We start from the raw sequence: 49,987 nt of genomic DNA, 5'->3' as shown, positions 1-49,987 counted from the left end.
AAGCCGTCTCCTTATGGAGGCGGTTTTTTATTTTGCTTTTAACGCATAGGGGAGAATGTCAGGGAAGACTTTTCCGGAGCGCTCTTAGAATCTCGGGAAGCGCTCATAGAACAGGGATAAGCGCTCGTAGAATGGACGGAAGCGCTCATAGAACGGCAACATGCGCTCATAGAACTCTATGAGCGCTTATTGCTGCTGGTTCTTCGCCCTCCCATCACGACAAGCATTGTCTGATCGCTAATATTAGCACTGTAAAACCGGCGGCCCGCCCCAAGTTTCCGCAGCCCCGACGGGCTTTCCTCATCTCCGGTTCCTGCCCATGTTATAATGAACCCATCATTTAATCGGTCAAAGGAGTTTTGACGATGAGCAGTCAGGCGCAGCGGCCGGTGGCAAAAATGCTGGAGAACTTCGCGGAAAGCAACCCGGTGTCATTTCATGTGCCCGGACATAAAAACGGGGAACTGACGGGATTGCCGGAAGCAGTGCGGGGCATGATGACCTGGGATGTGACGGAACTGCCTGGGTTGGATGATCTCCATGCGCCGGAAGGGCCGATCCGGGAGGCACAGGATCTTCTTGCAGCCGCTTACGGCGCACATCGGAGTTTCTTTCTCGTTAATGGCTCCACGTCCGGTAATCTGGCGATGATTCTTGCTTCCTGCCGTCCCGGAGAACGGATCATTGTACAGCGTAATGCACACAAGTCTGTTTTTCACGGTTTGGTGCTTGCAGGCGCGCATCCCGTCTACGTTGATCCGGTATGGGATCCGGCTACGCAGTCTCCCGGACATACAGAAGCGGCACTGATCCTCGAGGCCATCCGGAAGTATCCTGAGGCGAAAGCTGTCATCCTGACCAACCCCACCTATTATGGCTCGGCATCCCCTAATCTGCGGGAGATTGCGGACATCTGCCATGGTGCAGGCCTACCGCTTCTCGTAGATGAGGCGCACGGGGCACATTTTGGGATTGGCGCGCCGTTTCCGGAATCATCCCTTGCCCAGGGGGCGGATGTGGTCGTCCAGTCGGCCCATAAGACGCTGCCGGCGATGACGATGGCGTCATTTCTGCATGTGGCCCAGGGCTCGATGCTGGACGCGGATCGCATCAGTCATTATCTCGGCATGCTGCAGTCGAGCAGCCCTTCTTATCCGCTGATGGCATCCCTTGACGATGCCCGGCATTATATCGCCAACTATACGGAAGAAGATCTGCGGGTCTTCCTCTCTTTCCGTAAGGCATTGGTCAAAGGAATGAGCGCTATAGATGGTCTGTCGGTCATTCAGCCGGATGATCCGCTCAAACTGCTTCTCCGTGCCGACGGTCATTCGGGGAATGCCCTTTCGGAAGCGCTGGCCCGTGAAAGTGTTCATATCGAACTTTCGGATCCCTGCCAGGCACTGCTGGTTCTGCCTCTCCTAAAGAAGGGGCAGAACGATGATCGCCTGCAAGAGTTATTTGCCGCAGTCCGTAGAGCAGTCCAGGCGCTTGGACCCGGTACGGAAACCGGGGAACTGGCTGAACCGGACACACAGCCGACCATTACGGCGGCGGAAGGACCGCCGGATCTCCAACCCGGGGAATCATCAGAATGGATGGATTACCAAAAATCGGAGGGGCGGATATCCGCAGCGTCTGTGATCCCGTACCCGCCGGGCATCCCGCTTCTCCTTCCGGGGGAACCCGTCACAGGGGAGAAAATCAGGGTCCTGCATCACTATCTCACAGCCGGTACTATGTTCCAGGGAACGCACCGGCTGGGCACACAACAAATTCTGGTCTCACGACAGTCACCGGAGGCATAATATATGAAGAAAAATGGATTGTTTATCACACTGGAAGGGCCGGACGGGGCAGGTAAAACGTCGGTCCTCGAAATTCTGGCGCGCCGTCTGGAAGAGTCGGGCACAGACTATCTGCGGACGCGTGAGCCCGGCGGCATCCGGATCTCCGAAAAGATTCGCGAAATCATTCTCGATAATGACCATACGGAGATGGAAGCACGGACCGAGGCGCTGCTTTATGCGGCGGCACGGCGCCAGCACCTGGTCGAAAAGATTATCCCTGCCCTTGAGGCAGGCAAAGTAGTCCTCTGCGACCGGTTCATCGACAGCTCAATCGCCTACCAGGGGGCGGCCCGTGGGATTGGAACCGAAGAGGTCCGCTCGATCAACCGGTTCGCAATCGGGAACACGATGCCCGACCTCACCATCCTTCTGGATGTACCGGCAGAAGTCGGCATCAGGCGCATCAGCGAGGGACGGGGCCACGAAGTAAACCGCCTCGATGCCGAAGGACTCGACTTCCATAGAAAAGTCCGCGACGAATACTTGAGGATTGCGGAAAGCGAGCCGAATCGCGTCGTCCTGATTGATGCTACCGGAAGTCTCCCGGAAACCGCCAAAATTGCCTGGAACTCCATAAAAAGTCGCATGAAGTAAAGTCCGTTTGTGCTATACTTATATAAAAGCTGGCGAGGAGTTGATCCACATGAAATTGGTCGTAGCGGTCGTGCAGGACCAGGACAGCAACCGTTTATCCGCCGCTCTGACAAAGAATGACTTCCGTGCCACGAAGCTGGCCAGTACCGGTGGCTTCCTGCGCTCGGGCAACACGACTTTCCTCATCGGGACGGATGATCCGCTGGTGCCGAAGCTTCTTGGCATCATTCGCGAGAACTGCCGCTCCCGTGACCAGATGGTCGCACCCGTATCGCCGATGGGCGGGAATGCGGATTCCTACATCCCGTATCCCGTAGAAGTGGAAGTCGGCGGGGCGACAGTTTTTGTACTGCCGATCGAGCAGTTCCATCATTTCTGATTCAAGACGACCACCCGTGCCCGTGAGATTTTCGGACACGGGATTTTTCTAACAGGGAGGACGGATGCCGGTGGATACCAATAACAGCATAAAGACACGGCAGCCGAAAGCAGCCTCTCTGCTTGGAGGGACCGCGGCTTCCGGACGTGTGGCCCATGCCTATCTTTTCGATGGCGTGAAGGGTGCCGGGAAAGAATTGCTCGCCCGCTTTTTCACCCAGCTGCTCCTGTGCCTGGGGCCCGCAGACGGCATGCCTTGCGGAGAATGCCGGAACTGCCGGAGAATCCGGGATGACAACCATCCGAACGTCACTCAGATCCGTCCTGATGGACAGGACATTAAAAAAGGTCAGATTTCCGACCTGATCTATAAGCTGAACAAGACCGGTTTGGAGGAAGGCCGCAAGATTTACATCCTCCACCAGGCGGACCGGATGAACATATCCGCCGCCAATACGCTCCTGAAGTTCCTCGAGGAACCGGAAGGGGAAGTGACGGCGATCCTGCTTACGGACCGTTCGTCTGCCATTCTCCCGACAATCCGTTCCCGCTGCCAGGAGATCCATCTCCAGCCTCCGCCCAGGGAGGAGGTATTGGAGCAGCTGGTCACCGAAAGCGGCGTCACTCGCTCGATGGCGTCGACCGTCACGATGGTCACGGCCGATCCGGAAGAGGCGCAGGCGCTTTCGGCGGATGAGCAATTTGGACAGGTCCGGAAGACAGTGATAAAATTGGTGGAAGCATCGGACAAAAGTATCCAGGAAGCCCTGCTGTTCATCCAGACGGACTGGGGTCCGCTCTTCAAGGAGAAGGACGAGACCGAATTGGGGCTGGATCTGCTCCTGTTCGCCTACCGTGACATTTCTGCGGTGAAGGCGGGACTCTCCACGCCGCTTGCCTATCCGGACAACCGTGCCAAATGGGAAGAGATGGCGCTCCGGCTGACTTTTGGCCTGATTGCTTCGATCCTTGAGGTCATACTGAAGGCAAAGCGCAACCTCCAAAGCAATATGAACCGCACGCTTCTCATGGAACAACTGGTGCTCAACATGCAGGAGGGTCAACATGCTCTATAATGTAGTAGGCGTCCGCTTTAAAAAAGCGGGTAAAATATATTATTTCGATCCGGGCGAATATAGCCTGGAAAAAGGTGAATACGTCATTGTCGAGACGGCGCGCGGCGTCGAGTACGGCAAGGTTGTCATTCCGCCCCGGCAGATGAGCGGCGATGATATCGTCCTGCCGCTTAAGATGATCGTCCGTCCCGCAACGGAACAGGACCGCGCTTCCGTCCACGAGAATGAGGAAGAGGCAAAGCGGACATTCGACATTGCTGCCGGGAAGATTGAGGATCACGGACTGGATATGAAGCTGGTCGATGTCGAATACACATTCGACCGCAACAAGATCATCTTCTACTTTACGGCGGACGGCCGTGTAGATTTCCGGAATCTCGTCAAAGATCTTGCGTCGGTATTCCGCACAAGGATCGAACTGCGCCAGATCGGCGTACGGGACGAGGCGAAGATGCTTGGCGGCATCGGGCCGTGCGGGCGTATGCTCTGCTGCTCGACGTTCCTCGGGGACTTCGAGCCGGTCTCGATCAAGATGGCAAAGGATCAGAACCTGTCCCTGAACCCATCCAAGATCTCGGGACTTTGCGGACGGCTTATGTGCTGCCTGAAATACGAAAACGATGAATACGAGGAAGCAAAGCGCCTCATGCCGGATGTCGGCACCCGCATCACAACGCGGGATGGTGCAGGCAGGGTCGTCGGACTCAACCTGCTTGAGCGCATGCTGCAGGTGGAACTGTCCGGTGACAAGAAAGTGATCGATTATTCGCTGGACGAAATCTTGCAATCGGTTTGACGCAATCAATATGGGGTGTGAGCATTGATGGACCGGAACTTCTTGGACAAGGTCATGGAATTCGGGCAACACCTTGAATCGGCCAACCGCCAATATGCCGAACTGAAGGAGTCGGTCGCGCAGATGATGGAGGAGAACCATGCACTCCAGATCGAAAACCATCATCTCCGCAACCGCCTGGAAGAGATCGAGAAGCAGCTGGCGGATAAGGGCCGGAAGCCCGGGAAAAAACATCAGCCGAAATCGGCGGAGATCGGGGAGGGACATGACAACCTCGCCCGCCTTTATAATGAAGGGTTCCACGTCTGCAACGTCCACTTTGGAAGTTCGCGGAAGGGCGAGGACTGCCTGTTCTGCCTCTCATTCTTGAACAAGCAGAATGGATAAAGACCGGTTCCGCTACAAGCGGAATGCGGTCTTTTCTTTTGGCTGCGGAGGTGCCGCGGCCCAGAAACTGTTTCACGGAGGACAAACGGTATGAATATAGAATTGAACGAAGATGAACGGCTGGACGATCTGCTCGCGGAGGGGCTGAAAATCATTCAGAGCCCGCAGGTTTTTTCATTTTCACTGGATGCGGTGCTGCTGGCGAAGTTTGCTTATGTGCCGATCCGCAAATCCGGCAGCATCATTGACCTGTGCACGGGCAATGGAGCGATTCCGCTTTTTCTGAGTGCGCGGTCGAATGCACCGATCACCGGAGTAGAACTTCAGCCCCGCCTGTCGCACATGGCACAACGCAGTGTCGCGCTGAACGGCCTGGAGGACCGGATCCGCATCGTCACAGGGGATGTAAAGGGGATCGCGGATGTCCTCGGGCATGAAAAGCATGATACGGTAACGTGCAACCCGCCTTATTTCCCGGCAAATGAGATGAGTGACCGCAATATGCTGGAGGAAGTCGCCATTGCCCGCCATGAACTGCACCTGACGTTGGATCAGGCCGTCGAGAACGCCGGTGCCCTCCTGAAGCAGGGAGGCAAGGCGGCATTTGTCCACCGTCCGGGCCGACTGCTCGACATCATCACCTCGATGAGGCAGCATCGGCTTGAGCCGAAACGGATCCGGTTTGTCTATCCAAAGAGGGGCAGGGAGGCCAACACGCTTCTCATCGAGGGAACAAAGGACGGCAGGCCGGACCTGAAGATCCTTCCGCCGCTCTATGTCTATGAGGATGACGGGACCTATACGCCGGAAATCCGGGAGATGCTGTATGGACCGGAAGCATGAGGGAGAGCATGTGCTCTACGTGCTCGAGTGTGCGGACGGGACGTACTATGCGGGATACACGAACAATTTGGAGCGTCGGGTGAAGGCACACAATGAAGGGAAAGGCGCGAAATATACCAGACCCCGGCGTCCGGTCCGCTGTATTTTTCATGAACCGTTCGGGACCAAGCAGGAAGCGATGCGCGCCGAGTATGCGTTCAAGCGGCTCAGGCGGCAGGAAAAGATCAACTACATGAAACAGAATGGAGGCGGGCGCCCATGAAATCCCAGCGTAGCGTACAGGACCCCGGCGGAAAGCTTTATCTTGTCGGGACACCGATCGGCAACCTGGAGGACATCACATTCCGGGCGATCCGGATCCTGAAGGAAGCGGCGGTGATTGCGGCTGAAGATACACGCAATACGAAAAAGCTCCTGAATCACTTTGATATTCATACACCGCTTCTGAGTTATCATGAGCACAATCTGAAGGAAGGCGGGGACAGGATCCTGTCCGTGCTGGCTGGAGGAGAGGATGTGGCTCTCGTGAGTGATGCGGGCATGCCGTGCATCTCCGACCCCGGAGCGGACATTGCTGCACGGGCGATCGGGGAGGGCTATGCCGTCGTTCCGGTGCCCGGAGCCAATGCTGCGCTGGCTGCACTGATCGCCTCAGGCCTGCCGGCACAGCCGTTCCTGTTCCACGGTTTCCCGCCGAGAAAGAAAAATGACAGGCGGGAGCTGTTCGGTAAGATGGCAGTACGCGGAGAGACGGTGATTTTTTACGAATCGCCACACCGGCTAAAGGAGTCACTCCGTGATCTTGAGGGCGCCTTCGGAGCGGAGCGGCGTGTTGCGCTTGTCCGGGAACTGACGAAGAAATTCGAGGAGGTCCTGCGGGGCACAGCCCGGGAGGCCGTCGCCTATGCGGAATTGGCAGACCTGAAGGGGGAATTCTGCATCGTTGTCGAAGGTGCAGATGCGGAAGCCGTCCAGCGCGCCGAGGAGGAGTCGGAATGGTGGGCTGGCCTGACTCAGAAGGCACATGTCGAGGCCCTGATGGAAAGGGAAGGCGTACCTCCGAAAGATGCCATCAAAATGGCGGCAAAAGAACGCGGAGAACCAAAGCGGGATATTTACCAGGCGTATCATCTTAAATAATGTACAGGTACGGACCCAAAATAAAACATTAGGCCGAATGATATAAGGCCTGATGTTTTTTTATGCTTTTCTTTGTCGAATAACGGAGGCGTTCTGTAAAAAGTACACTTCCGGAATACGCCTATTTAATAAGAAGAAACTCCTCTGCAGCAGATCTCCACCGAAATAAAGAAAAAACCGCCCGGAGGGTTCCGGACAGTCTGGGGAGATTTTTTTATACGTGCTGCTTCTGGCCGAGACGCTCAGAAATCTCATTGACAAGCTTTTTCGCGCCTTCTTCACTGAGGATCAGTTTTCCGTCGATCAGGCGAAGGTTGTCATCGGATACGTCGCCTGTAATGGCGCAAGTCATGTTCGGCATGTATTTTTTAAGGATGATTCGATCATCATCCACGTATATCTCCAATGCGTCTTTTTCCTTGATGCCAAGTGTGCGGCGAAGTTCGATCGGAATGACTACTCGTCCAAGTTCATCGACTTTACGTACAATACCCGTCGATTTCATCCAGTATTGCCCCTTTCGAGTTCTATCTTATTTTTTCGTCAAAGTTCGACATGCTAATTGACTGAAACTATCATACCAACTAATGCCAATACCGTCAATTTACAAGGCCAAAAAGTTTTACTAGAAACAGTATTTTTTTAGACCTAAGTCAAATTTATATCATTTCGCACAATAAATAAAGTGTTTTGTTAGAACAGACTCAAAAAAGTGCTAATGTGGATATAATGATAACTGGAAATTGCCCCGGAAGCTTGCCTGCATTGAAGTGAAGGGAGTCATCCGGTAAAATGAAGGGAAATGCATATTCATGGAGGCCTGGGCATGAGTGAACAGAAAACTTTTTACCTGACGACGCCGATTTATTATCCGAGCGGCAAGTTTCACATCGGCACCGCGTATACGACAGTGGCATCCGACACGATGTCACGCTACAAGCGGCTCCGCGGATATGATGTCCGCTTCCTGACGGGAATGGACGAGCATGGACAGAAGATCCAGCAAAAGGCGGAAGAGGCCGGCATGGACCCGCAAGAGTATGTCGACGGCATTGCCGAAGGCGCGAAAAAACTCTGGGACCTGATGGACATCTCCTATGATGACTTCATCCGGACAACCGAGGAACGCCACAAAGAGGGCGTCGAGAAGATTTTTCAGCATTTCCTTGATAACGGGGATATTTATAAGGGCGAATACGAGGGCTGGTACTGCACACCGTGCGAATCGTACTTTACCGAAGCACAGCTTGATGACGGAAACTGCCCGGACTGCGGCCGTCCGGTCCATAAGGTCAAGGAAGAGTCCTACTTCTTCAATATGAAGAAATATGCGGACCGCCTTCTTCAGTACTACGAAGAGAACCCGGGATTCATCCAGCCGGAATCGCGCAAAAACGAAATGGTCAACAATTTCATCAAGCCGGGGCTCGAGGACCTCTCGATCTCCCGCACGTCGTTTGACTGGGGAATCCGTGTGCCGGGTGATCCGAAGCACGTCATCTACGTTTGGGTCGATGCGCTGTCGAACTATATCACATCGCTCGGCTACGGGACGGAGGACGACTCGCAGTTCCGCAAGTACTGGCCGGCTGACGTCCATGTCGTCGGAAAGGACATTGTCCGATTCCACACGATTTATTGGCCGATCTTCCTCATGGCACTGGATCTGCCGCTGCCGAAGAAAGTATTTGCACACGGATTTATCATGATGAAGGACGGAAAAATGTCGAAGTCGAAAGGCAACGTCGTTTATCCTGAGATGCTGATCGAGCGCTACGGCCTGGATGCGACCCGCTATTTCCTTCTGCGTGAGCTGCCGTTCGGTTCTGACGGTGTGTTCTCGCCGGAAGCTTTCGTCGAGCGCATGAACTACGACCTGGCGAATGACCTGGGCAACCTGCTTAACCGTACGGTGTCGATGGTCAACAAGTACTGCGGCGGACTCGTACCGGCCAGTCCGGAAGGTTCGACAGAATTCGACGAACCGCTCCGCCGGGTGATGGAAGAGACCGTCCGGAAATACGAACAGGGTATGGAGAACATGCAGTTCAGCGTTGTCCTGTCCGACATCTGGGCACTTGTTTCCCGTACGAACAAATACATCGATGAGACCCAGCCTTGGGTACTCGCGAAGGACGAGGCGAGAAAGGGCGAGCTTGACGCCGTCATGCATCATCTCACGGCAAGCCTGCATGAGATCGCCGTCCTTCTCCAGCCGTTCATGACGAAATCGCCGAAGCAGATTGTCAGCCAGCTGGGCCTCGGTGAAGAGGCGCTTGGCTGGGAGACGCTGAACAAAGGTGCGATTAAGGAAGGCACAAAAGTTGTCGAAAAAGGAACACCGGTGTTCCCTCGCCTCGACCCGGAAGTGGAAATTGCCTACATCCGCGGCGAGATGCAGAAATCGGTCCAGCCGCAGGCTGAAGAAGCCGCAGCCGGAGAAGACACCGCGGCCAAGTCGCCTGAAAAGCCGGACGTTCCCGAAATCACAATTGATGATTTCATGAAAGTCGATCTCCGGGTGGCGACCGTAACAGCCTGCGAGAAAGTCCCGAAGGCGGACAAACTGCTGAAGCTGCAGCTTGACCTCGGCTATGAGACCCGGCAGGTCGTATCAGGCATTGCAAAGTTCTATGAGCCGGACGCGCTGGTCGGCGAGAAAGTGATCGTTGTTGCCAACCTGAAACCGGCAAAACTGCGCGGCGAACTGTCCCAAGGGATGATCCTTGCGGGCGAGCAGGACAGTGTGCTTAAACTCGCATCGGTTGATCCGGCATTGCCGAACGGCTCTCAAATCCGGTAATTCGGAGGGACAGGCATCATTCAACTTCACCTAAAATGAGAGAAAACCGGAGGACTAAAGTCCTCCGGTTTTTCTTTTTGAAGCTGATTAAATGCGGTTTCTTTGACTTTTGCCATGCCATCCCTTACAAATTGAGAAGTCTTAAAATAGAGCCTTGTAATTAAACTAAATCTAATTTGTAATCTAAATGTAATAGAACTGTGAAATTTGAAAAAGGATTTATGTATAGACTTGAACAATACATTGGGAGAGTGAAACGCATGCTGATCGACACACATGTCCATTTGAATGCAGACCAATACGAGGAGGATATCGATGAGGTGATCCGCCGTGCTCTCGACGCGGGCGTCGGAAAAATGGTTGTCGTCGGATTCGACCGGCCGACCATCCGGCGCGCACTCGAGCTCGCGGAAACATACCCGTTCATTTACCTGGTGATCGGCTGGCATCCTGTCGATGCAGTCGACTGCACAGAGGAAGACCTCCGGTGGATTGAGGAAATCGCAGCCGAACATCCGAGAGTTGTCGGCATCGGAGAGACCGGTCTCGACTATCATTGGGACAAATCGCCGAAGGACGTTCAGCAGGAGCTGTTCCGCCGGCATATTGCACTCGCGAAAAAGCTGAAGCTGCCGGTCATCATCCATAACCGCGACGCGACAGGCGATGTGGTCCGCATCCTGAGAGAAGAAAATGCGGCGGAGACGGGCGGCATCATGCATTGCTTCAGCGGCAGCCCGGAAACGGCAAAAGAATGTGTGGAGATGAATTTCATGATTTCCCTCGGCGGGCCGGTGACATTCAAAAACGCCAGGCAGCCGAAAGAAGTCGCAAAGGAAATCCCGCTTGATCATCTGCTCATCGAGACCGACGCACCGTACCTTGCGCCCCATCCGTACCGGGGCAAGCGCAATGAGCCATCCTACGTCCGGCTCGTCGCGGAGCAGATCGCTCAGCTCAAGGAAATTCCTTTTGAGGAAGTAGCCCGCAAGACTACCGAAAACGCAATGAAAATTTTTGAGATTCGTGAATAGAGAGGCCAAAACCGGCCTACACTTCACCCGTGCTGAAGCACAGGAAAAAACCGGTTGGGTTGACAATCATGAAAACCGGCCGCTATAATCACTCGGGTGATAAGGAGGAGTTTTTTAGTGTCTACAAATTCCACGGAAAACAAGCATCCCAGATTCATGACCGGCAAGAAGATCATCATGTCCATTCTGACGATCGCACTGTTCGCGGGAGTCATCACATACGCAGTCTATGAGGGGACCAAAAAGAATGTCACCCTATCCGAAGGCGGCGAGCAGACGGAATACCGTACGCATGCGGATACAGTCGGCGAACTGCTGAATGAGCAGGGCATTGCAGTGGGGGAACATGATGATCTCTCTCTGGCCAAGGATACGGAGCTCGAGGACGGTGTGTCCATCGAGTGGAAAAAAGCAAGACAGCTTACGATCAGCGTAGACGGCGAAGATAGCCAGGTCTGGTCCACGAAAGAGGATGTCGATGAACTTCTGGCCGAAGCCGGCATCGAACTCAGTGAACATGACGCCATCACGCCGGCACGCGGCAGCGAGCTCGGTGATACACAAACCGTTAATATTGAGAAAGCATATGAAGTTGCCATGATCGACGGGGGCCAGAAAGATAAAGTCTGGACCACTTCGACTACGGTCGCTGACTTTTTAAGCAAGCAGGGCATCAAGCTCGGAGAGAATGACCGGGTGGAGCAGGGCATGGACGAAATCGTCAAGCCGGGATCCAGCGTTAAGGTCGTCCGGGTAGAAAAGGTCACCGATGTAGTGGAAGAATCGACGGACTTCACTGTACAGACGAAGAAAGACAACAAACTGCTGAAAGGCAAGGAGAAAGTTGTCCAAAACGGTGAAGCAGGAAAAGTGGAACGCACGTATGAAGTCATCAAAGAAGACGGCAAGGAAGTCAAACGCAAGCTTCAAAATGAAAAAGTGGTCAAGAAACCGGTAAGTAAAGTAGTCGCAGTCGGCACGAAAGCTCCTGCCCCTGCGCCGGCCCCTGCAAAGGCAGTAGCCTCGAGTACGTCTAAGGCTTCTAAGGCGGCTGCGCCGAAATCGTCCGGCAAGGTCGTCCAGGCATCGGCACCCCGCAATGAGGCACCGGCCGGCGGCAAGGAATTCTATGTAACGGCGACTGCCTATACGGCATCGTGCAATGGCTGCTCGGGCATCACGGCAACAGGCATCAACCTGAAAGCCAACCCGGGTGCGAAAGTTATTGCAGTCGACCCGAGCGTCATCCCGCTCGGCTCCAAAGTGTGGGTGGAAGGCTACGGTACAGCCGTTGCAGGCGACACCGGCGGTGCAATCAAAGGCAACAAGATCGACATCTTCGTCCCAACAAAAGACCAGGCCTACAGCTTCGGTCGCAAAAAAGTGAAAATCAAGATCCTCGACTGAGGATAAATGGATCCGCGGCCCGGTGCCGCGGATCTTTCATTTTTGGGTAGAGTAAGGAAAGTCATACTGTCACATGCTGCGGAATTGTATGAGTATCCGCCAGTACGAAGCCATCGTTCTCCATGGGTGATTCATCCTGGTTCAGGGTGACATTAGATTCACTGAAGGGTGACAAAGGCTGATGAAGAGTTAAGGGAAGGCCGTAGGGGATGATCAGCAAGCGAACTGGAACGATTGTCAGTGCTTATGTTAGCAGGGCCATGGGGAACCCTTATAGATGCCTCACCGCGCCGGCTTTCTGTACATTCAGGCCGCATGCCGGTAAAATTGGAGGAAATGAACGAAAGAATGGGATCATCAGTGACTATTGAAGAAATCATCGTCGTGGAAGGCAAGTCGGACACCATCGCCGTACGGCGGGCGACCGGAGCGGACACGATTGAAACGAACGGATCGGCCGTATCCAAGGAGACGCTCATGAAGATCCGGCACGCCCAGGAAAAACGGGGCGTCATCGTCTTCACCGACCCGGACTACCCGGGACGGCGCATCCGGGCGATCATCGAAGAGCATATACCGGGCGTGAAGCATGCTTTCCTGCCAAAGGCACAGTCCATCTCGGAAAACGGCCGGAAAGTCGGCATTGAGCATGCTGCGGATGAAGATATCCGAATGGCGCTTGCCGCCGTCCGCACGCCGGTGCAGGAAGGGGGAGGCGAACCGCCCGTCACGGATGCCGAACTGGTCAATCTGCGGCTTGTCGGCCATCCGGATGCCAGGCGCAGGCGTGAGCGTCTCGGCCTCATGCTCCAGATCGGACAGACCAACGGCAAGCAGCTGGCCAAGCGCCTCGCCATATTCAGGATCAGCCGGGAGGAATTTCTCGCCGCGGTCCAAGCCATTGACGAAGAAGGAGACATCCATGCATAGAGACATCGCCACACCCGGACGGACGAAAGAGATTCTCGACAAGTACGGGTTTTCATTTAAAAAGAGCCTCGGGCAGAACTTCCTGATCGATCCGAACATCCTGCACAAGATTGTGTCATTCGCGGGCCTCACAGAGAAGTCGGGTGCAATTGAGATCGGGCCCGGGATCGGTGCACTCACCGAGCACCTCGCCAGAAATTCAGGAAAGGTGGTTGCGTTCGAGATCGACCAGCGCCTGCTGCCGGTGCTGAAGGATACGCTGTCGCCGTATGATCATGTGAAGGTCATCCACCAGGACATCCTCGAGGCGGATGTCGCGGCTGTAATCGAAGATGAATTTTCCGGCTTCCCGCATATCGCCGTGGTCGCGAACCTTCCGTACTACGTCACGACTCCGATCCTGATGAAGCTGCTCGAGGACCGGCTGCCGATTGACTCGTTCACCGTCATGATGCAGAAGGAAGTGGCGGACCGGATCAGCGCGAAGCCGGGCACGAAGGAATACGGTTCCCTGTCGATCGCGATTGATTATTACACAGAGGCGCACACGGTCATGACAGTGCCGAAGACTGTCTTTATGCCGCAGCCCAATGTCGCATCGGCGGTCGTCCATCTGAAGCGCAGGAGCACGCCGCCGATAGCAGTCAAAGATGAGGAATTCCTGTTCCGTGTGACGAGGGGATCATTCGTCCAGCGACGGAAAACAATCCTGAACAACCTGCAGACATCCCTTCCGGACGGCAAGGAGCGGAAAGCAGAGATTGTGGAAGCCCTCAGTGAAGCCGGCATTGATCCCGGGCGCCGCGGAGAGACGCTGACGCTCGAAGAGTTCGGCCGGCTTGCCGATGCGCTATACCCAAAATTCGGTGAATAATGTTACAAAAAAATTTCAAATCCAATAAAAGTGGAAAATGAAGACGAAAAAACATTGACATACGAAGAGCGCATTGATAAAATTTTAAATTTAATTGACAGAAACTTTGAAATGTGTTATCCTTACATACAGTGAGGTGTAAGCGATAATGCCAAAAACATTAGCTGATATCAAGAAGGCGCTCGATTCTCATTTAGGTCAGCGTTTGCAACTTAAGGCGAATGGCGGCCGGAAAAAGACGATTGAGCGTGCCGGTGTCCTTCGGGAAACGTATCATGCCGTCTTTGTCATTGAGCTCGACCAGGAGGAGCATTCGTTCGAGCGGGTCTCCTACAGTTATACCGACCTTTTGACGGAGGCCGTGGAACTGACATTTATCAACGGCTCAGAGAAAATGGATTTTGTCGTGAAGTAATGCCATTATTTATCCCGTTTTTGCCCGGACAAAACCTTTTGGAAGGTTTTGTCCGGGTTCTTTTTTTATTTCGGGCCATACTAGATGTGTCAGCCGAACGAGGAGGAAAAACCGAATGGCTAGAAACGGCGGAGTAATGTCCCAGCGTCTGAAGGAAGAGATCGCGAAGGAACTTGGATTTTACGATGTTGTGCAGCAGGAAGGTTGGGGAGGCATCAAGGCACGTGACGCCGGTAACATGGTGAAACATGCAATTGAGATGGCGGAGCGGAACATGGGCGAAGGCCGAAAGTAACGCTTCTGTAACCCGAAATCCACAAACGGCTGACACCGGGCAGACGGAATTTTTCCGTCTGCTTTTTCCATTGTCGCTGCCTATGGTAAAATAGGGGCATTGAATTTTGGGGAGGTGCCTTCATGATCCATGAAAAAGCACCGGCGAAGATTAACCTGACACTCGACGTTCTGGGAAAGCGCCCGGACGGCTACCACGAGGTCGAAATGATTATGACGACGGTCGACCTGTATGACAGGCTGACCATTGAAGGCGCCAGAGGCGGGAAGATTGTCATTAAGTCGTCCGATCGCTATGTGCCGGATGATCGGCGCAACCTGGTCTACCAGGCAGCGGAACTGCTCCGCAAACGTATGGGCATCGGGGACGGTGTGACCTTTACGCTCGATAAGCGCATACCGGTCGCCGCCGGACTTGCAGGCGGCAGCAGTGACGCTGCAGCGGCACTCCGCGGGCTGAACCGGTTCTGGAAACTCGGCCTGTCGCTGGACGAACTGGCGGAAATCGGGGCGGAGATCGGCTCGGATGTCCCGTTCTGTGTATACGGCGGCACGGCCTTTGCGACAGGGCGCGGAGAAAGGATCCGTCATCTGCCTGCACCGCCGAATTGCTGGGTCATCCTGGCGAAGCCGGATATCGGTGTCTCGACAGCAGACGTCTACGGGAAGTTTGACCTGTCCCGCGCCCGCCATCCGGATATCTCAGCGATGGAGACGGCACTAAGGGACAGAGATTACGAAGGGGTCTGCCGCAACCTCGGCAATGTGCTCGAACCTGTGACCATGGAGATGCACCGGGAAGTCGCCATGCTCAAGGACGGTATGGAGCGTTTCGGCGCTGATGCGGTACTGATGAGCGGCAGCGGGCCGACCGTCTTCGGGCTCGTTTCACAGGAGACGCGTGTAGCCCGAATCGTCAATGGTCTGAACGGCTTTTGTCCGGAAGTGCACGCTGTCCGCATGCTTGGCGGGCGGAACAGCGCCCGGCTTGATTAAATCCGGATATTTGTGTTAATGTGAAGGTAAATTATTCGGATTCTGTAAAAAGCCGGCCAGTTCCGGTTCAGACATAGGTTCAGAGGTGGACATTTTGAAATGGAAGCGCAGTGAACGGCTCGTCGACATGACCCAATATTTGCTTGCCCATCCGCATACGCTCATTCCGCTCACACATTTTTCCTCCGCATACGACGCGGCCAAGTCATCGATCAGTGAGGACCTTGCCATCGTCAAGGGGACGTTCGAGGAGCGGGGAACCGGCCGGCTCATTACCGTGCCCGGCGCGGCGGGCGGTGTGAAGTACATACCGGATGCCGGCAGGGAAGAGGCGCAGGAAATCATCGGTGATTTCATGGACGCGCTCAGCGATCCCGGCCGGCTGCTTCCGGGCGGGTACCTGTTTATGACGGATCTGCTCGGCAATCCCGGGCTCATGGACCGGATCGGCCGGCTGTTCGCTGCCCGCTACAAGGATTCAGAGATTGATGCCATCATGACTGTCGCGACGAAGGGCATCCCGATCGCCCATGCGATCGCCCGTCACCTGAATGTTCCCGTCGTCGTCGTGCGGCGTGACAGCAAAGTGACAGAGGGTTCGACGGTCAGCATCAATTATGTTTCCGGCTCCAGCCGCCGTATCCAGACGATGGTCCTTTCCAAACGCAGCATGCAGAGCGGCCAGCGAGTGCTTCTCACCGATGATTTCATGAAAGTCGGCGGCACGATGAACGGCATGAAGAATCTCCTTGCCGAATTTGACTGTGAGCCGGCGGGCGTTGCCGTCCTGGTCGAGTCGGAGGATGTGCAGGAGGAGCGGCTCGTGGAAGACTATGTGTCTCTTGTGAGACTGCTCGAGGTCAATGAAAAAGAACGCACGATTGAACTGGTGGAAGGCAACTATTTCAGGGAAGGTGGAAACTGATATGAACTTGATCCAGACAGACAAGGCGCCGGCGGCAATCGGCCCTTACTCGCAGGGAATCGTGACCGGGGGCATCGTCTACACATCCGGACAGATCCCGCTCACACCGGAAGGCAGCCTCGTAGAAGGCGGCGTCGAAGAGCAGACACATCAGGTGTTCAAAAATCTCTCGGCCGTGCTGGAAGCCGGCGGGTCCTCGCTTGACCGCGTCATCAAGGCCACCGTATTCATCAAGGATATGAATGATTTTGGCACAATCAACGAAATCTATGCATCCTACTTCGGCGACCACAAGCCGGCACGCTCCTGCGTGGAAGTTGCCCGCCTTCCAAAAGACGTCCTCGTCGAAATCGAAGCGGTCGCCCTCGCAAAGTAACAGTTTCAAAGTTTACGGCAGCTCCCTATGCGGAGTTGCCGTTTTATTATGCGAAAAACCCTTAACTTCTTCGTATTACACTGCATGAACATCCTTAACTTTGAATAGTTCAAAAATTTTGTATTGTAAGAAGGGAATTTACCATTTATATTGAATATAGACAACCAAGAAGATGCTGAAGGTGGTGATAATGTGGAAGTAACTGATGTGAGACTTCGTAGGGTAGAGACAGATGGCCGGATGCGTGCCATTGCTTCCATCACGATTGATGAGGCGTTCGTGGTCCATGATATCCGGGTCATCGACGGCAACGATGGCCTGTTCGTTGCCATGCCGAGCAAGCGGACACCGGACGGCGAGTTCCGCGATGTGGCACACCCCATCAATTCTGATACACGACAGATGATCCAGGATGCTGTGCTGGGTGCTTATCACCTGACAAAAGAAGAGCCGACACTCGAAGGCGCCGGCGCATAACCGGCTCCGCCCAGCCGTCCCCGTTACCGGTGACGGTTTTTTCATGTTCCCCCGCCTGTCCCCTTTTTCAATTTCTTGTTAAACTGGAAGGACGTGAGGGAGGGTCAACATGAAGAAGATACTGCTCGGCACCGTCATCATTCTGCTTGTCTTCCTGGCAGGATGCCGTGATCAGCCGACACCCGAAGATCGGCTGGCGGAATATATCAGCCATTGGAACAAAGGCGATTATGCGGTGATGTATGAAAGTTACCTGACGGCGAAGACAAAAGACGACTTTTCGGAAGACGACTTTGTCATACGCCAGGAGAAACTGGAGGACGACCTCGGGATCAGCAACTTGGAGGTTACTTATGAAAAGCCCGGTGAGGATGCTGAGTGGGACAAGGAGCAGCCCGCCGAATTCAATATCGGGGTGAAAATGGAGACGCTTGCCGGTCCGGTCGAGTTTGACAAGCCGATCCGGCTCCGCCATGAGGAGCGGGAAAAGGAGAAAACCTGGTTTGTCGACTGGGATCCCTCCTACATCTTCCCGGATCTGGAGCCGGGTGATGAGATCGGCCTTTCTCGCACCGAAGCAAAGCGGGGAGAAATTGTCGACAGGGCGGGTATCCCGATCGCGAAAAACGGGACCGGCTACCAGGTGGGCATCGTTCCCGAGAAACTGGATGAAGAAAGAAAGCCGGACATCGCTGAGCTGCTCGGTACAACGCCGGAGGCGATCGACACCAGCCTGAATGCGGCATGGGTCAAGCCGGATCTTTTTGTACCGGTAGGAAATACACCCAAAAACGATGCCGCCCGGCTGGAGCAGCTGCTTGAAATTCCCGGAATCGCAGCACGGGAAGTCGGAATGCGGGAGTATCCTTATGGTCCGGCACTGGCTCATCTGACCGGATATATCGGAGCAATTTCTGCCGAACAGCTGGAAAAGCTGGAGGACAAGGGCTACTCGGAGACCGACCAGATCGGCCGGCGCGGCCTGGAGAGCCTGCTTGAGGACCGGCTCCGCGGCCAGGACGGCATGAAGATCATCATCAGGAAAGCGCAGGAAGGGATGGAACCGGTGACCGTCGCCGAGCGCGCACCGGAAGACGGGGAAACGGTCAAGCTGACCATCGACGCCGAACTGCAGAAAGTGACCTACGATTCGATGAAGGAAGAGCCCGGAACGGCCGCCTCCGTTGACCCCGAAACAGGCGAAGTGCTCACGCTCGTAAGCTCCCCGGCCTATGATCCGAACGAGTTTATCACCGGAATAAGCGGCGACAGGTATCGCGAGCTCGAGGAAGATGAAAAGACGCCGCTGTTTAACCGCTTTGCCCAGAGTTATGCGCCGGGTTCGACTATAAAGCCGATCACCGCGGCCATCGGCATGGAGGCAGGTACACTTGATCCGGCGGAAGGGCTCACGATTAAGGGGAAGACGTGGCAAAAAGATTCTTCATGGGGCGCCTACCGGGTGTCGCGCGTGCATCCTGAAGCACCGAACCCGATTGACCTGAACCGGGCGATGATTTACTCGGATAACATCTATTTCGCTCAGCAGGCGCTCGCGATGGGGAAGGACACCTTAATAGAGGGGCTGAAGCAGTTCGGCTTCGGCGAGCCGATCCCCCTCGAGGCGATGGAACTGAAGGCTTCCCAGATCTCCAATGACGGCACGATCGGTTCGGAAGGCCAGCTGGCCGATACGTCATTCGGCCAGGGGCAGATGCTGACGAACATCCTGCACCTCGCATCCATGTATGAGCCGATTTTGACAGGCGGTACGATGTATAAGCCAACCTTGCTGTTCGACGAGGAAGACGGGCAAGTATGGAAAGAGGAAATGATCGACCCGGCACAGGCGGAAACGCTACGCTCCACGCTCCGCAATGTCGTGCTGGATGGCTTCGCCCAATCCGCCAATCTCACGGACGTACCGATTGCGGGCAAGACCGGTACAGCCGAACTGAAGGCGGCCGGAGAGGACCGGGGCAAGGAAAATGGCTACTTCGTTTCCTACCCTGCCGAAGATCCATCCTTCATCCTGGCAATGATGGTGGAAAACATCGAGGACAATGGCGGCAGCGACTATGTTGCGGCCATGTCTGCGGAGGTCCATCGCTATGCGTCAGGAAGGTAAACTGATCGATGCAGCCGCTCCCGCCCGGGCAGCGGCTGCTTTTAAATTGGTGACTCTTTCAACATAAGCCCGCGCATACAATCGCAGGGGGCCCATCCGGCAGCGGGATCAGGAACGCCCGGTGCTCCGGATGTCAAGCTTGTACTCTCTAAATTGTTGAAAAATGGGTCGATTTCGTCTATCGTTAGAGGGAAATCCAAGTAAAAAAGTTAGGGGAACTGCCTGATGACGAATACATATGCCGTAATCCTGGCAGCCGGCCAGGGAACACGCATGAAATCGAAGCTCTATAAAGTGCTCCACCCGGTATGCGGTAAGCCGATGGTCAGCCATGTTGTCGACAATGTCCGGGGAGTCGGCGCAGACCGCGTCGTCACGATCGTCGGATTCGGTGCGGAGAAGGTCGAGGAAGAAGTCGGCGGACGCAGCGAGTTTGTCCTGCAGGAAGAGCAGCTGGGAACCGGCCATGCCGTTCTTCAGGCGGAACAGAACCTGGGCAGTCTGGACGGCACGACCATCGTCGTGTGCGGAGACACGCCGCTGATCACGCCGGAGACGATGAAGGCACTGATCGACCACCATAATGAAACAAAAGCAAAAGCCACGATCCTCACGGCTTTCGCGGATGACCCGACGGGCTACGGCAGGATCATCCGTGACGAGAACGGAAACTTCCTGCGCAGCGTCGAGCAGAAGGACGCGACACCGGAAGAACAGCAAGTCAGAGAGATCAATACCGGCACCTACTGCTTCGACAATAAATCCCTGTTTGAAACGCTCCAAAAAGTCGGCAACGACAATGCACAGGGCGAATATTATCTGCCGGATGTCTTCGGCATCCTCCTGTCGGAAGGCGAAATGATCGCTGCCTATGCGACGGATGACTTTGAAGAGACACTCGGCGTCAACGACCGTGTCGTGCTCGCGGAAGCGGAGCGGGTCATGCGCCGCCGGATCGCCGAGAAGCACATGCGGGGCGGCGTCACGATTCAGGACCCTGCAAACACCTACATCAGCGCGGATGCCGAAATCGGCCGCGACACCGTCCTCATGCCCGGCACGGTCATCGAAGGACGCACGAAAATCGGAGAAGACTGCCTGATCGGACCGGGCAGCCAGATCAAGGACAGCGTCATCGGCGACCGGGCGACAATCCGCCAGTCCGTCGTGATGTCGAGCAAGATCGGAGAAGATACGGCGGTCGGGCCATTCGCCCATATCCGTCCGGAATCCGACCTCGGCAACAGCGTGAAGATCGGCAACTTCGTCGAAGTGAAAAAGTCGAATCTCGGAGAAGGCAGCAAGGTCTCCCACCTCAGCTACATCGGGGATACGGATCTCGGCGAGCGCGTCAACATGGGCTGCGGCACGATCACCGTCAATTACGACGGGGTCAACAAGTTCCGCACGACCGTCGAAGACGATGCATTTGTCGGATGCAACTCCAACCTGATCGCACCGGTCACCGTCGGAAAAGGCGCTTATGTCGCCGCCGGATCGACAGTGACAAAAAATGTTCCTGAAAATGCCCTTGCAATCGCGCGCTCCAGGCAGGAGAATAAGGAAGGTTATATTGAAAAATTGAACACAAAGCGATCGGAGGAGCAATCCAAAAAATGACGAACCATTATCCCGACCATAAACTGAAGATTTTCTCCCTGAATTCAAACGAGCCCCTGGCCAAGGAAGTTGCCGATGAAATCGGCGTCCCGCTTGGCGCATGCTCGGTAAACCGCTTCAGCGACGGCGAGGTACAGATCAACATTGAAGAGAGCATCCGAGGCTGCGACGTCTTTATCATCCAGTCGACGTCGGCTCCGGTCAACGAAAATCTCATGGAACTGCTCATCATGGTCGACGCGGTCAAGCGTGCATCCGCCCGCACGATCAACGTTGTCATGCCGTATTATGGCTATGCGCGCCAGGACCGCAAAGCCCGCGCCCGTGAGCCGATCACTGCGAAGCTGGTGGCTAACCTGCTGGAGACGGCCGGCGCAAACCGCGTCATCGCGCTTGACCTGCACGCACCGCAGATTCAGGGCTTCTTCGATATCCTGATTGATCACCTGGTCGCGGTTCCGATCCTCTCCGACTATTTCAAGGAGAAGAACATCCCGAGCGAAGAACTTGTCATAGTATCGCCTGACCATGGCGGTGTGACTCGTGCCCGCAAGATGGCGGACCGCCTGAAAGCGCCGATTGCGATCATCGACAAGCGCCGTCCGCGCCCGAATGTCGCGGAAGTGATGAACATCGTCGGGAACGTCGAAGGCAAGAAGGCGATTCTGATCGATGACATCATCGACACTGCCGGCACAATCACGATTGCGGCAAATGCCCTTGTGGAAAACGGCGCAACCGAAGTGTATGCATGCTGCACGCACCCGGTTCTGTCCGGTCCTGCCATCGAGCGCATCGACAACTCGAAGATCAAAGAACTGGTGATCACGAACTCGATCAACCTGCCGGAAGATCGCCAATCGGAGAAGATCAAGGAACTGTCCGTCGCGCCGCTCCTCGCCGACGCCATCGTCCGGGTCTTCGAAAACAAATCTGTCAGCACCCTGTTCAACTGATTTTCCTGAGACTGCCCCACGGGGCGGTCTTTTTCGTTTTCCGGGAGATCGCAGCCATCCGCAGAATCGGAACCTCAAATGTTTAATACCAAACTATTCGGGTAATTACTATGTATGACGATAAAAACGATATGGATGGTGACTGCAGATGGCGACTACAATCAAGGCAGAAAGACGGGAAAAGTCCGGACGTTCCAAACTGACGGAACTCCGGAACGGCGGTTATGTCCCGGCAGTGGTATACGGGTATGAATTGGACAGCGTACCGGTTGCGGTCCGCGAGAATGATCTGTTCATGACGCTCCGTGACGAGGGCCGGAATGCCGTGTTCCAGCTTGAGGTTGAAGGAAAAAAAGTCAATGCGGTGCTTCATGATTATCAGATGGACGTGATGAAAGGCGAGTTCAAGCATGCAGACTTTCTCGCCATCGATATGAATATTGAAATGGAAGCTGAAGTGAATATCGCCCTGACAGGTGATGACGTTGCTCCAGGCGTCAAAGAAGGCGGTGTCCTCAGCCAGCCGTTCTGGACGGTCAACATTTCGGCCAAGCCATCCGATATGCCGGAATCGCTGGAAGTCGATGTTTCGGAAATGACGGTCGGAGACAGCTTGACGGTCGGCGATCTGAAGTCCAAGTGGGGTGTGAATGTCGTCGACGAGGACGATAAAGTGCTTGTCACCATCACTGCGCCGCGTACGGAACAGGCAGATGCCGATGCGGAAGCGGCGGATCCTGAAGCCGCACCGGATGCTGAAGCCGGCGGCGGCCCGGACGAGGCCCCGCAGGAGACCGAATAACAGTTTCAAAAGGATTGCCCGCGGGCAATCCTTTTTGACTGCCCACCTGTCTGAATCATGGTAAAATGGGAAGCATCATTGCCAAGAGGAAGATGTCCATGAAACTTATCGTCGGGCTCGGCAATCCGGGCAGGCAGTACGAGCAGACCCGCCACAATATCGGTTTCCACGCCATCGATGTGCTGGCGGACCGATGGAACGCCCCGCTCAACCAGACCAAATTCAACGGCATGTATGCGACGGTGCACCGCCCGGAAGGCAAGGCGCTGCTCGTCAAGCCGCTTACGTACATGAACCTTTCGGGGGAATGTGTCCGCCCGATGATGGACTATTTCGATGTGCCGGAAGAAGACCTGATCGTCATTTATGATGACCTTGATCTTTCTCCGGGCAGGCTCCGGCTCCGCCAGAAGGGCAGCCCGGGCGGCCACAACGGGATGAAGTCGATCATCCAGCACATCGGAACGCGGGACTTTGACCGCATCAGGATCGGGATTGGCCGGCCGGATGTTCCGATGGCCGTGACCGATTGGGTGCTCGGCAGGTTCACCGCTGAAGAGGCCCCCATCATGAGGGATGCCGCCGAGCGGGCGGCAGACGCCTGCGAGACGGCCCTCGGACGTCCGTTCATCGACGTAATGAATGAATTCAACGCCAATTGAGGCATAGCCCCCGCCGCCCCTGTCTATACTGATGGGAAAGGAAGGGGGCGCATGCATGGCGATCCGTTACCGTTGCCGCCACTGTGAAACGGAGATCGGCCGACTTCCGTTCGGCTCAGCCGACGAAGCGAGGACGCTGCTCCGCCTCGGTGAAGAGGAAGCGGAAGAATTCATCCTGGAAGGGGAAGACGGGGACGCGACCGTTCAGTGCATCTGCAAAGACTGCGAACAGTCGCTTGATCGGTTCCCCGACTACTATTCCCTGCAGAAATGGCTGCAATGATGCCGTTGCTTTGGCACCCCCAGGTGTCCAAGGCTTTTTCTGCGTTTGGGACCCGGCGCCATGCAGCACCAGAATCAGACTAATCGTTTCCCGGAGAGGGAATCTGACAAATACAGAATGTTTCTTTTACTGAAAGGATGGAACCCATGGAAGAGTTACTCGATGTACTGGCCGGGGGAGGGGAGATTGCGGACCTCCTGGGCGATCTGAAGGAAGGCCGTGACCGTCAGCTGGTCACGGGCCTTGCGGGCGGCGCGCGTGCCGCCCTGTTTGCGTTGGCGGCAAGGGAGACGGGCCGACCCGTTCTCGTCGTCGAACCGAATATGCTGCAGGCACAGCGAACGTACGAAGACCTCACGAGGCTCTCGGGAGAGGAGTCGGTCCGCCTGTATCCGGCGGATGAACTGACCGCGGCAGAGCTGTCCGTTGCGAGCCCGGAACTCCGTGCACAGCGCATCGAGGCGCTGGACCACCTCATGCGGAACGGCACCGGCGTCTTTGTCACGCCGATTGCCGGGCTCCGCAAGTTGCTCCCGGCACCGGCCGACTGGAAAAATGCAGCGCTAATTGCGGAACTTGGCGATGAGATCGATCCTTCCGGTTGGGCGGAAAAACTGGTCGCCATGGGGTTTTCCCGTCAGCCGATGGTCACCTCCCCGGGTGAATTCGCGCTCCGGGGCGGCATCCTTGATATTTATCCGCTCGACCGTGAGGAACCTGTCCGGATTGAGCTGTTCGATACGGAGATCGATTCCATCCGCACCTTCTCGGCGGACGACCAGCGTTCCACGGGCCGCCTGGATACAGTCCGGATCCTTCCGGCCCATGAATTCAGCTGGTCTGCAGAACTGCTTGCCGTCACAGCAGAACGGCTTGAGCAGTCACTTGCAGCAAGCCTCAAGAAGGTGAGCGACGAGGCGGCACGCGAGGCGCTCCTAGAGAACATTAGCGCGGACATCTCGCTCATGAAGGGCGGAGACATCCCGGAAGGCATCATGAAGTATGTGTCGCTTGCCGGTGAGACGGCCTTTTTGGGTGATTATTTCCCGGAAGAGGGCATCCTGTTCTATAACGAGGCCGGCCGGATCATCGAAGTGGCCGAGTCGCTGGAGCGGCAGGAGAGCGAATGGCATACCGATATGATCGCCGCCGGAAAACTGGTCCACGACGCGCGGCTCAGCCACACGTTCAAGGAGATCGACGCGATGGCCGGACAGAAGAAGGTGTATCTGTCGCTGTTCTCGCGTTCACTTCCCGGGCTCGTCCTGAAGGACACCGTACAGATTTCCTGCAAGCCGATGCAGCAATTTCACGGCCAGATGAATCTCCTGAAGTCGGAGGCGGAACGCTGGCAGGCCGGCGGGTTCACGGTGCTCCTGCTGGCCGAAGGGGGGGAACGCCTGGAAAAGGTCCGTTCCATCCTCGGCGATTACGGCATGAAGGCGGATATTCCAAAAGAGGGCGCTGTCCCGGGTCCCGGCATCCATCTGATCGAGGGAGATCTGTCCGACGGATTTGAGCTGCCTCTCCGGCAGATCGCCGTTGTGACGGACAGTGAACTCTTCAAGCAGCGGTCCCGCAGAAAGGCGCGTCCCCAGAAGCTTTCCAATGCGGAGCGAATCAAGAGCTACTCGGAGATCAAGCCGGGAGACCATGTCGTCCATATCCAGCACGGCATCGGGAAGTATATCGGCATTGAGACGCTGGAAGTGGGCGGGACGCACAAGGATTACCTCCATATCAGTTACCGCGGTGACGACAAACTGTATGTGCCGATCGACCAGATTGACCAGATCCAGAAATATGTCGCGTCAGAGGATAAGGAACCGAAGATTCACAAGCTCGGCGGCACCGAGTGGAAAAAGACGAAAAGCAAGGTATCGAAGGCGGTCAAGGACATCGCCGACGACCTCATCAAACTTTATGCCAAGCGAGAGGCGGAAAAAGGATTTGCTTTCTCGCCTGATGATGATCTGATGCATTCGTTCGAAGCGTCATTCCCCTATGACGAGACGGACGACCAGCTCCGCTCCATCGAAGAGATCAAGCACGACATGGAGCGCGAACGGCCGATGGACCGGCTTCTGTGCGGCGACGTCGGCTACGGCAAAACCGAAGTCGCAATCCGTGCCGCATTCAAAGCGGTCGGCGACGGCAAGCAGGTGGCTTTCCTCGTGCCGACGACAATCCTTGCGCAACAGCATTTCGAGACGATGAAAGAACGATTTGCCGGCTTCCCGGTCGAGGTCCGGATGCTGAGCCGGTTCGGCACGAGGAAAGAGCATCAGGAAACGGTCAAGGGCCTGAAGGACGGCACGGTCGACGTTGTCGTCGGCACTCACCGCCTTCTCTCAAAGGATGTGGAATACCGTGATCTCGGTCTGCTGATCGTCGACGAGGAGCAGCGCTTCGGCGTCACACACAAAGAGCGCATCAAGCAAATGAAGGCGAACGTCGACGTCCTTACGCTGACGGCAACCCCGATCCCCCGGACGCTTCACATGTCAATGATCGGCGTCCGTGACCTGTCCGTTCTCGAGACGCCACCTGCAAACCGCTTCCCGGTCCAGACTTATGTCATGGAATACAACGGCCCGCTTGTCCGTGAAGCGATCGAGCGTGAGATGGCGCGCGGCGGCCAGGTGTTTTATCTGTACAACCGTGTCGAGGACATGGCACGGAAGGCCGAGGAGCTCCAGATGCTCGTCCCGGAGGCCCGTATCGCGACCGCGCATGGCCGCATGTCGGAAACTGAGCTTGAAGCGGTCATCCTCGCTTTCCTGGAAGGGGAGTACGATGTCCTCGTGACGACGACGATCATCGAGACGGGTGTCGACATCCCGAACGTCAACACGCTCATCGTCCATGACGCCGACCGGATGGGCCTCGCCCAGTTGTATCAGCTGAGGGGACGGGTCGGCCGGTCGAACCGCGTCGCCTATGCATACTTTCTTTATCAGCGGAACAAGGTACTGTCAGATGTGGCTGAAAACCGCCTGCAGGCGATCAAGGAATTCACCGAGCTCGGATCCGGCTTCAAGATCGCGATGCGCGACCTGTCGATCCGGGGAGCGGGGAACCTTCTCGGTGCCCAGCAGCACGGCTTTATCGACTCGGTCGGATTCGACATGTATTCGAAGATGCTCGAAGAGGCCATTGAGGAAAAGCGCGGCAACAGCAAAGAGGAGGACGTGCCGGATGTCGAGGTGACGCTTCACACCGATGCGTATTTCCCGGACAGCTTCATCCCCGACGGCTTCCAGAAAATCCAGATGTACAAGCGCGTCAAGGCGGTCGGAACCGAAGAGGACTATTCCGAGCTGGTCGATGAAATGGCAGACCGTTTCGGCGACTTGCCATTGGAAGCCGAGCAGCTCCTGAAAATCGCACTGATGAAGGTGTGGGCGCGCGAGGCAGGCGTCAATTCGATCAAGCAGCAGGGTGACCGGGTGATCATTTCGTTCACAGAAGCAGGGACCCGGCATGCGGACGGGGCGAAAATCATGGAGGACACGCTCCAGTACGGCCGTGCGGTCGGTTTCCACGTGGAGGATGGCCGGCTGCTTCTCACGGTGGACGGGTCGAAAACCGGCAAAAAGACACTGTTTGACGTGCTGGAAGGCGTCATGAAAATATTGCCTGACGCGAAAAAACAGGAAGCTTGACCTGCGGGCAGGGCAAGATTGCATAAATTGGCTAAACGTGATGCATACTAAGCGCGCAGACCTATCCGAACGTCGAAAGCGAGGCATCACGAATGAGAGCAACAGGTATCGTCAGACGGATCGACGACCTCGGCCGTATTGTCATCCCGAAGGAAATCCGGCGCACCATGCGCATCAGGGAAGGCGACCCGCTTGAAATCTTCACCGACCGGGACGGGGAAGTCATCCTGAAAAAGTATTCCCCGATCAGCGAGCTGGGCAGCTTTGCCCAGGAATATGCAGAGACGCTGTACGAAACATTGGGAACGCCGGCACTCATCAGCGACCGCGATGAAATGATTGCGGCAGCCGGCCTCTCTAAAAAAGATTATTTGGGCAAACGGATCTCCGGTGAACTGGAGGAAGTCATGCTCGGCCGCTCGATCGTCACGGAGAAAAACGAAAAGTCCCTGGAATGGGTACCCGGCGTCACCGAACAGATCAAGTCATCCTGCATCTGCCCGATTGTCTCGGGCGGTGACCCGATCGGCGCTGTTTACCTCCTGTCGAAAGTCCACTTTATCGGCGATCCCGAAGTGAAGGCGGCGGAAACCGCAGCCCACTTCCTCGCCAAGCAGATGGAACCGTAATCGCCAAACAATTGCAAGAAACGGGATTCCCCGTATAGACTGGCCGAAAGGGCCGCCGCACTTGCCGGAAACAACCGGCGGAGCGGCGGCCTTTTTGGTCTGGCGGTATGAAGCGGAGGGCGATGCGCGGGGCACCCGCACCATGGTTGGGAGAGTCGGACGTTCCTTTTTGCCGCGTGCTATAATGGGGATATTCTTGGAAAGAAGGAAGCCTTAAGCATGCAGCAACAGTGGAACATGAAGACTTTCATGAAAGGCGCGGCGCTCCTTGCCGCGGCCGGCATCATCGTCAAGGTCCTGAGTGCCGTCTACCGGATTCCTTTCCAGAACCTGGTCGGAGACAAGGGGTTTTATATTTATCAGCAGGTGTACCCGTTTATCGGGATCATCACGGTATGGACTTCGGCGGGATTTGCTGTAGCCGTCTCCAAGGTGATGGCCGACCGGGACCGCTCGGAAAGCGGTGCCGTCATGAGGATTGCGCTGGCCTGCCTGGCCGTGGTGTCCGGCATAAGTTTCCTCATGCTGTTTTTGGGTGCGGAGATGATCACCGGATGGATGGGTGACCGGCAGCTGGCACCGCTTCTGCGCGCAGGGTCCCTTGTCATTCTGTTCATGCCGCTTCTCGCACTCCTGAAAGGCGTCTATCAGTCGGAAGGACGAATGGCGCCGGTCGCCGGTGCCCAGGTGGCGGAGCAGGCGGTCCGGGTGACGGTCATCCTGGCGGGAACCCTGATCGTCGTGTCTGTCGGTGCCTCTCTGTACATGGCGGGACAGATGGCGATGTGGGGAGCGGTCGCAGGCGAAGCGGCGGGCGTTTTACTGCTGCTTGCCCTGTTCAGGAAATGGACGGGCCGTCCGGATTTCCGGGACCGCTCTGCATCGGTCCGCGCGTGGCCCGTCGTGAAGGAGCTGACGGCGATCAGCCTTGCCGCGAGCCTGAGCTCGCTGATTTTGCTTTTCTTCCAACTGATCGATTCGTTCACGGTGTTCAACCTGATGGCGGAAACGATGGATCGGGAGGCGGCGATGGAGTTGAAGGGCGTCTACGACCGCGGTCAGCCGCTTGTCCAGATGGGAATTTTGCTCGCGTCGACGCTGTCATTGTCAATCGTGCCGCTGGTAGCGGCCCAAACGGCCAAAAAGAGCGGTAGGACGGCCGAGCCGTTCATCCGTCTGGCATGGAGGCTCGCTTTCCTGTTTGGCTGGGCGGCAGCGCTCGGCCTCATCCTTGTCCTGCCGTATGTCAATGAAATGCTGTTCGAGACACGGAGCGGCTCCATCGCCATCATGGTGTTTTGCATCCAGATATTCGAGCTGTCGCTCATCCTGCCGCTTATGGCGGTGCTGCAGGGACTGGGCCGGGTGAAAGTGCCCGCGCTCCTGCTTTTCCTGGGCTTTGCCGTAAAGGCGGGAGCCAACTGGCTTCTTGTGCCGCAGGCGGGCATCCTCGGTGCCTCCATCGCAGGGGTCGCCGGGTTTGCCGCAGCCGGCGCGGGAATTCTGATCTACTTTAAGAAAGTGTGGCCGGTGCAACTGGCCGAAGGACGGTTTTACCGGACAATCGCGGCGGCGTCACTCATCATGGCGGCCATCCTCATCCCCTGGATGCTCCTGGCAGACATCTGGCTGTTTGATCGGCTCCCTGCCCGTATCGGCGCTACACTTACAGCGCTCACCGCAGTCGCGATTGGAGCGTCGGTTTTCCTCGCAGTCATTGCGAGGACTCGTGTGCTGTCGGAACGGGAATGGTACCTGATCCCGTTCGGCCGCCGTCTTGCCGCCCTTCAGCTGATTTTGACCAAACCCAAGAGGAAGTGATCCTATGAATGAAATCACCGTGATCGGGCTGGGAGCGTCAGGCCTCGACGGGCTGCCGCTTGGCGTCTACCGGAAGCTGAAAAATGCCGGGCTCGTCCATGTCCGGACTGCGGACCATCCCGTCATTGCAGAACTCGAGGCCGAAGGGATCCCATTCCGGACATTCGATGATGTTTACACGAAGCATGATACCTTCCCGCCGGTTTACCGCGAAATCGCGGACACGCTCCTGGCGATGGCGGGGGAAGGGCCGGTTCTGTACGCCGTGCCCGGCCATCCGCTCGTTGCGGAACAGACTGTCCAGCACCTGGTCGAGGCGGAGCGGGATGGGAAGGCCCGGCTGCTGATCGAAGGCGGCCAGAGCTTTCTGGACCCGGTATTCAACGCGCTCCGGATCGATCCGATCGACGGTTTCCAGTTGCTCGACGGTACGGAGATGCACCGGGACGATGTGAAGATGAACCAGCACGTTCTGATCGGACAGGTATATGACACATTCAGCGCATCAGACGTGAAGCTGACGCTCATGGAAAAGTACCCGGACGACCATCCGGTGACGATCGTGACGGCCGCCGGTTCGCCGGAAGAAAAGCTCGTCACCGTTCCGCTTTACGAGTTGGACCGGACCGTGGAGACCAGCAATCTGATGACGGTCTACGTGCCGCCTGCCGCTCAGCTTGAAGGCAGGCTGAAGGAATGGGACGCCTTCCGGGAAATCATCCGCATCCTGAGAAGCCCGGACGGCTGTCCGTGGGACCGTGAACAGACCCATGAGTCACTCCGGAAATACATGATCGAGGAAGCGCATGAACTCGTCCAGGCAATTGATGACGGGGACGATGAGGCCATCATCGGCGAACTGGGCGATGTGCTCCTCCAGGTATTCCTCCATGCGCAGATTGGGGAGGAAGACGGCTACTTCCAGATGGAGGACGTGCTGGAGACGGTGGCGGAAAAGATGATCCGCCGGCACCCGCATGTGTTCGGCGATGCCGAGGCGGCGGACGCAGATGCAGTGGTCAGCAACTGGCAGGCGATTAAGGAAGAGGAAAAGGGCGAAACGTCCGGCTCGGCCCTGGACGGGCAGGAGCGCTTCGCTTCCTCCCTCCTCACGTCTTACAACTACCAGAAGGAAGCCGCAAGGCAAGGATTCACCTGGCCGGACGCGGAGGGCGCTTGGGAGAAGTTTGAAGAGGAATGGCAGGAGTTTCGCCTTGCGGCGGAGAAAGGGGGAGAAGGCGAACGGACTGACGAGTTCGGTGACGTTCTCTTCACGCTTGTCAATCTTGCCCGTTATTATAAGGTCTCGCCGGAAGAGGCGATGGCCGGCGCCAACCGCAAGTTCAGAAGGCGCTTTTCCCATGTCGAGGTCCGGGTCCGTGAAGATCGGGGACGTTTTGAAGACTACACGCTTGAGGAACTCGACGCGTTCTGGGATGAAGCGAAACGATTGGAGAGGATGTAAGTGAGACTCGATAAATTTCTGAAAGTGTCCCGCCTCATCAAGAGGAGGACACTTGCAAAAGAAGTGGCGGACCAGGGCCGTATCATGGTGAACGGCAAAAAGGCCAAGGCATCGACCGATGTCAAAGAGGGCGACGAACTCGCCATCCGATTTGGCCAGAAGCTCGTCACCGCCCGGGTGGAGATGCTGAAGGATTCCGTCAAAAAAGACGAAGCAGGCAACATGTTCACCATCCTGAAAGAAGAAAAACTCGACAAAGTCGAACCCGAATTCATCGACGACGAGGACTGACACAAAATGGCCCGGAACGCAACCAGCGCTCCGGGCCATTTTTATGCCTGTCCTTCCGGGTCATGTTTCCCCGCTTCCGCTCATACAATGCGTTGAACGGACAAGGACAAGCGAAAAGGGGGAACGAACAGATGCAGATCGAACAGACTGACAATCCGGGCACCGCCTACCAGATCCCATCGGGCGACCACCACGTATCGCTCCGCAACCGCAAGAGGATGGACCTGACATCGGTAAAAGCGATCGACCGATTCGACCAGGAAGAGTTTATCGTACGCACCTCGCAGGGACAGCTCCAGATCCGGGGAGACGGCCTCCGGATTGTCCACCTCGACGTGGACAAGGGTCTCCTTACTCTCGAAGGGACCGTGAAAGTGCTCCAGTATGAAGATGAAGACGGCCATTCGCGGAATATCCTTACCAAGTTATTCGGATGATCGTTTCCCATCAGCTGCTCAGCCTGCTGGCCATGGCCGGGACAGGCATCCTCGCCGCTGCCGTCATCGACATGATCCGGACGGCGGGCGGCGGCACCCGGGCCGGCACCGCCATCGAGCTGATGGCGTGGCCGCTTTTGGGGTTGTTCGCGTTTTCTGTCCTGTTCGCCGTGCGCTCGGGAGAATGGAGGCTTTATGACCTGCTGGCCCAGCTGCTCGGCGTGATGCTCTACGAATCGGTGATCCACCGGCCGTTCCGCTTTGCAGGGAGGCTGCTCGCCGCACTGGTCATCCGGCCAATCCTGTTTTTGCTGGGCCTCGTCTGGAGGACAGTTACATTTATTGTCGGCATCCCGCTGCGCCTGATCCTCTTCTTGGTCCGGCTGCTGCTGCGGCCGTTCCGGAAGCCGATCCGGGCGGTCCGCAGAAAAGCGGGGAATCTGTCAAGAAAAGTTCGCCGCAAGTTGCCCGGCCACCCCTTAAAAAAGAGGTCCGCATGAGGTATAATGGATGAATCATGCGCTCCGAAGCAGGCAGGGGGACCGAGGATGGAACAGAAAAACAGGCAGGCAAACAGTCATGGGCCCGTCACACCGATCCAGACCGAATATGTCCGGGCCCGGGAACGCAAGGAACAGATCAAGAAAGCGCGGAAAATCCGGCTCTACCGGAGGCTCGCCGTCTTCGCCGTTCTTGCGGCGCTGATATTCGGGGGGATGACGTGGTCGCTCGTCGAAAAAAACCAGGCCATCGCCGCCAAGCAGGAAGAGAAAAAAGCCGCACTCGCCGAACTGGAGAAACTCCAGGAAGAAGGCGCAGCCCTGGAGCTTGAACTCGAAAAGCTGGATGACCCGGAATACATCGCCAAGCTCGCCAGGAAGGAATATCTCCTTTCAGAAGAAGGCGAAATCATCTTCACGCTCCCGGATGAGGAGAAAAAAGACAAAGAGAAAAAAGACGGAGACTCCGAGGAGTAAACCGTCAATTATAAATCGCTCTGTGATATCAATAGGAGCTTTTTAGCAGAAGGCTCTATAAACAGAGATTTTAAAAGGGGGACAGCAGCGGCCCGGCAAAACCGGAGTAGCCGCTGCTGTTTTTAATGGGGATTCAGAGGAACAGGAACCTTTTAAACTCTGCAGCGTCCAAGAAATCTGGCCGATTCATTGACACTCTTTGATTGTTGGTTATAATTAGGTCAAGGGACTTGGTCTGTCAAGACCCGGAATATGTATGCATGGCTGTCTGTGACGGCCCGCTTAATCTTTAAGGAGGAGCATTTTTTTTATGTCAATTGAAGTCGGCAGCAAGGTACAGGGAAAAGTAACAGGAATCACCAACTTCGGGGCATTCGTTGAGCTGCCTAACGGGAAGACTGGCCTGGTCCACATCAGTGAGGTTGCAGACCACTACGTCAAGGACATCAATGAGTTGCTCAAGGTCGGCGATACCGTAGAAGTTAAAGTGATGAATGTCGGCAATGACGGGAAAATCGGCCTTTCGATCCGGAAGGCGAAGCCGGAATCCGAGCGTCCTCAGCGTCCGGAGCGCCCGTACCGCCCGCGCGGCGGCAATCGCGGCGGCAACGACCATGGACGCGGAGGAAAAGAAAACTTCGAGCAGAAGATGGCACGGTTCCTGAAGGACAGTGAAGACCGTTTGTCCACCCTTAAGCGCGCGACGGAATCCAAGCGTGGCGGCCGGGGTGCGAGAAGAGGCTGACTTGCTGACTGCTTCGATCGAAAAAAATCTCTGATATAGATGCCCGGGAACAGCCCGGGACCGCTTCAGCGGCCTGACGGATCCACTCCGTCAGGCCGCTTTTTGATTCCGGGAAGAGGCGGACGCCGGCAATACTGAACAGCTCCGGCAGTACATCCATTCCCGCCATCTTCCGCCAACGTTCCACATGAAACAGCCAGACCGGTTCGCCCGGATACAAAAAAACAGGCCCTCCCCGATTGGGGGAGGGCCTGTTTTCGTATGGCGGCGGAGGGGATCGAACCCCCGACCTTACGGGTATGAACCGTACGCTCTAGCCAGCTGAGCTACACCGCCGTGCTTGCGACACTTCCATATCATACAGAGCCGTGCTGCCTGTGTCAATCCTTTTTTTGTTGTCGGGCATAAAAAAGCCTGCCGCGCGATTCGCCGTTTTCCCGCCACCTTCCGAGTATCCGGAAGATTACAAAAAAGAGGCTGATTCCGTCGAAAGTTTCTTCGTCCGGGTTGCCAGGAACAGACAAACTTCCGTACATCACCCCGGTATACTCAGGACACTTGATTCAAAGACGAGGGGGAATCGAATCATGAGATTATTGGGGAATGAGGCATGGCAAAACGCAGGCATGCCATTCAGGCGCTGGGCGGACGCTGTGGCCAGGCGCAAGGTGAAGATCGGGTTCTCGCTGTTTTTCCTGGCTGCGTCGTTTTTCCTTGCCAGGGCGGTGCTTTTTGAGGCGGCGGTGCCTTTCCTATTGCCGGTATGGGCGCTGGCGGCCATCCGCTACCGGAACTACCTGCCGCTCGTCATCATCGGCGGTGGGCTCGGCAGCCTGATGCTCGGGCCTGGACAGATCGCGATCCATATCCTTCAGATCCTGCTGTTCCATTCGATCATCCGTTTCCGGGTTTTCCGGAAATCAGTGCCGGTGACGCTCGGGCTGGTCGTGCTGGTGATCCAGTCACTCTGGCAGACGGCTTCCTACGGCGGTCAGGTTGGAGGGGATGTCTGGTTCCTGATCGCCTGCGAAGCGCTACTGACGGCGTTTATGGCGGTATTCCTGTTCGCGGTGTTCACGCCGGCACACCGATTCCTGCATGAGCGCTGGACGGCGGAGCGGACGGGGGCTGCTTTCCTGGTCGGCGCGCTCATGATCACGGGAATGGGCGGTATGATCTATGGACAGTTCTCGCTTCCGGCCGTGCTGATCCATCTCGCTGTTCTGTTCTCGGTGTCAGCCGGGGGTCTGGCAGCCGGAACGGCCGCGGCGACAGTGATCGGGACGATCGTCAGCGTGTCCGATCTTGAGTTCAGCGGAATGATTGCGCTTTATGCACTGACCGGCTTCTGTGCGGGAATCGCGGCAAAGGCCGGCAAGCTTGGCATCGCCGCAGCCGCACCGCTTGCATCTGTGTTCTTCTATATGTATGACGAGACCTTGCCGCTTGATGATGTCCACTTTATGTCGATGGCGCTTGCCACGCTTCTGTTCCTCTGCATCCCGTCCCGTACACTCGCGTTTGTGCGCAGCCGGGTGAATCCGGACCGCACCGTGCAGTCGGAGCGCCGTAGGCTCTGGCTCGAGGAGAAGATGGACGGCCAACTGCATGATTTCCATCAGTTTGCGCACTTTATGTCACAGCTCGTAAGCGATCACAACGGCAACAGGGAAGACGAGGGACAGCGCCGGCCGCCTTCGATCTGCCAGTCCTGCTTCCGCTATGAAAAATGCTGGGCGGACCCCGAGGATGGAATTGCGCCGCTCCTCGATGAATGGATGAAGGCCCAGGCCTCGCCGAAGCGGGGGGCGAGAATCCGGATGGAGGAGCGGATCGGGTACAAGTGCGTACGCTCCACGGGCCTGATACAGGAACTTGAGGAGGATTATTCCCAGGCCGTTCTGAATAATCAGCTTCACCATGGACGGAAAATGCTTGCGCTCCAGCTTCGCGACATGAGCCGTCACCTGAACGACATGATGATGAATATGAAAGAAGAGATCAAGACATTCCGGCCTGATGAAGAAGAGCTGTCCGCCCGCCTTCACAAGCTGGAAATCCCGCATTTCCAAGTGGACATCCTGTCGGAGGAGCGAGGCGCACGCAAAATCGTCTGCTCGCTGCCTGACCGCAAAAGCGAGTGGGAGACGGAGCGCATGGTCGCGGAGCGGCTCATCATGCCGGTGCTGAACGAGATGTACGGCGAGCCGTTCGAGGTGGAAAAGTCGGTGTTTCTTGAGGATCCGTTCCCGCACTTGCAGGTGACGTTTGTTTCTGCCGTCCGCTTCACGATGGACTATTCGGTCGTGTCTTCTTCCAAGGACGGCACGTTCCACGCCGGCGACTCCCACGAAGTGTTCCACCTCCATGACGGGCTTGCCGCGGTGATCCTGTCGGACGGCATGGGTTCGGATGCACAGGCCTACAGGGAAAGCCGCAAGGTGATCCGGCTCATGAGGGAATGCCTGAACCGGAGAATGGACCCGGAAACGGCCATGCACACGCTTCATTATGTCATGTCGCTCAAGGGCGGGGACGACATGTATGCGACCGTCGACCTGGCGCTGATCGACCTGCAGGACGGCCGGCTCTGGTCGTACAAGGCCGGTTCGATGTCGACCTACATCAGCCGGGGCGGAAAATTGTTCAAGCTTGAGAGTGCCGCGGTACCATTCGGCTTCCTGCCGTCCTTCTCGGTGGACGCAAAGCGCCATGGCCTGAAAGCCGGCGATGTGATTGTCATGATGACTGACGGCATGTTCTCGTCGTCGGTCGCCCCGGAGCAGCAGGAGACCATGCTGGGCGCGGTGCTGTCCCGATGCGAAGACCTTGGGACAGATGGGATGGCGGACTATATCATGCAGGAGATGGGCCGAAAATTCCGGTTGCCGTCGGACGACCGGACGGTGATTGTCATCAAGATCGAGCATACGGTCCAGAAATGGTCAATATTCACGCCGTATTCGACGGTTACCGGGAAGGAAACGGTGGTAAGATGAAAGGAAACGGGAGGAGGGGTGCTGATGGCGGAAGAACTGGAAAGGCAGGCGGCAGATCTGATCCGGGCGCATGGATGGATTCCGGAAGGCCGGCGCGTGCTTGTCGCCTGTTCGGGCGGCCCTGATTCCGTCGCGCTCCTCCATGTGTTGAAACGCCTCGCGGAAGGCAGCGGCTTTACGGTCGGAGCGGCACACGTCGACCATATGCTCCGCGGTGATGAGTCTGAGGAAGATGCACGCTTTGTCCGCGCCATGTGCGCAGGGCTTGGCGTGCCTTTCCATGGAACTTCGATTCCCGTCGGGGAGATTGTGAGGAAAGCGGGCGGCAATGTCCAGGATGTCTGCCGGTCGGAGCGGTACCGGTACTTCGGAGAGGTCATGGAGCAGGAAGGATACGGAGTGCTTGCGACGGCTCACCATGCCGACGATGTGCTGGAGACCGTGCTCATGCGGCTTGCCCGCGGCACGGCGGATGCGGCCCCGGGCATTCCGGCATCCCGGAAATTCGGAAAAGGACTTCTCATCCGGCCGTTTCTTTTAAGTGAAAGAAGGGAAGTCATGGAGTACCTGGAAGCACATGGCCTTCCCTACAGAACGGATCCGAGCAATATGAAGCCGGATTATACACGAAACCGGTTCCGCCACCGGATTGTTCCGCTGATCCGGGAGGAAAATCCCGGGGCAGCCCGCCGTTTCGCCGAGTGGGACCTTGCCAGGAGGGAGGACGAGGCCTACCTCGACGGGCGGGCCCGGGAAGCGTGGGAGGAGATTTCGGAACCCCTTCCCGGGGGCGGATTGACAGTGATGACAGAGGCCTTCTCCCGCGTGCCCTCCGCTTTACAAAGGCGCCTGATTCCCATACTATTAGACTATCTATACCTTTCGGGCCGGCATCCCTCCGGCGCGCGACTGGAATCGCTGATACTCAGTCAGCTGACGCGCACGGAAGGGAGCGGTTCGGTCGATCTCCCGGACGGTTTCCGGCTGGAGCGGGAATACGGAAAGGCCGTATTCCGGAAAGCCGGGCAGGAAGCGGCCGGGAATGCCTGGGAAACGCCGCTGCCCGCCGGCCGCTGGGTGGCAGCAGGCAGCGGCATGCGAATGTTCTGGTCGGACCGGGAATCGGTTCCGGAGCCGGAACCCGCGCCCGGCCGTGAGGTGCTGTATTTCGGGGAGGAGGCGGCCATTCCGCCGCTCTCGGTGCGCCCGCCGCGCGCGGGCGACCGGATTCTCCTTCCGAACATGGCCGAACCGAAGAAAGTGTCACGAATTTTCATCGACGGCAAGATACCGCGCAGCCTGAGGGCGGCGTGGCCTGTCGTTACAGCGGCGGACGGACGCGTTGTCGCAGTTCCGGGCGCCCGGTACGGCAGGGGATTCACCCGGGACGGCCGTAAGGGCGGCCCGTACATATTCATCGTGGAGCAGGCGGCAGATAATGACGCGGACCACGCACAGGAGGAAACCACATGATTGGAAACGATATCGAACAGATTCTCATCTCCGAGGAGGAGCTTCAGGAGAAAATCGCCGAGCTTGGAGCGGCTCTTACAAAAGAGTACGAAGGAAAGTTCCCGCTTGCGATCGGTGTGCTGAAGGGCGCTCTGCCGTTCATGAGCGACCTCATCAAGCGTTTTGACGGCTATGTCGAGATCGACTTCATGGATGTCTCGAGCTACGGCAATGCGACCGTCTCTTCCGGCGAAGTGAAGATCGTCAAGGACCTGAACACCAGTGTCGAGGGACGCGATGTCCTGATCATCGAAGACATCATCGACAGCGGCAAGACGCTCAGCTATCTGATCGACCTCCTCAAATACCGGAAAGCGAACTCCATCAAGATTGTCACGCTGCTGGATAAGCCAACCGGCCGCAAAGTGGACCTGAAGGCAGACATGGTCGGTTTTGAAGTTCCGGATGCATTCGTCGTCGGGTACGGCCTCGACTACGCGGAAAAATACCGGAACCTGCCGTACATTGGGGTCCTGAAGAAAGAGATCTACTCGTTCTGATACAAGCGGACGGTTGAGCGAGAAGGAAATCGGCAGATTAGGGTTTTGGATCGTGTTCCGCGGACCATTTCCAGCCAAAGCCTTTTCTTTTGGCGGCGGTGGGGTCCTGTGATAAGATTTACTATAGTTTTCTTTTAATGGTGAGGAGGCTCGGGATGAACCGAATATTAAGGTATACCATCTTGTACGGCCTGATTTTCCTCGTAATCATGGGGATCTTTGGTTCGTTCAATAACCCGAATACACAAACGAAAAATCTGACGTATAACGAGTTCCTGACGGCTCTGTCCGATGGGGACATCAAAGAGGCGACCATCCAGCCTAACCAGCTGGTGTACGAGGTCCGGGGAACGATGAAAGACGCCAAGGAAGGCGAAACCTTCGTCGTCAATATTCCGCCGGACAACGAGCAGCTGATGAGTGAGATCGATCGCGTGGCGGACCAGTCCGACACCGAGATCACCTTCCTGGCTGCACCTCAATCAAGCGGCTGGGTCCAGTTCCTGACAGGGCTCATTCCGTTCATCATCATCATCATCCTCTTCTTCTTCCTGCTGAACCAGGCGCAGGGCGGCGGCAACCGGGTCATGAACTTCGGCAAGAGCAAAGCCAAGCTGTATAGCGAAGAAAAGAAGAAAGTCACGTTCAACGACGTGGCCGGCGCCGATGAAGAAAAAGCTGAACTGGTCGAGGTCGTTGACTTCCTGAAGGATCCTTCCAAGTTCGACAACATCGGTGCACGCATCCCTAAAGGGATTCTCCTTGTCGGTCCTCCGGGTACCGGTAAAACACTCCTCGCCCGTGCGGTTGCCGGAGAAGCCGGCGTTCCGTTCTTCTCGATCTCCGGTTCGGACTTCGTTGAGATGTTCGTCGGTGTCGGGGCATCCCGTGTGCGTGACCTATTCGAAAACGCGAAGAAAAACGCGCCGTGTATCATCTTCATCGATGAAATCGACGCGGTCGGGCGCCAGCGGGGCGCCGGTCTCGGCGGCGGCCATGATGAGCGTGAACAGACGCTGAACCAGCTTCTCGTCGAGATGGACGGCTTCGGCGAAAACGAAGGGATCATCATCATCGCTGCAACAAACCGTCCGGACATCCTTGACCCGGCGCTTCTCCGCCCGGGACGTTTCGACCGTCAGATCACGGTCGGCCGCCCGGATGTGAAGGGGCGCGAAGCGGTACTGAAAGTCCATGCGCGCAACAAGCCGCTTGCCGACTCCGTCGACCTGAAGGCCATCGCGGCACGTACTCCGGGCTTCTCCGGGGCGGACCTCGAGAACCTCCTCAACGAAGCGGCCCTCGTCGCGGCCCGCCGCAACAAGAAGAAGATCGACATGACCGACATCGACGAGGCGACGGACCGGGTCATCGCGGGACCGGCCAAGAAGAGTCGCGTCATTTCCGAAAAAGAACGCAAAATCGTTGCATTCCACGAGGCCGGCCACGTGGTCATCGGCCTCACGCTCGACGAAGCGGAGATGGTCCACAAAGTGACCATCGTCCCTCGCGGCCAGGCCGGCGGGTATGCGGTCATGCTTCCTAAAGAGGACCGCTACTTCATGACCAAGCCGGAACTGCTTGATAAGGTTTCCGGTCTCCTCGGCGGCCGTGCCGCGGAAGACATTGTCTTCGGCGAAGTCTCGACCGGCGCGCACAATGACTTCCAGCGCGCAACAGGCATTGTCCGCCAGATGGTCACCGAGTACGGCATGAGTGACAAGCTCGGCCCGATGCAGTATGGCCAGAGCCAGGGAGGCAACGTCTTCCTGGGCCGTGACATCGGCTCGGAGCAGAACTACTCCGACAAGATTGCTTACGAGATCGACCAGGAAATGATGGATATGATCAAAGAGCAGTATGCACGGACAAAGAAGATCCTGACCGAGCGCCGCGGGCTGCTTGATCTCATTGCGAACACGCTTCTTGAGAAAGAAACGCTCGACGCACGTGACATCAAGCACCTCGAAGAGCACGGCATGCTTCCGGAGCCGCTTGATGAAGAAGGCGAAGAGCCGGAAACTGAAGGGACGCCGGATTCGACCGGTGCACCGTACGATCCTTCATCGGGAGACCTCCCGCAGGAAGAAGGCTCAAACACCGAGACACCTCAAGGCCCGATCCGTGAAGACCGGAAGGGACCTGGAATCGAATAAGACAATCAGACCGGCGTCCCCTTTTGGGGGTGCCGGCTTTTTTTGCCGGCGGCGGTTGTGATATGATGTTACGGACAATCTCGAATGAATAAGTGAGGAATGGCCATGATTCTGGTAATGGATACCGGGAATACAAATATTGTCCTTGGTGTATACCAAGGGGACGAGCTGAAATACCAGTGGCGGATGGGCACTGACCGCAGAAAGACGGAAGACGAGTTCGGTATGCAGGTGAAATCGCTGTTCACCCATGCCGGACTCGACATGAAGGCGATCAAGGGCATCATCATCTCATCCGTCGTGCCGCCGATCATGTTTGCGCTTGAGCATATGTGTGAGAAGTACTTTGGCCTGACACCGCTCGTCGTCGGGCCCGGCGTCAAAACCGGTCTGAACATCAAATATGAAAACCCGCGAGAAGTCGGCGCGGACCGGATCGTCAATGCGGTAGCCGGCATCCATGAGTACGGAACCCCGCTCATCATCGTCGATTTCGGCACTGCAACAACGCTCTGTTACATCAACGACAAAAAAGAATACATGGGCGGCGTCATCGCACCGGGAATCGGCATCTCGACCGAAGCGCTCTTCGAACGTGCATCCAAGCTGCCGCGTGTGGAACTCGTCCGTCCGGAAAATGTCCTGGGGAAAAATACGGTCGCTGCCATGCAGGCCGGGATCGTCTACGGCTATGTCGGCCAGGTGGAGGGCCTGATTGCACGCATCAAGGAAATGGCGGGCACAGATCCGAAAGTCATCGCGACAGGCGGGCTTGCGCCGCTGATTGCAAGCGAGACAGACGCCATCGACGTCGTTGACGGCCATCTGACACTCAAGGGCCTGAAGCTGATTTACGACCGCAACCAATGAATGAAGGAGATGGATCACATGTCTGATTACATCGTGAAAGGTCTGGCTTTTAATGAAACGATCCGCGTCATGGGCGCGCGCACAACGGAGACCGCAGCTGAAGCACAGCGCCGCCACCAATCCTGGCCGACGGCAACTGCCGCACTCGGCCGGACGCTGACAGGCACGGTGATGCTCGGCTCGATGCTGAAAGGTGACGGCAAGCTGACCGTCAAAGTCGAAGGGGGCGGCCCTGCGGGTGCGATCCTGTCGGATGCCGATGCAAACGGCCACGTCCGCGGATATATATCGGATCCATATGTCCACTTTGACCTGAACAGCCAGGGCAAGCTTGACGTCCGCCGCGCTGTCGGGACAGAAGGGATGTTTTCCGTTGTGAAGGACCTCGGTCTCCGCGACCACTTTACAGGGCAGGTGCCGATCGTTTCAGGTGAAATTGCCGAAGACTTCACCCAGTACCTGACTGTATCCGAGCAGGTGCCTTCCGCGGTTGCGCTTGGTGTACTTGTCAATCCTGACAACACCGTCAAGGCTGCAGGAGGCTTCATCATTCAGGTCATGCCGGGGGCGTCCGATGAAACCATCACCCTCCTCGAGGAAAGGATCACGAAAGCCCGTCCTGTATCCCGGCAGATCGAAGACGGCCTGACACCTGAGGAGATTCTGCAGGAAGTTCTCGGAGCAGAAAATGTCCGGTTTATCGACACGATGCCGGTGTCTTTCGAATGCGACTGCTCCAAGGAGCGGTTCGGCAGCGCGATCAAAGGGCTCGGAGACCAGGAGATCCGTGAGATGATCGAAGAAGACCACGGTGCCGAGGCACAGTGCCACTTCTGCCTTGAAAAGTACCAGTTCTCCGAAGACGAGCTGAGAGGATTTCTAAGTGATGAGAAGGACAAGGAATGAACCGGACCAGCCGGTACGAAAGCGCCGTCTGAAGACAAAACCGGTACTGGCCGTCCTCGGAATTCTGCTTGCCGGCAACCTGCTCTGGTTTACGCTCTGGCTGACAAAGGACGGCGGCAGTGTCATGTCCGCCGGCACAGGGGAACAGGTGGCGTCCGTCGGGAAGGAGACCGTCACGCACGAGGAGTGGATGGCGGCCATGGAAGAACGGGTCGGCCGTGAAACGCTCCGTGAACTCGTCAATCAGAAAGTGATGGAAGCTGCCGCAGGGGAATACGGCATCAAAGTCTCAGAGGACGAGATCGATCTGGAGATCGCCATGCTTCGCACAGGCGGCGAAGGCACCGGGGAACTGACAGGAGAGCCGCTCCGCAAGCAGGTGAAGTCACAGCTGATTCTCGAAAAGGTGCTGACGAAAGACATCATCATCGAAGACGAGGCTGTAGAAGACTATTATGAGGAAAATGAGTCGCTGTATGACGTGAAGCCGTCATATCGGACAGCGGCCATCATTCTGCCTGATCAGTCGGAGGCCGAAAAGGCGCTAGGCGAATTGGAAAACGGATCGTCTTTTGAGGCGCTTGCGCGTGAACGTTCGATCGATCGTGCCTCGGGAAGCCTCGGCGGGATCCTCGGCTATGTCAGTGAGTCTTCGGAAAACGTCGATCCGGCCATCATCAAGGCCGTCAGCGGCATGAAAGCCGGTGAGACCGCCGGCCCAATCGCACTGGCGGACGGGACGGTTGCGCTCCTGAAAGTGACCGACGCCGCCGAAGGCCGCCTGTTCAAGTTCAAGGAAGTCAAAGACCAGATCCGGAGGGAGCTGGCCATCGAGCAACTTCCTCAGTCCGTCACCCCGGAAGCATTCTGGGAAGAGTTCGGGGCGGAATGGATTTACGGAAAGGAATAAGAACCTTAAAAAAGCATGCCTGCCGGCGTGCTTTTGTTTTGCCGTTTTACCTGTTGGAGGTCTTCTGGGTGCTTGGTCATGCCCTGCTTTCTGATCAGCGTGACACCGGCAAAGAAGGGGAATGGGGAACCATGTAGAATTCTACAGATTGACACCTCTGCGCATACATTGATATCATGTAGGAAATAAAGCCTATTAGAATGATAGGGATTGGAGTGATCGGGATGAAAACAAGAGTAGGAAATTCGATTACAGATCTCATCCATCAGACGCCGCTCGTCAAGGTGAACCGCCTGACGGGTGAAAATGATGCAGACATCTACCTGAAGTTGGAGTACTTCAACCCGGGCAGCAGCGTCAAGGACCGGATTGCCCTTGCGATGGTCGAGCAGGCGGAAAAAGAAGGCAAGCTGCAGGAAGGTGGCACGATCATCGAGCCGACAAGCGGCAACACGGGGATCGGGCTGGCCATGGTTGCGGCGGCCAAAGGCTACAAGACCGTAATTGTCATGCCGGACACGATGAGCATGGAGCGACGGAACCTCCTTCGCGCGTACGGAGCAGAACTGGTGCTCACACCTGGCGCGGACGGCATGAAGGGCGCGATCGCCAAGGCGAATGAACTGGCCGAGCAGAATGGCTGGTTCCTCCCTCAGCAGTTCGAGAACTTCTCGAACCCTGAAGTTCATCGTTTGACGACAGGCCCGGAAATCGCGGATTCCCTTGACCGGGTGGATGCGTTCGTTTCCGGCATCGGCACGGGCGGGACCATCACCGGTGCGGGCGGCGTCCTGAAAGAACGCTTCCCTGAAGTGAAGATCATCGCGGTCGAGCCTGAGAAATCTCCGGTCCTTTCCGGCGGCCAGTCCGGGCCCCACAAGATCCAGGGAATCGGTGCCGGCTTCGTGCCGAAGGTGCTCAACACTGAAATCTACGATGAAATCATTCAGGTCTCCGACGAGGATGCCTATGACACAGCGCGCAAGGCCGCACGGCAGGAAGGCATCCTCGGTGGTGTTTCGTCCGGGGCCGCCATCTATGCGGCGCTTGAAACGGCCAAAAAGCTCGGCAAGGGCAAGACGGTCGTCGCCATTATCCCGTCCAACGGCGAACGCTACCTGAGCACACCGCTTTATCAGTTCGACTGATCTCCATACAAAACACCGACAAGAGGGCTCCGGCCCTCTTTTTATTTTGCGCATTTTCCCGGATGTCCCGGCTTCCCTATGGAAAAGCGGTGCCGGTCCGCTGTAAGATGAGGAGAAGAGCGGCGCGGAGCCGCAGTGAATTGGAGGTATGGCAGCATGAGCTTCAACGGCAGCGATGGCCGCTATCAAATCGGCGGCGCATCTATGGACTTCAACAAAGAAACGGTGGTCATGGGCATTCTGAATGTGACGCCCGACTCTTTTTCCGACGGCGGGCGGCATAACGGAACGGACGACGCAGTCCGCAAGGCGCTCCGGATGAGAGATGAAGGAGCGAAGATCATCGATGTCGGCGGCGAGTCGACGCGGCCGGGACATACCGTCATTTCGGTGGACGAGGAACTGTCCCGGATCGTTCCGGTGATCGAACGGCTAAAGGACGAGGAGGGCATTTGCCTGTCGGTCGATACGTACAAGGCGGAAGTGGCCAAGGGCGCGCTCGATGCGGGTGCACATATCATCAATGATATCTGGGGGGCAAAACGCGAACCGGACATTGCCGGAATTGCCGCGGATCGGGATGTGCCGATGATCCTCATGCACAACCGGGAAGAAGCGGAATATCACGATTTTTGGCCGGACGCGAAGGCGGATCTTGAAGAAAGTATTAAAATCGCAAAAGATGCCGGCGTCAGCGACCGCAACATCTGGCTGGACCCGGGCATCGGCTTCGCCAAGTCGACAAATGAGAACATCCTTATGATGCAGCACCTGGATGACCTTGTCGCGATGGGCTATCCGGTGCTGCTCGCCACATCCCGCAAACGCATGATCGGCAACATTCTGGACCTTCCGGTGGATGAGCGTATGGAAGGCACGGGCGCGACCGTCTGCTACGGTATTGATAAAGGCTGCCATATGATCCGTGTCCATGACGTGAAGGAAATTACCCGCATGGCGAGGATGATGGATGTGCTCACCGGCAAGTCGGCGTATAAAGGAGATTTGTGATGGACTACATTCATCTGCATGAGATGCAGTTTTACGGTTATCACGGCGCATTGCCGGAAGAAACGAAAATCGGCCAGCGCTTCACGGTCTCGCTGTCCCTTGCCGTCAGCCTTGAAGAAGCGGGGCGCACGGATGACCTGGACAAGACCGTGAATTACGCGGAAGCCTATGCGGTCGTTAAGGAGATTGTTGAAGGGGAGCCCGTGAAGCTGATCGAGTCGGTTGCGGAGCGGATCGCATCGGCGATTCTGACAGGATTCGGGGAGAAGGTCGGGGGATGCCGGGTGCGCGTCATCAAGCCTGACCCTCCGATCCCGGGTCATTACCGGGCAGTCGAAGTGGACATCACGAGAGGGCGGTTCTCATGAATACCGCTTATCTGTCTGCCGGTTCCAATATGGGAGACCGTGAGGACTATCTGCGAGAAGCGGCTGCCCGGCTAAACGGCCTCCCCGGCACGGAGCTGGACCGCCTTTCTTCCATTTATGAAACCGATCCTGTCGGTTACGAGGACCAGGCTGCATTCCTCAACATGGTGTTCAAGATTCGCACATCACTTGGAGCGGAAGAGCTGCTGGATGCGTGTCTTGGTATCGAGGCGGAGATCGGCCGTGTGAGGACGGTGCGATGGGGGCCGAGGGTGTGCGACCTTGACATTCTGCTGTTCAATGATGAAAATATGGAAACGGAGAAACTGACCGTCCCGCATCCGCGTATGCATGAGCGGGCGTTCGTTCTCGTACCGCTCCTCGAAGTGGATCCGGAACTCGCGGACAGGCTTAAGCGCCGCTTTCCGGGCTTCCCAGGAGTCGACCTCGAGGACGGGATCCGGCTTTATCAATCGATTGAAGGACCGGCCGCTTTCCTTGAAGGCAAATGAGCCGGTTTCCTATATAGCAGTCTGCCCGGAATCGGGGCAAGGCAGGAGGGAATGAAATGAACGAAACACGCAAGCCGTTCAAGATCGGGGACATCACGATGGACAACCGTGTTGTCCTCGCTCCGATGGCGGGCGTCTGCAACTCCGCATTCCGGCTGACCGTCAAGGAGTTCGGCGCCGGCCTCGTGTACGCTGAGATGATCAGCGACAAAGGCATCAACCAGCGGAATGAAAAGACGATGGAGATGCTGTACATCGACGAGCGCGAATATCCGCTTTCGCTGCAGATCTTCGGCGGTGATAAGGAAAACCTTGTCGAGGCGGCAAGATATGTCGATCAGTATTCGAATGCCGACATCATCGATATCAATATGGGCTGCCCGGTCAACAAGATTATCCGATGCGAGGCGGGGGCCAAGTGGCTGCTCGACCCGGACAAGATCCACGAAATGGTGTCGGCCGTCGTGAGTGCCGTAGACAAGCCCGTCAGCGTCAAGATGCGCATAGGCTGGGATGATGAACATCTCTACGGTGTGGAAAACGCCAAGGCAGTCGAAGCGGCCGGCGGAGCGGCAATTGCCGTCCATGGCCGGACGCGTGTGCAATTGTACGAAGGCAAGGCAGACTGGAACTGGATCCGTAAGATGAAGGAAGCGGTGAACATTCCGGTGATCGGCAACGGTGACGTCGAGACGCCGCAGGATGCCGGTCGTATGCTGGATGAGACGGGTGTTGACGGTGTCATGATCGGCCGGGCTGCCCTCGGTGACCCGTGGATGATCTACCGCACGGTCAAGTACCTCGAAACAGGAGAGCTGATCGGGATGCCGTCCGTGAAGGAGAAGATCGACGTCTGCCTGCTGCACTTCGACCGCCTCGTGAAGCTGAAGGGCGAATACGTCGCGGTGCGCGAGATGCGCAAGCATGCCTCATGGTACCTGAAGGGGATCCGGGCAAATGCAGGAATCCGCAAGGGGATCAACCAGGCGGAGACCGGGGATGAGCTGAGGACACTCCTTCTCGGCTTTGCGAGGGATATGGAGAATCAACCGGCCGCCGCTAGCGCCGTCTGATGGAATGGGCTGCCACTTTTGTGGCGGCTTTTCTTTTGAGGAAACGGCGTGAGACATCTTTCGGGGTAAATATATGTGAAGAAACAGCATGGATTGTGTACAATGAACGCATGACTGTAAACCTGTGTACGGACTGACAAAGGAGAGGAAGACATGTCGCACCTGGACGAATTAAATGACCAGCTCGTGGTCAGACGCGAGAAAATGACGGAGATAAGGGAAAAGGGACTGGATCCGTTCGGTTCCCGCTTCGAGCGGACACACCTGACATCCTGCATTAAGGAAGACTTCGGGGAAAAGACAAAAGAAGATCTGGAAGCAGAATCTCACGAGGTATCGGTCGCCGGCCGGATCATGACAAAACGCGGCAAGGGCAAGGCCGGCTTTGCGCATATCCAGGACCTGGACGGGCAGATCCAGATCTATGTCCGCAAAGACGACATCGGCGAAGATGCCTATGAACTGTTCACGGGAGCGGACCTCGGAGATATCATTGGCGTGACCGGAGCGGTATTCCGCACGAAGGTCGGCGAACTGTCCGTCCGGGCAAACAGCTTCACGTTCCTGACAAAAGCGCTCCGCCCGCTGCCGGACAAGTTCCACGGACTCAAGGACGTCGAACAGCGCTATCGCCAGCGCTACCTGGATCTGATCACTTCAGAGGAAAGCAAAGAGACCTTCATTACGCGGAGCAAGATTATCCGCTCGATCCGCCACTATCTGGACGGCCAGGGCTATCTGGAAGTCGAGACCCCAATGCTGCACAGCATTGCGGGCGGTGCGGCGGCGCGCCCGTTTATTACGCATCACAATGCACTCGACATGGAACTCTATATGAGGATCGCGATTGAGCTGCACCTGAAGCGCCTCATCGTCGGCGGACTGGAAAAGGTGTACGAAATCGGCCGCGTATTCCGGAACGAAGGCATCTCGACCCGCCACAACCCGGAATTCACGATGCTCGAGCTATATGAGGCGTATGCCGACTACAAAGACATCATGGAGCTGACGGAGAATATCATCTCGAACGCCGCGCAGGAAGTGCTCGGCACGACGAAAGTGACCTACGCCGGTGAAGAAATTGACCTGTCCCCGGGCTGGAAACGGGTTCACATGGCGGACATTGTCAAGGAGTACACAGGCGTCGACTTCTGGAAGCAGATGACGCAGGAAGAGGCACAAGCACTTGCGAAAGAGCATGGAGTGGAAGTGAAGCCGACTATGGAAGTCGGCCACGTCCTGAATGAGTTCTTTGAGCAGAAGGTCGAGGAAGAGCTTGTCCAGCCGACATTCGTCTTCGGTCATCCGGTCGAGATTTCCCCGCTTGCGAAAAAGAACCCGGACGACGAGCGGTTCACGGACCGCTTTGAGCTGTTCATCGTCCGCCGGGAGCACGCGAACGCGTTCACCGAGCTCAACGACCCGATTGACCAGCGCGAGCGCTTCGAGGCACAGATGGTCGAGAAGGAGCAGGGCAACGACGAGGCGCATGAGATGGACGACGACTTTATCGAAGCGCTCGAGTACGGCATGCCGCCGACGGGCGGACTCGGTATCGGTATCGACCGGCTGATCATGCTGCTGACGGATTCCCCGTCGATCCGCGACGTCCTGCTGTTCCCGCAGATGCGCAAGAAAGACTGAATCATGATCGCCTGTTTTCCCTGCGGGGAAGGCAGGCGTTTTTTATTTTGTTCCGGAAGTTGATGCTGTACTGAATTGCCCGGTGAAATGAAAGATTCCGACTATGATTTTTGGGCTTGCGCACTTCATTTTGCGGTGGTATAGTTATCAACGTTGCGCTTCTGATACGGACATCGCATCGGGCGAGAACGAAAAAAGTTATAAAAAGTTGTTGACTTGAACTTCGCAGCGTGTTATATTAGTAAGGTCGCTGTCAAACAACGACAACAACACAATGAACCTTGAAAACTGAACAGCAAAAC

Annotated in this window: 49 protein-coding genes and 1 tRNA gene; 48 read left to right on the top strand and 2 right to left on the bottom strand. The window is 56.5% G+C overall.

Going from position 1 to position 49,987, the window contains the following annotated elements; all coding sequences use genetic code 11:
* Nucleotides 1–365: 365 nt before the first annotated feature.
* The 9 genes from AV656_RS16005 (at nucleotide 366) to rsmI (ending at nucleotide 7,064) form a co-directional block, all read left to right on the top strand.
* Nucleotides 366–1,808 (top strand): aminotransferase class I/II-fold pyridoxal phosphate-dependent enzyme, encoded by a 1,443-nt coding sequence (locus AV656_RS16005; RefSeq protein ID WP_063183973.1) that lies wholly within the window; start codon nucleotides 366–368, stop codon nucleotides 1,806–1,808.
* 3 nt (nucleotides 1,809–1,811) lie between these two features.
* Complete coding sequence (gene tmk, locus AV656_RS16000) at nucleotides 1,812–2,444, top strand: dTMP kinase (RefSeq protein ID WP_063183970.1); 633 nt, start codon at nucleotides 1,812–1,814, stop codon at nucleotides 2,442–2,444.
* A 49-nt stretch (nucleotides 2,445–2,493) separates the two neighbouring features.
* Entirely contained in the window at nucleotides 2,494–2,823 is a 330-nt protein-coding gene (locus tag AV656_RS15995; RefSeq protein ID WP_008301272.1) for a cyclic-di-AMP receptor, read from the top strand.
* Nucleotides 2,824–2,893: 70 nt separating this feature from the next.
* Complete coding sequence (gene holB, locus AV656_RS15990; RefSeq protein WP_063183977.1) at nucleotides 2,894–3,898, top strand: DNA polymerase III subunit delta'; 1,005 nt, start codon at nucleotides 2,894–2,896, stop codon at nucleotides 3,896–3,898.
* Nucleotides 3,888–4,694 (top strand): PSP1 domain-containing protein, encoded by an 807-nt coding sequence (locus AV656_RS15985; protein WP_063183968.1) that lies wholly within the window; start codon nucleotides 3,888–3,890, stop codon nucleotides 4,692–4,694. Before holB ends, AV656_RS15985 begins: the two co-directional genes overlap by 11 nt.
* Nucleotides 4,695–4,718: 24 nt before the next feature.
* A complete protein-coding gene (gene yabA, locus AV656_RS15980; RefSeq protein ID WP_063183966.1) occupies nucleotides 4,719–5,081 on the top strand; it encodes a DNA replication initiation control protein YabA in 363 nt (120 codons plus the stop codon).
* Between the two features lie 90 nt (nucleotides 5,082–5,171).
* Nucleotides 5,172–5,924: a tRNA1(Val) (adenine(37)-N6)-methyltransferase gene (locus AV656_RS15975; RefSeq protein ID WP_063183963.1), complete on the top strand. Its 753-nt coding sequence runs from the start codon at nucleotides 5,172–5,174 to the stop codon at nucleotides 5,922–5,924.
* On the top strand, nucleotides 5,908–6,186 hold the full coding sequence (locus AV656_RS15970) for a GIY-YIG nuclease family protein (protein WP_063183961.1): 279 nt from the start codon (nucleotides 5,908–5,910) through the stop codon (nucleotides 6,184–6,186). The genes AV656_RS15975 and AV656_RS15970 overlap by 17 nt, the downstream gene beginning before the upstream one ends.
* Nucleotides 6,183–7,064 (top strand): 16S rRNA (cytidine(1402)-2'-O)-methyltransferase, encoded by an 882-nt coding sequence (gene rsmI / locus AV656_RS15965; protein WP_063183959.1) that lies wholly within the window; start codon nucleotides 6,183–6,185, stop codon nucleotides 7,062–7,064. Before AV656_RS15970 ends, rsmI begins: the two co-directional genes overlap by 4 nt.
* A 214-nt stretch (nucleotides 7,065–7,278) precedes the next feature.
* Here rsmI and AV656_RS15960 read toward each other — a convergent pair whose 3' ends face one another.
* A complete protein-coding gene (locus tag AV656_RS15960; protein ID WP_063183957.1) occupies nucleotides 7,279–7,569 on the bottom strand; it encodes an AbrB/MazE/SpoVT family DNA-binding domain-containing protein in 291 nt (96 codons plus the stop codon).
* A gap of 321 nt (nucleotides 7,570–7,890) precedes the next feature.
* On the opposite strand from AV656_RS15960, the gene metG reads away from it, so the two are divergent.
* The 26 genes from metG (at nucleotide 7,891) to AV656_RS15830 (ending at nucleotide 34,076) form a co-directional block, all read left to right on the top strand.
* Nucleotides 7,891–9,867 (top strand): methionine--tRNA ligase, encoded by a 1,977-nt coding sequence (gene metG / locus AV656_RS15955; RefSeq protein WP_063183955.1) that lies wholly within the window; start codon nucleotides 7,891–7,893, stop codon nucleotides 9,865–9,867.
* 260 nt (nucleotides 9,868–10,127) lie between these two features.
* Nucleotides 10,128–10,901: a TatD family hydrolase gene (locus tag AV656_RS15950; protein WP_063183953.1), complete on the top strand. Its 774-nt coding sequence runs from the start codon at nucleotides 10,128–10,130 to the stop codon at nucleotides 10,899–10,901.
* Nucleotides 10,902–11,018: 117 nt separating this feature from the next.
* Nucleotides 11,019–12,308, top strand: coding sequence for a G5 and 3D domain-containing protein (locus AV656_RS15945; protein ID WP_063183951.1), 1,290 nt, complete (start codon nucleotides 11,019–11,021; stop codon nucleotides 12,306–12,308).
* 336 nt (nucleotides 12,309–12,644) lie between these two features.
* Nucleotides 12,645–13,238: a ribonuclease M5 gene (gene rnmV / locus AV656_RS15940; protein WP_419865566.1), complete on the top strand. Its 594-nt coding sequence runs from the start codon at nucleotides 12,645–12,647 to the stop codon at nucleotides 13,236–13,238.
* On the top strand, nucleotides 13,231–14,112 hold the full coding sequence (rsmA, locus tag AV656_RS15935; protein ID WP_063183948.1) for a 16S rRNA (adenine(1518)-N(6)/adenine(1519)-N(6))-dimethyltransferase RsmA: 882 nt from the start codon (nucleotides 13,231–13,233) through the stop codon (nucleotides 14,110–14,112). The genes rnmV and rsmA overlap by 8 nt, the downstream gene beginning before the upstream one ends.
* A gap of 148 nt (nucleotides 14,113–14,260) precedes the next feature.
* Entirely contained in the window at nucleotides 14,261–14,527 is a 267-nt protein-coding gene (veg, locus tag AV656_RS15930) for a biofilm formation stimulator Veg (protein ID WP_008301256.1), read from the top strand.
* Between the two features lie 115 nt (nucleotides 14,528–14,642).
* A complete protein-coding gene (locus AV656_RS15925) occupies nucleotides 14,643–14,822 on the top strand; it encodes a small, acid-soluble spore protein, alpha/beta type (RefSeq protein ID WP_063183946.1) in 180 nt (59 codons plus the stop codon).
* A gap of 122 nt (nucleotides 14,823–14,944) precedes the next feature.
* Entirely contained in the window at nucleotides 14,945–15,817 is an 873-nt protein-coding gene (gene ispE / locus AV656_RS15920; RefSeq protein ID WP_063183944.1) for a 4-(cytidine 5'-diphospho)-2-C-methyl-D-erythritol kinase, read from the top strand.
* Between the two features lie 94 nt (nucleotides 15,818–15,911).
* Nucleotides 15,912–16,742, top strand: coding sequence for a pur operon repressor (gene purR, locus AV656_RS15915; RefSeq protein ID WP_063183942.1), 831 nt, complete (start codon nucleotides 15,912–15,914; stop codon nucleotides 16,740–16,742).
* Nucleotide 16,743: 1 nt separating this feature from the next.
* The gene (locus tag AV656_RS15910; protein ID WP_008301252.1) at nucleotides 16,744–17,118 is read left to right on the top strand and encodes a RidA family protein; all 375 of its coding nucleotides are present in this window, start codon (nucleotides 16,744–16,746) and stop codon (nucleotides 17,116–17,118) included.
* Between the two features lie 192 nt (nucleotides 17,119–17,310).
* Nucleotides 17,311–17,595, top strand: coding sequence for a septation regulator SpoVG (gene spoVG, locus AV656_RS15905; protein WP_063183939.1), 285 nt, complete (start codon nucleotides 17,311–17,313; stop codon nucleotides 17,593–17,595).
* Between the two features lie 109 nt (nucleotides 17,596–17,704).
* Nucleotides 17,705–19,723 (top strand): penicillin-binding transpeptidase domain-containing protein, encoded by a 2,019-nt coding sequence (locus AV656_RS15900; protein ID WP_063183937.1) that lies wholly within the window; start codon nucleotides 17,705–17,707, stop codon nucleotides 19,721–19,723.
* A gap of 225 nt (nucleotides 19,724–19,948) precedes the next feature.
* On the top strand, nucleotides 19,949–21,343 hold the full coding sequence (gene glmU, locus AV656_RS15895; protein WP_063183935.1) for a bifunctional UDP-N-acetylglucosamine diphosphorylase/glucosamine-1-phosphate N-acetyltransferase GlmU: 1,395 nt from the start codon (nucleotides 19,949–19,951) through the stop codon (nucleotides 21,341–21,343).
* A complete protein-coding gene (locus AV656_RS15890; protein WP_063183933.1) occupies nucleotides 21,340–22,299 on the top strand; it encodes a ribose-phosphate diphosphokinase in 960 nt (319 codons plus the stop codon). Before glmU ends, AV656_RS15890 begins: the two co-directional genes overlap by 4 nt.
* Nucleotides 22,300–22,447: 148 nt before the next feature.
* Nucleotides 22,448–23,101, top strand: a complete 654-nt coding sequence (locus AV656_RS15885) for a 50S ribosomal protein L25/general stress protein Ctc (protein WP_063183931.1) — start codon at nucleotides 22,448–22,450, stop codon at nucleotides 23,099–23,101.
* A 98-nt stretch (nucleotides 23,102–23,199) separates the two neighbouring features.
* Nucleotides 23,200–23,763 carry an aminoacyl-tRNA hydrolase gene (pth, locus tag AV656_RS15880; protein ID WP_063183928.1) on the top strand — a complete coding sequence of 188 codons (564 nt, stop codon included), beginning with the start codon at nucleotides 23,200–23,202 and terminating at the stop codon, nucleotides 23,761–23,763.
* A gap of 55 nt (nucleotides 23,764–23,818) precedes the next feature.
* A complete protein-coding gene (locus AV656_RS15875; RefSeq protein WP_008301240.1) occupies nucleotides 23,819–24,046 on the top strand; it encodes an anti-sigma-F factor Fin in 228 nt (75 codons plus the stop codon).
* Nucleotides 24,047–24,192: 146 nt separating this feature from the next.
* The gene (gene mfd, locus AV656_RS15870; RefSeq protein WP_063183926.1) at nucleotides 24,193–27,711 is read left to right on the top strand and encodes a transcription-repair coupling factor; all 3,519 of its coding nucleotides are present in this window, start codon (nucleotides 24,193–24,195) and stop codon (nucleotides 27,709–27,711) included.
* 92 nt (nucleotides 27,712–27,803) lie between these two features.
* Nucleotides 27,804–28,340, top strand: coding sequence for a stage V sporulation protein T (gene spoVT, locus AV656_RS15865; protein WP_063183924.1), 537 nt, complete (start codon nucleotides 27,804–27,806; stop codon nucleotides 28,338–28,340).
* A 219-nt stretch (nucleotides 28,341–28,559) separates the two neighbouring features.
* Nucleotides 28,560–30,161 carry a putative polysaccharide biosynthesis protein gene (locus AV656_RS15860; RefSeq protein WP_063183921.1) on the top strand — a complete coding sequence of 534 codons (1,602 nt, stop codon included), beginning with the start codon at nucleotides 28,560–28,562 and terminating at the stop codon, nucleotides 30,159–30,161.
* 4 nt (nucleotides 30,162–30,165) lie between these two features.
* Nucleotides 30,166–31,626, top strand: a complete 1,461-nt coding sequence (mazG, locus tag AV656_RS15855) for a nucleoside triphosphate pyrophosphohydrolase (RefSeq protein WP_063183919.1) — start codon at nucleotides 30,166–30,168, stop codon at nucleotides 31,624–31,626.
* Nucleotides 31,627–31,917: an RNA-binding S4 domain-containing protein gene (locus tag AV656_RS15850; protein ID WP_063183917.1), complete on the top strand. Its 291-nt coding sequence runs from the start codon at nucleotides 31,627–31,629 to the stop codon at nucleotides 31,915–31,917.
* Between the two features lie 131 nt (nucleotides 31,918–32,048).
* Complete coding sequence (gene yabP / locus AV656_RS15845) at nucleotides 32,049–32,354, top strand: sporulation protein YabP (RefSeq protein WP_008301233.1); 306 nt, start codon at nucleotides 32,049–32,051, stop codon at nucleotides 32,352–32,354.
* Nucleotides 32,351–32,854: a spore cortex biosynthesis protein YabQ gene (yabQ, locus tag AV656_RS15840; RefSeq protein ID WP_063183915.1), complete on the top strand. Its 504-nt coding sequence runs from the start codon at nucleotides 32,351–32,353 to the stop codon at nucleotides 32,852–32,854. The genes yabP and yabQ overlap by 4 nt, the downstream gene beginning before the upstream one ends.
* A gap of 48 nt (nucleotides 32,855–32,902) precedes the next feature.
* A complete protein-coding gene (locus AV656_RS15835; RefSeq protein ID WP_063183912.1) occupies nucleotides 32,903–33,331 on the top strand; it encodes an FtsB family cell division protein in 429 nt (142 codons plus the stop codon).
* 310 nt (nucleotides 33,332–33,641) lie between these two features.
* Nucleotides 33,642–34,076, top strand: coding sequence for a S1 domain-containing RNA-binding protein (locus tag AV656_RS15830; protein WP_063183910.1), 435 nt, complete (start codon nucleotides 33,642–33,644; stop codon nucleotides 34,074–34,076).
* A gap of 262 nt (nucleotides 34,077–34,338) precedes the next feature.
* Here AV656_RS15830 and AV656_RS15820 read toward each other — a convergent pair.
* Nucleotides 34,339–34,412, bottom strand: a tRNA-Met gene (locus AV656_RS15820).
* Between the two features lie 251 nt (nucleotides 34,413–34,663).
* Here AV656_RS15820 and AV656_RS15815 point away from each other — a divergent pair.
* The 13 genes from AV656_RS15815 (at nucleotide 34,664) to lysS (ending at nucleotide 49,685) form a co-directional block, all read left to right on the top strand.
* The gene (locus tag AV656_RS15815) at nucleotides 34,664–37,075 is read left to right on the top strand and encodes a SpoIIE family protein phosphatase (protein ID WP_063183906.1); all 2,412 of its coding nucleotides are present in this window, start codon (nucleotides 34,664–34,666) and stop codon (nucleotides 37,073–37,075) included.
* Nucleotides 37,076–37,099: 24 nt separating this feature from the next.
* Nucleotides 37,100–38,548 (top strand): tRNA lysidine(34) synthetase TilS, encoded by a 1,449-nt coding sequence (gene tilS, locus AV656_RS15810; protein ID WP_063183904.1) that lies wholly within the window; start codon nucleotides 37,100–37,102, stop codon nucleotides 38,546–38,548.
* Entirely contained in the window at nucleotides 38,545–39,087 is a 543-nt protein-coding gene (gene hpt / locus AV656_RS15805) for a hypoxanthine phosphoribosyltransferase (RefSeq protein ID WP_063183902.1), read from the top strand. Before tilS ends, hpt begins: the two co-directional genes overlap by 4 nt.
* Nucleotides 39,088–39,242: 155 nt before the next feature.
* Nucleotides 39,243–41,243: an ATP-dependent zinc metalloprotease FtsH gene (ftsH, locus tag AV656_RS15800; protein WP_063183899.1), complete on the top strand. Its 2,001-nt coding sequence runs from the start codon at nucleotides 39,243–39,245 to the stop codon at nucleotides 41,241–41,243.
* A gap of 105 nt (nucleotides 41,244–41,348) precedes the next feature.
* Entirely contained in the window at nucleotides 41,349–42,113 is a 765-nt protein-coding gene (locus AV656_RS15795; protein ID WP_063183897.1) for a type III pantothenate kinase, read from the top strand.
* An 18-nt stretch (nucleotides 42,114–42,131) separates the two neighbouring features.
* Nucleotides 42,132–43,019, top strand: a complete 888-nt coding sequence (hslO, locus tag AV656_RS15790; RefSeq protein ID WP_063183896.1) for an Hsp33 family molecular chaperone HslO — start codon at nucleotides 42,132–42,134, stop codon at nucleotides 43,017–43,019.
* A complete protein-coding gene (locus AV656_RS15785) occupies nucleotides 43,000–43,929 on the top strand; it encodes a peptidyl-prolyl cis-trans isomerase (protein WP_063183894.1) in 930 nt (309 codons plus the stop codon). The genes hslO and AV656_RS15785 overlap by 20 nt, the downstream gene beginning before the upstream one ends.
* 224 nt (nucleotides 43,930–44,153) lie before the next feature.
* On the top strand, nucleotides 44,154–45,077 hold the full coding sequence (cysK, locus tag AV656_RS15780) for a cysteine synthase A (RefSeq protein ID WP_063183892.1): 924 nt from the start codon (nucleotides 44,154–44,156) through the stop codon (nucleotides 45,075–45,077).
* A 156-nt stretch (nucleotides 45,078–45,233) separates the two neighbouring features.
* Nucleotides 45,234–46,088, top strand: a complete 855-nt coding sequence (folP, locus tag AV656_RS15775) for a dihydropteroate synthase (RefSeq protein WP_063183890.1) — start codon at nucleotides 45,234–45,236, stop codon at nucleotides 46,086–46,088.
* Complete coding sequence (folB, locus tag AV656_RS15770; protein ID WP_063183887.1) at nucleotides 46,088–46,456, top strand: dihydroneopterin aldolase; 369 nt, start codon at nucleotides 46,088–46,090, stop codon at nucleotides 46,454–46,456. The genes folP and folB overlap by 1 nt, the downstream gene beginning before the upstream one ends.
* Complete coding sequence (gene folK, locus AV656_RS15765; RefSeq protein ID WP_063183885.1) at nucleotides 46,453–46,968, top strand: 2-amino-4-hydroxy-6-hydroxymethyldihydropteridine diphosphokinase; 516 nt, start codon at nucleotides 46,453–46,455, stop codon at nucleotides 46,966–46,968. Before folB ends, folK begins: the two co-directional genes overlap by 4 nt.
* Nucleotides 46,969–47,024: 56 nt before the next feature.
* Entirely contained in the window at nucleotides 47,025–48,041 is a 1,017-nt protein-coding gene (gene dusB / locus AV656_RS15760) for a tRNA dihydrouridine synthase DusB (protein ID WP_063183882.1), read from the top strand.
* Nucleotides 48,042–48,194: 153 nt separating this feature from the next.
* Nucleotides 48,195–49,685: a lysine--tRNA ligase gene (gene lysS / locus AV656_RS15755; protein WP_063183880.1), complete on the top strand. Its 1,491-nt coding sequence runs from the start codon at nucleotides 48,195–48,197 to the stop codon at nucleotides 49,683–49,685.
* Nucleotides 49,686–49,987: the final 302 nt, after the last annotated feature.

Origin of the sequence: Bhargavaea cecembensis (assembly GCF_001619585.1) — a bacterium.
GTDB classification, from domain to species: domain Bacteria; phylum Bacillota; class Bacilli; order Bacillales_A; family Planococcaceae; genus Bhargavaea; species Bhargavaea cecembensis_A.
The sequence above is the reverse complement of the archived record's forward strand: the minus strand, read 5'-3'. Positions and strand labels throughout refer to the sequence as shown.

Coding starts and splice junctions, on each gene's coding strand:
- ftsH (WP_063183899.1), top strand. CDS start 39,243: ATGAACCGAATATTAAGGTATACCATCTTGTACGGCCTGATTTTCCTC.
- AV656_RS15835 (WP_063183912.1), top strand. CDS start 32,903: ATGGAACAGAAAAACAGGCAGGCAAACAGTCATGGGCCCGTCACACCG.
- glmU (WP_063183935.1), top strand. CDS start 19,949: ATGACGAATACATATGCCGTAATCCTGGCAGCCGGCCAGGGAACACGC.
- cysK (WP_063183892.1), top strand. CDS start 44,154: ATGAAAACAAGAGTAGGAAATTCGATTACAGATCTCATCCATCAGACG.
- AV656_RS15900 (WP_063183937.1), top strand. CDS start 17,705: ATGAAGAAGATACTGCTCGGCACCGTCATCATTCTGCTTGTCTTCCTG.
- AV656_RS15785 (WP_063183894.1), top strand. CDS start 43,000: ATGAGAAGGACAAGGAATGAACCGGACCAGCCGGTACGAAAGCGCCGT.
- AV656_RS15925 (WP_063183946.1), top strand. CDS start 14,643: ATGGCTAGAAACGGCGGAGTAATGTCCCAGCGTCTGAAGGAAGAGATC.
- AV656_RS15985 (WP_063183968.1), top strand. CDS start 3,888: ATGCTCTATAATGTAGTAGGCGTCCGCTTTAAAAAAGCGGGTAAAATA.
- veg (WP_008301256.1), top strand. CDS start 14,261: ATGCCAAAAACATTAGCTGATATCAAGAAGGCGCTCGATTCTCATTTA.
- hslO (WP_063183896.1), top strand. CDS start 42,132: ATGTCTGATTACATCGTGAAAGGTCTGGCTTTTAATGAAACGATCCGC.
- yabP (WP_008301233.1), top strand. CDS start 32,049: ATGCAGATCGAACAGACTGACAATCCGGGCACCGCCTACCAGATCCCA.
- AV656_RS15885 (WP_063183931.1), top strand. CDS start 22,448: ATGGCGACTACAATCAAGGCAGAAAGACGGGAAAAGTCCGGACGTTCC.
- AV656_RS15975 (WP_063183963.1), top strand. CDS start 5,172: ATGAATATAGAATTGAACGAAGATGAACGGCTGGACGATCTGCTCGCG.
- spoVT (WP_063183924.1), top strand. CDS start 27,804: ATGAGAGCAACAGGTATCGTCAGACGGATCGACGACCTCGGCCGTATT.
- AV656_RS15890 (WP_063183933.1), top strand. CDS start 21,340: ATGACGAACCATTATCCCGACCATAAACTGAAGATTTTCTCCCTGAAT.
- AV656_RS15995 (WP_008301272.1), top strand. CDS start 2,494: ATGAAATTGGTCGTAGCGGTCGTGCAGGACCAGGACAGCAACCGTTTA.
- yabQ (WP_063183915.1), top strand. CDS start 32,351: ATGATCGTTTCCCATCAGCTGCTCAGCCTGCTGGCCATGGCCGGGACA.
- dusB (WP_063183882.1), top strand. CDS start 47,025: ATGAACGAAACACGCAAGCCGTTCAAGATCGGGGACATCACGATGGAC.
- AV656_RS15830 (WP_063183910.1), top strand. CDS start 33,642: ATGTCAATTGAAGTCGGCAGCAAGGTACAGGGAAAAGTAACAGGAATC.
- AV656_RS15910 (WP_008301252.1), top strand. CDS start 16,744: ATGAACTTGATCCAGACAGACAAGGCGCCGGCGGCAATCGGCCCTTAC.
- folP (WP_063183890.1), top strand. CDS start 45,234: ATGAGCTTCAACGGCAGCGATGGCCGCTATCAAATCGGCGGCGCATCT.
- AV656_RS15970 (WP_063183961.1), top strand. CDS start 5,908: ATGGACCGGAAGCATGAGGGAGAGCATGTGCTCTACGTGCTCGAGTGT.
- mfd (WP_063183926.1), top strand. CDS start 24,193: ATGGAAGAGTTACTCGATGTACTGGCCGGGGGAGGGGAGATTGCGGAC.
- AV656_RS15815 (WP_063183906.1), top strand. CDS start 34,664: ATGAGATTATTGGGGAATGAGGCATGGCAAAACGCAGGCATGCCATTC.
- AV656_RS16005 (WP_063183973.1), top strand. CDS start 366: ATGAGCAGTCAGGCGCAGCGGCCGGTGGCAAAAATGCTGGAGAACTTC.
- folK (WP_063183885.1), top strand. CDS start 46,453: ATGAATACCGCTTATCTGTCTGCCGGTTCCAATATGGGAGACCGTGAG.
- hpt (WP_063183902.1), top strand. CDS start 38,545: ATGATTGGAAACGATATCGAACAGATTCTCATCTCCGAGGAGGAGCTT.
- folB (WP_063183887.1), top strand. CDS start 46,088: ATGGACTACATTCATCTGCATGAGATGCAGTTTTACGGTTATCACGGC.
- pth (WP_063183928.1), top strand. CDS start 23,200: ATGAAACTTATCGTCGGGCTCGGCAATCCGGGCAGGCAGTACGAGCAG.
- AV656_RS15960 (WP_063183957.1), bottom strand. CDS start 7,569: ATGAAATCGACGGGTATTGTACGTAAAGTCGATGAACTTGGACGAGTA.
- AV656_RS15950 (WP_063183953.1), top strand. CDS start 10,128: ATGCTGATCGACACACATGTCCATTTGAATGCAGACCAATACGAGGAG.
- AV656_RS15875 (WP_008301240.1), top strand. CDS start 23,819: ATGGCGATCCGTTACCGTTGCCGCCACTGTGAAACGGAGATCGGCCGA.
- ispE (WP_063183944.1), top strand. CDS start 14,945: ATGATCCATGAAAAAGCACCGGCGAAGATTAACCTGACACTCGACGTT.
- rnmV (WP_419865566.1), top strand. CDS start 12,645: ATGAACGAAAGAATGGGATCATCAGTGACTATTGAAGAAATCATCGTC.
- mazG (WP_063183919.1), top strand. CDS start 30,166: ATGAATGAAATCACCGTGATCGGGCTGGGAGCGTCAGGCCTCGACGGG.
- rsmA (WP_063183948.1), top strand. CDS start 13,231: ATGCATAGAGACATCGCCACACCCGGACGGACGAAAGAGATTCTCGAC.
- AV656_RS15795 (WP_063183897.1), top strand. CDS start 41,349: ATGATTCTGGTAATGGATACCGGGAATACAAATATTGTCCTTGGTGTA.
- lysS (WP_063183880.1), top strand. CDS start 48,195: ATGTCGCACCTGGACGAATTAAATGACCAGCTCGTGGTCAGACGCGAG.
- tmk (WP_063183970.1), top strand. CDS start 1,812: ATGAAGAAAAATGGATTGTTTATCACACTGGAAGGGCCGGACGGGGCA.
- rsmI (WP_063183959.1), top strand. CDS start 6,183: ATGAAATCCCAGCGTAGCGTACAGGACCCCGGCGGAAAGCTTTATCTT.
- AV656_RS15860 (WP_063183921.1), top strand. CDS start 28,560: ATGCAGCAACAGTGGAACATGAAGACTTTCATGAAAGGCGCGGCGCTC.
- metG (WP_063183955.1), top strand. CDS start 7,891: ATGAGTGAACAGAAAACTTTTTACCTGACGACGCCGATTTATTATCCG.
- tilS (WP_063183904.1), top strand. CDS start 37,100: ATGGCGGAAGAACTGGAAAGGCAGGCGGCAGATCTGATCCGGGCGCAT.